This window comes from Prevotella sp. AGR2160 (assembly GCF_000424185.1).
Taxonomy (GTDB): Bacteria; Bacteroidota; Bacteroidia; order Bacteroidales; family Bacteroidaceae; genus Prevotella.
On sequence record NZ_AUJK01000006.1, the window covers coordinates 115,344 to 156,179 of the forward strand.

The following is a 40,836-nucleotide window of genomic DNA, read 5'->3' on the forward strand; positions in this document are numbered from 1 at the left end:
TGACGGCTCAAGAGCATCACCTGCTCCTGATAGACCGTGATGCCATAGGTATCCTTGAGGTATTTCTCCATACAAGGAATCGGATAGGTAATCTCCTGCTTGCCGTTCTTTCGGGCAATGAAATCAGGGATATAATCCATAGGTCCCGGACGATAGAGGGCGTTCATAGCGATGAGGTCCTCGAAAACTGTCGGCTTGAGCTCACGGAGATATTTCTGCATACCAGCTGACTCAAACTGGAACGTACCGATCGTGCGACCCTCCTGATAGAGCTTATAAGTAAGGTCGTCGTCAATAGGAATATGGTCGAGATCGATCACGTCGCCCGTTGTCTGCTTGATTACCTTACAAGCCTCCTTCAACTCCGAGAGCGTCTTCAAGCCAAGGAAGTCCATCTTGATCAGTCCCGTCGACTCAATGACATGACCGTCATATTGCGTGACCTGACATTTCAACTCCGGGAAATCAGGGTCATCGGCCGTACAGACGGGCACCCAGTCGCTGATCTTGTCACGACAGATGATAAAGCCACAGGCATGGAGACCAATACCACGAATCGTGCCCTCAAGCATGCGCGCATACTTGATGGTATTGCGCTCACGGGGATCATTGCTAACCTCTGCTTCCTGGAGTTCCGGCGTGCACTTGATGGCATTGGGAAGATTCATCTTCATACCGTCGGGAAGACGGTCGGGAATAGCCTTGCAGAGCGCGTTACTGCGGTCCAACGGCAGTTTCTCCACGCGCGCGACATCCTTGATGGAGTTCTTCGTAGCCATGGAGCCGTAAGTGATGATATGGGCACAGTTCTCGTGACCATACTTATCCATCACCCATCTGAGCACCTTGCCACGACCGTCATCATCGAAGTCGGTATCAATATCCGGGAGGTTCACACGATCCGGATTCAAGAAACGCTCAAACAGCAAGTCGTATTTCAACGGGTCGATCTTCGTAATACCCAAGCAATAGGCTACGACGCTACCGGCGGCGGAACCACGCCCCGGGCCTACCCAAACGCCAAGTTCATTACGGGCGGCATTGATGAAGTCCTGCACGATCAGGAAGTAACCGGGGAAACCCATCGTCTTCATGACATGAAGCTCGAAGTTGATATGCTCATGAACATTCTCCGGCAGCGGATCACCGTAACGCTCTTTCGCACCGGCATAAGCCAAATGGGCGAGATAGTCGGCCTCGAACTTGATGCGGTAGATCTTCTCATAGCCACCGAGGCGGTCAATGACTTTCTGTCCCTCTTCCGGCGGCAGCGGGTTCTGTCCGTTCTCATCGGTGGTGAACTCCTCGTAGAGCTGTTCCTTCGTGAACTTCTTCCGCCATTCCTCTTCCGTACCGAAAGACTCGGGAATGGGGAAGAACGGCATGATCGGGCCATGATCGATGGAATAGATCTCCACCTTATTTAATATCTCCAACGTATTGGTCAACGCCTCGGGGATATCACTGAAGATGGCGTTCATCTCCTCGCGCGTCTTAAACCACTCCTGCTTGGAATAGCGCATACGGTTGGGATCATCGAGGTCTTTTCCCGTAGCCAGACAGAGCAGATGGTCATGCGCCTCTGCCGTCTCTTTATCCTCGAAGTGGCAGTCGTTGGTACAGATGAGTTTGATGCCATACTCCTTGGCGAACTGCATCAACACCTTGTTGGCTTTCTGCTGCAAGGGGAACGTCTCGCGGTTGGCAATGATATTCGGATCTTTTACCTCGTGGCGCTGCAACTCCAGATAATAATCATCGCCAAAGACACGATGGTACCACTGACAAGCCTCACGGGCGCCCTCAATATCCCCTTTCAGAACCTTTGAGGGAACCTCACCGGCTATACAAGCGGAGCAGACGATAAGATCCTCGTGGTATTTCTCCAGTTCCTCACGGTCTGTACGCGGGCGGTAGTAATAACCTTCCGTCCAAGCGTGAGACACGAGTTTGATGAGATTCTTATAGCCGTGATAGTTCTTCGCCAACACGATAAGGTGATAGCCGGAATTATCACCATGCTCCTTCACCTTATCGGTCATCTTATGATGGGCCACATACATCTCACATCCGAAGATGGGCTTAAAAGGCTCAAGACCATCGGCCTTGCGCTTTTTGTTGATGCCGGCGCAGTAGTCGGCAAACTCTTTGATACCATACATCACGCCGTGGTCGGTGATCGCCATGCCTTTCATGCCGTCGGCAATAGCTTTGTCGACGAGATGAGGGACTTTCGACTGACCATCGAGAATCGAATAGTGGGTATGAACATGCAGATGAACGAAGTCTTCCATTCTGAAAAATCTTTCTTTGGAGCGTCAAAGTTACTACGAAAAGATGACATTACCAAAAGAAAGAGAGGAAAAATTTGCAGAAAACGCAAAAAATTGATAACTTTGCAAACAAAAAAATCAAGTATCCTAAATCAATGGGTAAGAAAATAAGGAAGATCAAGAAAATAAGAATACATCGTGAAGGAACGAATCAACTGGTTATCGGCGCCTTGGCCATGATTGCCATCGCCGCCCTGTTGTGGTTCGCTTTCGATACCCCTATTCCCTTTTGGTGCTTCGCCGTCGTCGCCGCCATCGTCTATGGAATCGTGCTGAACTTCTATAGCTGTCCGAAGCGTTTTCTGAACGTCGAAGATACCGACGGCATCGTTGTTGCGCCCGCCGATGGTAAGGTCGTTGTCGTCGAGGAAGTCGACGAAGACCGCTATTTCCATGACCGCCGCATTCAGGTGTCTATCTTCATGAGCCTCTTCAATGTCCACGCCAACTGGTTCCCTGTAGACGGCAAGGTAAAACTGGTACGCCATTTCAATGGCAACTACCACAAAGCCTGGCTTCCGAAAGCCAGTGAGGAGAACGAGCATGCCGATGTGATGATCACCACCGATGACGGCACGGACATTCTCTGCCGTCAGATTGCCGGAGCCGTAGCGCGCCGCATCGTCACCTACGCGCAGGAAGGTGAGGAATGTTATATTGACGAGCATCTTGGTTTCATCAAGCTCGGCTCTCGTGTGGATATCTTCCTTCCTTTGGGTACGGAGATCTGTGTCAAGGTAGGCCAGAAAGCCACCGGTGACCAGACGATTATTGGAAAATTAAAAAAGTAAAGAAGTAAAAAAGTAAACGTAGGGACATGATTTATCATGTTCCGCCAGACGTAGGGGCTTGATTCATCATGTTCCGAAAACTTTTTTGACGGTCCGTAATATTACATAAACGCTATGGCAGAAAACTCATTCAAACTCCTCAATATTCCCAACGCGCTGACATGCAGCAACCTCATCTCAGGATGTATCGCCACCTCGTTTGCCTTTGCTGGTCAGCCGCTGTGGGCACTGCTGTGGATCATCATCGGCGCCGTCTTTGATTTCTTCGACGGCATGAGTGCCCGATTGTTGAAGGTCTCTTCGCCCATAGGCAAAGAACTCGACTCGCTGGCTGATGACGTGACGTTCGGCGTAGCGCCTTCCACGATGATCTTCTGGTATCTCGGCGTCCTCGAATACCCGTCCTTTCTGCAGCCCATGAGCACGCTGATCCCCTTCCTGGCTTATATCATGGCCGCCTTCTCAGCCTTGCGACTGGCGAAGTTCAACCTTGACACACGCCAGACGACATCCTTCATCGGACTGCCGACGCCTGCCAACGCCCTCTTCTGGGGCTCTCTCATCGTGATCAGCCCCTCTTTCATCGAGAACAACAGTTGGGGCTGGCTGATGATCCTCATCCTCGCCGGTATCAGCAGTTATCTGCTTATCTGCGAGATGCCGATGTTCGCCTTGAAATTCAAACAGTGGAGTTGGAAAGGCAATGAGCTGAAATACAGCTTTGCCATCTTCACCCTTGCGATGATCGTCATCTTCTCTATCGCTGACGGTGCCAAAGGCGTGTTGGAGGCTTGGATGCCTATCATCCTTGTCTATGTCGTACTTTCTGCTCTAAAGGATATACGAATGAAGAAGCAATAACAAGACTATCCCATGGAACAAGCAGTGGGATAGGAAAAGAATTAGCTTATGAACTTAACAAAAGAACAATATCAGGCGGCCCTATTCGATCTCGATGGGGTCGTTTTTAATACAGAGCCCCAATACACGATTTTCTGGGGACAGATCGGCAAAGAGCTGAAGCCGGAGATTCCCGACTTCGCCCATAAGATCAAGGGCCAGACACTCACGCAGATCTACGACCGTTATTTCCCCGGTGAAGAGCAACTGCAAGCAAATATCACGGAGCGCCTCAACGACTATGAGCGACAGATGGAATATCCGTACATCGATGGTCTTCCGGAGTTTGTGAAAGCCCTTCACGAGCAGGAGATTCCCACGGCCATCGTCACGAGCAGCAACCAAGCGAAGATGGAGAATGTCTACCGCCATCATCCCGAGGTACATCAACTCTTCGACCATATCCTCACGGCTGAGGATTTCCAGCGTTCCAAGCCCGACCCCGACTGTTATATCCGTGCCGCCCATTCCTTCGGTCTGCAGCCCTGTGACTGCATCGGCTTCGAGGACAGTATCAACGGTCTGAAAAGTCTGCGTGCCAGCGGAGCCTACACGGTAGCCCTGGCAACGACGAACAGCCGTGACGTGCTCGCGCCCCTCTCCGATATCGTCATTGATGACTACCGGCATTTCAGGGAACTATAGATCAAGCATAGCTCGCCATAGATTACTATAGCGAGCTATAAATATAAGATAAGGTATGGAAGAATTTAAAACGATTTTTGAGAGACACTACACTTGGATTGAAGGCTTTATGCGTAACGTACGGCGTTACGGCCAGCGGATGGCGATGATTGATCCCCTTCAGCATAAGACCTGGAATTACGGACAACTCAACGACGACTGCAACCGCATGGCCAACCACATTGTGGCTGACCATCTGCAGAAAGGTGACGTGCTGATGCTTCAACTCCCCAACTGCGCTGAGTTTGTTTTCACCTATATCGCCGCCCAAAAGACACATACCGTCTGCTGTCCCGTCAGTTTCCGTCTCAGTGCCGGAGAGCTGGCGTGGCAGATCAAGACCGCACGACCGAAATATCTGATCTTCGACGAGAAGCGCCGCGATGTCGTGGAGAAAGCCATCGCCCTCGCCGACTACCAGCCGCAGCGCCTGCTAACCATTGACGGAGAAAGCCGTGGGAATATCCTCAATTTCACGGAGCTGATGCGCGACATGCCGGCGACAGAGCCGGAGAATCACCGTGAATACAATATCTATGACGAGACGACGCGCCTCTTCACCTCCGGCACGACGGGCCGTCCGAAAGCCGTACCATTGACGAGTATCAACGAGGTGCTCTCCGCCCACGACGTGATGATTCATTTCCCGATGAACTATCGTGACGTGACGATGAATACCACACCGTGGTTCCACCGTGGCGGCATCCACTGCGCCGGTCCTTGTCCGACGTTCTACGCTGGCGCCTGTCTCATCATCATGAACAAGTTCGACGCCAAACTGACACTGCAGTATGTCGAGCGCTATAAGATCACGTTCATCATCGGCGTGCCCACCGTCCTTGAGCGCCTCGCCGATGAGGAGGAGAAACAAGGCTATGACCTCTCCACGCTTCACGGCATCGTCACCATGGGCAGTCCGTTGGAACGTTCCGCCTGTATCCGCTATCAGAAAGTCCTCACACCGAATATCTTCAACGGCTACGGGACGACGGAGACCTTCTGGAACACGTTCCTACGGCCTTTCGACCTGCCGGAGAATGCGGGAACGGCCGGCTGTTCCTGCGTGGATGATGATGTGCGCGTTGTGAAAGTCTATAGCGACCGTCATGCCGAGCCCGATGAACTCGTCGCCCAGGACGGCAACGAGATTGGCGAAGTGATTATCTGTTCGCCTGCAAAGTCGCCTTATACCTACGTTAATAACGAAGCCGAGACAGCGGCCAAATACTATAAGGACTTCATCTACACCAACGATCTGGCCACATGGGATGAGAATGGTTTCATCAGCATCATCGGCCGAAAGGATGACATGATTATCTCTTCGGGCGAGAATATCTATCCCGTGGAAGTGGAGGATGTCCTCGACAGTCATCCCAAGGTGGAGGACAGTATGGTCACTGCCGTTCCCGACAAGATGCGCGGCCAACTCGTCACGGCGTATGTCGTCCGCAAAGACCCGTCGCTGACGCCTGAGGAGCTTGATGAATACTGTAAGGCCAGTGATGCCATTGCCAACTTCAAGCGCCCTCGCCTCTACCGTTTCGTCGCCCAACTGCCAATGAACGCTACGGGAAAGAAGCTCCACATGAAGATGAAGGAGATCGCTCTTCAGGATCTGCGCAACGGACTATTATATCAAATATAATGGAGAACGGAAAATGGAGAATAGAGAATGGAGGAGGATCCTATATATAATAAGGTGTAAGATGAGGGAAGTAACGATTGGTTACTTCCCTTATTTTTTAAAAAAAAAACACGGGAAATCTTTGGTGTTGTCAATGTTTCTTCTTACTTTTGCAAAGTCAACATTACAAAAGATATTGACAGTAAACTATTCCGTATCAACGCCTAAACAGTAACGCATAATGAGTTTATTAATGATTGTAGAACTCCTCGTAGTTCTCATTGCTCTGTGGATCGGAGCCCGTTACGGATCCCTCGCCCTTGGTGCCCTGGCCATCGTGCTCTGTATCTCATTGCTGAAAATGGCGGGTATCGAGATTCTGCCGCAGTTTATGGAGGACGGCAAACCCGAGCGACTGTCGATGAACATCGTCATCCAGATCATCATGATCACTGCCACCGCCTTCATGATCATCTTCTGTAAGGCGAAGCCTAAAGACGCTGTCGGCGGCAAGGTATGGCAGAACGGTATGGTTGCCGTCGTCGCCATCTATGGTATCGCGTGGATGAGTAACACCTATTTCGACAACTACAAGCCAGAGATGCAGGCCATGCTGACGGGCATCATCACGAAGTATCCGTGGTCCATCGCCTTCGCCTTCTTCACCGTCTCCGTACTGATCAACTCGCAGGGCGCTGTTGTGGTGAGCATGCTGCCACTGGCCTACTCCCTGCATATCGAACCGTGGATTCTCCTCGGTGTGATGCCGTCGGTCTATGGTTATTTCTTCATCCCGAATTATCCGTCGGATATCGTCACCGCCACCATCGTCGGCCTCGGCGTCAGTTACGTCTACCATTTCTGGCTGGGAATATACTAAAAGAGACATTAGATATAATCATCAACGACGGAGTTGATGATATCCATGCTGGGCTTGGCGATCTTCGCCAGGCTCACTACTTTTTTCATCCATTCGTCGCCCTGGAAGAAGTTATCGTCAACATGCTTCCAACAGACATAATCTTTCATTCGCAGATAGTCGATGTCGGGATCATTCTTGTCAAATCCCTTCGGCGCCGTCTTCAATGCCGTGAGTCCGAAGCCCTTCTCCGACACCTCCTCATCGGTCCATGTGCCGGCATTAGGGTAACCGAACGCCTTAATAAACTGTCCGTTCTCCACGGCTTCCTTCCAGTGCTCGATGTTTCCCTTGATCTCATTACGACAACTCGTGAGAATATTTGTCGGCAGATAATAACAGCCGAAAGCCACGAGACTCTGTCCAGGTTGCACATGGATATAATAGCCTCCGCGCAAGCTTTTCTTCCCTGCCGAACAGATATAGGCGCCGAAATGGCGCTTATAGGGTGACTTATCCTGTGAGAAACGGACATCCCGATAGAAGCGGTAACAGCAGTCCTTTGCCGTAAGATATTTTATCTCCGGATCCACTTTCGCCAACTGAGCGATGAGCGCGTCTATCCCCTGCCGGAAATCCTCCTGACAGGCATCATATTCCGCTTTATGCGCATGAAACCAGTCGCGGTTGTTGTTGGCCGCCACATCCCTGAGGAATTTTTGTATTCGTTGTATATCCATTGTCGTTCGATCTAAATTCTTTTTTCCTAAATAGCGAACAAAGTTAACAAAAAAATAAGAGAAACATTTGCTCATATCACAAAAAAAGACGATATTTGCAAATAAAAGATCAGTAAATATATGGTTAGCGAAAATATCCGGGCGATGATTCCCCAAATCCAACAGTACTTGACTGGTCAACCCATCAAGAGAGCATGGCTGTTTGGTTCTTCCTCACGAGGTGAAGAACGACCGGACAGTGATATTGATATACTCGTGCAGTATGATGAATCAGCCGGCATTTCTTTGTTTACCATTTCCCGAATGATGATTCAGATGAAAAAACTCCTGGGTCATGATGTCGATCTTGTAGAATTGGATCGCCTTCTGCCTTTTGCTGCCGAATCAGCCAACCATGATAAAATTCTGATTTATGAGAGAAAGAATTATGTAGTTTAATGAATCACTAGATATTTAACGTAGTCGAAAAGTCTCCATCAATATTCATCAATATTTCATCAATACATTGGCGCTTCAATACGCGTCAATTGATGCCAAGGCATCGCATCAATTATCATCAATTGGTCCTCCGTAGGGTGCGGCCCTTGTGGCCGTCCTAATAGTGAAATTGTTGTCATTCTCCCGGTTAGGACGGCCACAAGGGCCGCACCCTACGGAGGGAGCCAAGTACCTCGCTCCGTATATTGATGATAATTGAATTGATGGCAGAGCCATCCATAGATGTTCATCGTTGCCACTAAAAGCACTATAGATATTGATGAAATATTGATGATAATTGATGGGGCTTGAACCACGAGAATTTCTGAGTCCCAAGATAATTCATAAAATCCTCTCGCAGGAACCGAAAAGAATTTCTATGACCCAAAACAGAAAGATCATACATATCGATATGGATGCGTTCTTTGCCAGCGTGGAACAACGGGACAACCCGGAGCTGCGCGGCAAGGCCATTGCCGTCGGCTTCGACGGTGAGCGGGGTGTCGTGTCGACGGCGAGCTATGAGGCACGGCGCTTCGGCGTCCATTCCGCCATGCCCATTGCCACGGCGAAGCGGCGCTGTCCCGACCTCATTATCGTTCCCGTGCGCCACGGCTATTATGAAGAGGTGTCGCACGAGATCCGCAAGATCTTCCAAGAATACACGGACCTCATCGAACCGCTGTCGATCGACGAGGCCTTCCTCGATGTCACGGAGAACAAGAAGGACATCCCCCTTGCCAAGGACATCGCCATCGCCATCAAGGAGGAGATCAAGGAGAAACTCCATCTCACGGCCTCTGCCGGCGTCTCTTACAATAAGTTCTTAGCGAAGATCGCCTCTGACTATCAGAAGCCCGACGGCCTCTTCGTCATCCATCCCGACAGGGCATTGGACTTCCTCTCCGACCTCCCCGTGGAGGATTTCTGGGGCGTGGGCCCGAAGACGCTGCAACTCATGCACCGCATGGGCATCTATACCGGCGGCCAGTTGAGAAAGGTTTCCCGCTCCCATCTCCGTGAAGTCTTCGGGAAGTCGGGGGATATCTTCTACAACTTCGCCCGCGGCATCGACGACCGCCCCGTTGTCACCGAACGTGTCCGTAAGTCCGTGGGCTGCGAGCAGACGTTCCTCGAAGATATCAGTATTCCCTCCAAGGTCATCATTGAACTCTATCATACCGTCCTCGAACTTGTCGACCGCATCCATGGCGATGGCTTTGAGGGCCATACGCTGACGCTGAAGATCAAATACGGTGACTTCACGCAGATCACGCGCAGCATCTCCGGCAATAAAGTTCTCAGACGGAAAGACGACATCCTTCCACTGGCCAAGCAACTCCTTCACCAGGTCAGCTACGATGCCAACCACCCCATCCGTCTCCTCGGTCTCTCCGTCTCCAATCCCAATCCACAGGAAGACAACGACGAGCCACAATGGTATGAGGGCTGGCTCGATTTCGAATAAACGGAGCACATCCGACCTATGGTCTGCGGACGGCCACAAGGACCGCACCCTGCCAGAGATAGAAAAGACAAACTGTGCAAGGGGCATGCACAAAGTGTGCAGACCCCTTGCACAAAGTGTGCAAGGCCTCTGCACAGTTTTTATCTCACGGAGAGAATCCGCGGGAAGAGGATTACTTGATCGTGAAGTTCAGCGAACCCCAGTAGTCCTCCTTGCCCGTTGACATCTGCATATAGTAGACGTACATCCACCCGGTCTTCGTCGAACTGTCATAAGAAGAATAACCGGAAGTCTGGCTCACGAGGAGATAGACGTATGAGAGCGACATGCCATCGGCACCCCAGGGATAGAGGCTGAACTGCATACCGATATACGATCCATAGTCGTCAGAATAGAGATCGTATGCGTTATCCTTGTTCTCTTCGGCCAACTCAGGATAAGCAATGCCCTTGCTGCCGTCGGCATGGATGATGAGCGGATGACCACTGCCGGCAAAATCAGGAATCTGATACTCACCGCCACCGAGGTCATAGGCCTTGTCCGTCCAATAGTCCGTATAGTTCGTATAATCGGAATAGAGATAATAGAACTGGATATTCACGGCTGTGGGATAGACGGCGGAGGCCGTGTAAGAGATGCCGCCGTCGAGAAGCGTGGAGTAAGGATCGACCTCGTCGCCGGAGAGCGTCAGCGTGTAGGCGAAGCTGTCGCCCTCTTTCGCCGTATCGGGGAGATTGACGATGGCGTAGGCCACGGAGTCACCATCGCTGAACGTCACCGACGGCGCTGCCGTCACGCCTGCCGTCGCCTTCGTAAGGGCTACGGGAACGGTCAGCGTTCCGTTCTTCGTATTTCTTACAACCTTATATTTCAACGTCTTCGAGGCATCGGAGCCATAGAGCAACGACTTCGTCGTGTTATCGGCTGAGAAGTGTACCTGCTGGCAGTCGCTCTTCAGCGCCTCCGCAGCCTCATAGCTGTCATCATCCGAGCACCCTGCGAGGACCATAGCCATCAACAGGGTTATCATATACAAATATTTCTTCATAGGACCATTCTTTTTGATTCTCTCTGACCGTTATTCTCCCTGCGGGTCAGGGTTGTTGACAATACCTTTGTTGTTCTGTACCTCATAATTCGGAATACAGATATTCATCGCCGGAGCAACATAGCCGTTGGCCACGCTCTGCTGATAATAAGTATAGGTGTTGGAACCGTCATACTCCGTACTGAAGCCTTTGCGCAGGCGCTTGAGATCATAATAGACGACACCCTCGCCCCAGAACTCAATCTCTTTCTCTCGGATCACCTCATCCTCGAAATCCCATACACTGGTAGACGTACACTTGTAAGGTGTGGGATTGGCGGCGGTTGTCGTACAGCGATAGGTATTCATGAAATTCTCCAGGAGTTTCTGTCCGGCCTTCAGTCCTTCGGTGAATGCCGTAGCCTCTGCCTCAATGAAATACATCTCTTCCACACGCATCAACGGGATGGACACGGCACTGCCTGACTTATAGTCGGTCATATTGCCACCGGCGGGCTTATATTTCAGTCCGGCATAAGCGGGGAGATTGGCGAAGTTGGAAGCGGTGAGCAGCGTGCTGTAATGGCCTACGCTGTCAGCCTGTCCGGCATCCCCGGGAGCCACCCACGTATAACGGCGCCAGTCGGAGGGATCGATCTTCTCATACAGGGAGCGGTCAATCTCACGGTAGGCCTCATCACTCTGCATACCGGCGATACCGAACTCCGTCTCACTCGACATGTAAGACACGAAACTCTTCCAGGCCCAGTCGTCATCATCGATATCATCGGTGCCTATCTTCATGGCCCACATCCATGACTTGTTGACGGTGTTGAAACCGGTGATCTCGTTGTACCAGTCGGTCTTCGACATCGGCGTATAGCCTTGGTTGATAGCCATACGGGCATACTTAGCCGCATTGGCGAAACACTGTGTCGCCGTGGTGATACCGAGTTTATCATAGGTCTTCAGCGAGTCGTCGTCCTCATGGGCGAGTTGCTTCTTCAGGTCTGAACTGTTATAGTCGAAACGACTGCCGAGCTCAAGCCAGAAACGGGCCTTCAAGCCATAGACGACGGCCTCGTTGGCATCGGTCTCATTATCCCGGGCATAGCCGTTGAGGAAGCGCTCGGCACGGTTGAGGTCGGTGAGGATAAAGCGGTCCATGACATAGAAGGGCACACGGGGATTGTTCTGGCTCTCCTTCTCCGTCGTGTTCTGCGTGATAATCGGTACGGTGAGACCGTAGAGGCCGTTCTTCGTGGCGTAACTGTCGAGGGTCGTCGATCCCGTAGCCTTATATTCGAAGAGGCGGGCGGCATTCATATAAGCGAAGGCGCGGTAGGCCAGGGCGTTGCCCATATATCCGGCATAAGCTGTGGTATCGGTGCCGACAGCCGTGAGCAGGAGATTCGCACGCTTGATGATGTCGTAATGGTATTTCCAGAAGTCATAGGAATAGGCGTAGTTGCCGCCTACATAGCCCTCGGAGACATACATGTAATAATCCCACGACGGCGTGGCGATAGGTACCTGACCGACAATGACATCGGTGGCCAGGGAAATGCCGGCATAGCCGCAACTGATATCGGAATAGCCGAGCTTGATCATCTGCTTGGCAATGGCATTGTTCAATCCCTCAATACCACTCTTCGACGACTCCACCTGACTCTGCGTCAGTCCCTCGGTGGGAGTCACCGTATCGAGACAACTCGTCAGCAGCAGACTGCAGCCCACTGCCGCAAATATATATTTGATATTTCTTTTCATAACAATCTTCTTTTAGAATTTCACAGTGATACCACCGGAGATGGTGCGGACAGGATGGAAATCTTCCGTACTCGTCTGTCCGGAGAGGCTCGTACGTGGATCGAAGCCCTTACGCTTGGTCCAGTAGTAGACATTATCACAGGTACAGTAGATACGTACGCTGGTGAGGCCGAGGTTCTTGATCCAGTCTCGCGGCAACGTGTAGCCGAGACTGATATTCTTGAACGTCAGATAACTGGCATTCGTCAGGAAGCGGCTGGAAGTGTAACCATTGGAGGTATCGCCATACTGGAAACGGGGGATATCACTCGTGGTGTTGTCCTCCGACCATGCGTTCCACAGATCTTTATGGAGGTTATGACGCTCGGCGGCGGCATAGGGTGAGGACATCAGCGTGGCATAACCACTGTCGAGGGCCTTACCGCCGATGGAATAGATGAAGCTGGCCGTGAGGTCGAAGCCGTAAGCCGTCAGCGACGTACCGAAACCGCCATAGACTTTCGGGTTGGCATCGCCGCAGTTATAATAGGAGGCCTGCGAATAGGATGTTGTCGTCGTCTCCGTACCGTCGGCATTACGGACATACCAGGTGGAACGGCCCTCACTGTCGGGACCGGCATACTTCGGCATATACCACGTATGCAGAGGCAGGCCCTCACCAACGAACCAGAAGTCGGAGAGATCGGTATAACCGGCGTGTCCGTCGACGCTGACGGTCTTGTTCTCGTCAGGCAGGTAAGTCACGCGGTTGACATTGTGCGAGAGGTTGAAGTTGACGTTCCAGTCAATGTTCTTCGTGCGGATGATATCACCGGCAAGGGCAATCTCAACGCCCTTGTTGACCATATCGCCGATATTGTCGTAATAACCTGTATAACCGAGAGATACCGGCGTGGTAAAATAAAGCAGCATATCACTCGTCTTACGGTGATAGTATTCCACGCTGCCCGTCAGACGATGATGGAAGAGCTGGAACTCCACACCGGTGTTGAAGTTGCCGTTCTTCTCCCACGTGATATCCTCACTACCCTTTCGCTTGAAATCAATGGCGCCATTACCGTCAACACTCGCGATAGAGTAATAATCGGTATAGAGGAAGTCGTCGATACCATCGTTACCCTGCTCACCATAGCTGGCCTTAAGCTTCAACTCATCAATCCAGTTGTTCTTCGGGAACCATGCTTCCTTACTGATGATCCATGCGCCACCAAGTGACCAGAAGTTACCCCAGCGATGATTCTCGGCGAAACGCGAGGAACCGTCACGGCGGAAAGAGAAGGAGCCATAATAACGGCTGTCATAGTCATACTGGGCCTGGAACATATAACCCTCTACGTTGTAACGGGTACTGTAACCGGTTCCGTTGACGAGCGTCAGCGCTCCGGCGGGTTCCTTGTCGGCACTATAGTCGAGGACATGGTTACGCGACACGCTCGTCGTCGTACCGTCCTGCAGAGTATACTCATGACCGAGCATGAGGAAGAGAGAATTCTTGCCCAACTGCTTGTTCCAGTAGAGCAACTGCTGGGTATTGAAAGAATAGGTACGGTAATGATCGGCATCAGCATAACCGCCGGTGGACTGGCCGAGCTCACCATATTCGGAAGGATAGGAGGAGACGGCGCGGTTCTCCGTGTCGTAGACATTGACATTCAGCGTGAGCTTGAAGTCACGGAGGAAGGAGATATCACTGTATGCGGCGAAGTTGAACGCGTTGCTGATGTTGTTGGCGGTCGTCAGACGGTCTTCCTGAAGGAAGTTCTCACCTTGGGAGACAGGACGTACAAGCCCGGTATAGGTGCCGTCGCCATAGTCGTAGACCTTTCCGTTATCATCGGTGAGGATATTGCCATTGGCATCACGGACAAAGGCGGGATAGATATTCGGCATCTTCAGCACGCCGGCATACGTGCTGTAGTTGCTGTCGGAATTGGTATGGATGAAACGGGTGTTGACGCCCATCTTCAGCCACGGACGGGCCTGATAGTCGGCTTTCATCATACCACTGTAGCGCTTGTATCCCGCACCGTAGTTGACGCCTTCATTGCTCAGGTAACTGCCACTGCCATAGAAAGAGAACTGGTCGGTACCGCCGTTGACACTGACATTATATTCCTGACGCAGTCCCGTACGGTAAGCCAGGTCTTTCCAGTTGTCGGGATAGAGCATATAGGACGTGCCGTTGTTGGTCACGATATTGCCGAGTGTGGCGTTAGGGTTCATCTTGCCATTCTGACCGATCAGCGCCTGGCCACTGGGAACGGAGAAGACGGAGAAGCCGAGACCGCCCTCGGCACGACTGGCACCGATAGTATTGTTGGCACTCTGCCAGGCCTGGTAGGCATTCTGTCCCTTGCTGTTCGTATAATAGTTGTAGAGTCCTTTATAATAGAGCTCGTAATATTCGCGGGGGTCCTTGATATAGTCATAGTCGACATAGCCGTCACTGTTGCCGCCCCATTTGGCATCAACGGTGATGATGGCCTTGCCTTTCTGCGCATGCTTCGTGGTGATCATGATCACGCCGTTGGCACCACGGGCGCCGTAGAGGGCATTGCTCGCGGCATCCTTCAGCACGCTGATACTCTCGACATCCTGCGGGTTGATATCACTGTAATAACCATTGTAAGGCAGTCCGTCGACGATGATCAACGGGGACGTACTGGCATTGATGGAACCAATACCACGGATCAAGATGGTAGGGTTGGAGGAGGCGGGATCGTTGCTCTCCACCATCTGTACACCGGCGACCTGGCCGTTCAGCGCTTCAATAGGGTCACTGACCTGACGCTTGGCGATGTCGCCGCTCTTCAGCACGCCGGCGGAACCCGTGAAACTCTCGCGTTTCTGCTTACCGAAGGCCACGACGATGACATCGTCGAGGTTCTTTGAGTCGGACGACAACACGATCTTCATGTCCGGCTTGATGGTCACGCGCTGCTCACGCATGCCCAGGTAATTGACAATAAGGGTGTGGGCTGATGCCGGGAGATCCGACAGTTTAAATTTACCGTCAATGTCCGTGACGGTTCCCGTCTTCGTTCCTTCAATACGGATAGAAGCACCGGTAATGGGCTGACCGTCATCCTCGGCGGTCACCACGCCTGTCACTTCATTGTTCTGCGCTGATACCGACAGCGAGGACGTCAGGAGACAAGCCAAAAGAAGTTGATACCTTTTCTTCATACGTTCTCTCTAGTTTATTCGTTCTCTCTTATTAAATACGTCCTCCTTCTATCGACTTCATCCCGAAGTACACCTTCATAAGTAGTTTAATGATGACTATCTTTTTCCGTTGGCAAAGTTACGGACATTTTAAAAAACACCGAAATATTTAATCAATTATTTTCAATATTCACCAAATAATTTTACAATTGAAATATTTTCGCACAAATAACCACATAATTGAAATCCACTCGTACAGACATGCTCCATCCTGTTCCGCTCATCTCCCGTCTTGTAGGGCCTGCCGTTGTGTGCTTGCGCTTTGCAAGCGCAAGGAAGCGCATCTGTAAGCACAAGAAAGCGCCGTTGTAACCGCAAGGAAGCGCCGTTGTAGCCGCAAGGAGCCACACTTCCCTCGATATTTCTCCGTTTTTCTTTTCCCTCCAAGAACTTTTTCGTAAATTTGCAACAGCTAAATAGAAACCTTTCTATGATGAAGAAGAAAATCGTACTCATCACCGGCGCTACAAGTGGCATCGGTGAAGGCTGCGCCCGGCGCTTCGCCGAAGGCGGCTACAACGTGATCATTACCGGACGGAAGCGGGAGAAACTGCAAAGCCTGCAGAAGGAGTTGGAAAACGGCGGTACGGCCGTACTGCCCCTCGCCTTCGATGTCAGAGACCGCAAAGCGGCAGAGGCGACCGTGGCCTCCATTCCCGAGGAATGGCGGGACATCGACGTGCTCATCAATAATGCCGGACTGGCTCGCGGACTGGAACCGGAATATCAAGGCGACTTCGACGACTGGGACCAAATGATCGACACGAATATCAAAGGGCTGTTGACGATGACGCGCCTCATCGTGCCCGATATGGTCCGTCGTAATCATGGACACATTATTAATATAGGTAGTGTCGCCGGTGATGCCGCCTATGCTGGCGGTAATGTCTACTGCGCTACAAAGTCGGCCGTGAAAGCCATCACCGACGGTCTGCGTATCGACGTTGCCGACACACGGCTGCGCGTAACGAATATCAAACCGGGACTCGTGGAGACGAACTTCTCCAATGTTCGCTTCCATGGTGACGACAAACGCGCCGACAAGGTCTATGAGGGTATCCAGCCGCTTACGGGCGATGATATCGCCGACGTCGTGTTCTATGCAGCCAGCGCGCCGGAACATGTACAAATTGCGGAGGTTCTTGTCCTCGCTACCCATCAGGCTAACGGTACGGTCATCCACCGCGAACATCAATAAAAAGGATACCAGGATAAGTAGGTGGCCGCCATGTTGCGGCCACGCAAGGAATTATTAGCTTACAGCTTGTTGATAGCGTTGGTTGCTGCATTGACAGCAGCCTTCTTGGCAGCGCTCTTGGCAGCGGCCTTGGCAGCCTTCGTCGTTGCGGAAGAAGACGTGCTCTTGGCATACTTGCTGACCGTCTTGGCAGTATTGTAAGCCTTCTTGGCCTTCTTATAGGTCTTCTGAGCCTTCGCAATCTTCGTGGCGTTCTTCGCAGCTGCCTTCGTGGCGGCTGTAGCAGCCGAAGTCTTTGCACTCGATACAGCGGCGGCACCGGCAGCCTTAGCGGCAGCGGTGGCTGCAGACTTAACCGTCTGCGCATTGGCACCCATCACCATGACGGCTGCCAGCATCATCATCAAAATTCTTTTCATAATCGATCTGATAAATAAAACTTATATTGTTTGATTCAAATATCCTCTTGCAGGGGCCGGCCCTTGTGGCGGCCCGCCGACCGATAGGTCGGATAATTTTTATTTTCCTTTTAGACGAAAACCTTCTCGCAAAGATTAAACCAAAAATGGATAAGAAACATTAATTATCAAAATAAAATATAAAACATCATCGTTTCGTCCCTCATCCGTAACTTTTGTGATAAAAAATTCATCGGCTATATTTCCAAGTGTGACAAAAAAGCAGTATCTTTGCACGTATGAATCAAACAGCTATCCATCCCAGCGAGAATATCCGACTCAGCGAGAACATCATCATCGCTGACGGCGATTATATCGACCGCGTTGCCTTCGCCCTTAGCGTACAGTTTGAGCGCATGATCGGCAGACGCATCCCGCCCGCCGACCTCAGCCGGTGGGCCGTGGACATCGCCCTCGACGGCGGACTACGGCCCGGGAAGAAACATGAGACACAGCTCGTCATCATCCATAACCCCAAGAAGCACGCTCTCGAAAACTTTCGCCCCGCTGACTACGACAACGAGCTCAACGGCAAGGCCTTCAACGATGACAAGCTCGGCGAGTTCATCGTCAACGCCTATGCCCCCAATCAACTCGTAACGAAGGACGACTATATCCTGAACCTCGTCAAGACCGTCTGCAGTCACGAGGAGGTACGCCGCGTGATGGTCATACCCGACAGTGAGACGAGTGATCTCTACGACCAGCTCCGCGAGGCCCTCCGTGATGTCGACGACGAGAAACATATCACGCTCTTCGCCATGCAGCCCCTCCCCGGCGGCAACTTCCGCCAGGAAATCCTCGGCTACAGCATCATGAATGCCCTCGGCATCCGCGCCGACGAGATCAAAGGCTAAAGTCCTGTCGTCTTCGCGCGCCATCAGGCCTATAGTGCCTATTATGCCTATAGTGCCTATCCCGCTTATAAAAAACTATAAACAAAAAGAATATGAGCAGAGTATTAATGATTGGTGCCGGTGGCGTGGCCACTGTCGCCGCCTTTAAGATCGCACAGAACACTGACGTGTTCAATGAGTTTATGATCGCCTCCCATCACCGGGAGAAATGCGTGCGCCTCGTCGACGCTATCCACGCCAAGGGCTACACCATGCCCATCGAGACCGCTGAGGTAGACGCTGACAGCGTTGAGCAGCTCACGGAACTGTTCAACAGCTATAAGCCGGACCTCGTCATCAACCTCGCCCTGCCCTATCAGGACCTTTCCATCATGGACGCCTGTCTGGCTTGCGGCTGCAACTATCTCGACACCGCCAACTACGAGCCGAAAGATGAGGCCCACTTCGAATACTCCTGGCAGTGGGCCTACATGGACCGCTTCAAACAGGCCGGCCTGACGGCTATCCTCGGCTGCGGCTTTGACCCGGGCGTGTCACAGGCTTACACGGCTTATGCTGCCAAGCATTATTTCGACGAGATCCACGACCTCGATATCGTCGACTGTAACGCCGGTAACCACCACCATGCCTTCGCTACGAACTTCAATCCGGAAATCAATATCCGCGAGATCACGCAGAAAGGTCTCTACTATGAGAACGGACAGTGGATTGAGACAGAACCGCTGGCTGTACACAAGGATCTTACGTACCCGAATATCGGCAAGCGCGACTCTTACCTCATGCACCACGAGGAACTGGAGAGTCTGGTAAAGAACTATCCTACGATCAAGCGCGCACGCTTCTGGATGACGTTCGGTAAACAGTATCTCACGTATCTCGACTGTATCCAGAACCTCGGCATGAGCCGTATCGACCCGATCGTCTACGAGGCTCCGTTGGCCGACGACCCGGAGAAGACGGTAAAGGTGAACATCGTGCCTCTGCAGTTCCTCAAGGCCGTCCTGCCGAATCCGCAGGATCTTGGCAGCAACTACGACGGTGAGACATCTATCGGCTGCCGTATCCGTGGCGTTAAAGACGGCAAGGAACACACCTATTATATATATAACAACTGCAAGCACCAGGATGCCTACAACGAGACGGGCATGCAGGGCGTCAGCTACACCACCGGTGTGCCGGCCATGTGCGGCGCCATGATGTTCTTCAAAGGTCTGTGGAAGAAACCGGGCGTTTGGAACGTTGAGGACTTCGATCCCGATCCGTTCCTCGAGCAGCTCAACAAGCAGGGCCTTCCCTGGCACGAGGTATTCGACGGTGATTTAGAATTATAAAGCCTCTCCCCAACCCCTCCCCGAAAAGGGAGGGGCTTACAGAAAGGCAGTAGGTGACCGCTCTATTGCGGCCACACATCCACAATATTTATTAATTGGCTTTTTCCTCATTCATCCTCACCCAAAGGAAAAAGACAGCAACAAGACTAATCACTCCCCTCTCCTTTGGAGAGGGGCGGGGGTGAGGCTTTAATTTATGGCAGAAGAAAACAACCAAGACGTAAAGGCCGCCAAGCTCAAAGCACTGCAGGCGGCCATGAGTAAGATAGAGAAAGATTTCGGCAAGGGATCGATCATGAAACTCGGCGAACAGCCGCACGATCATATCGATGTCATCCCGACAGGCTCCCTCGGCCTCGATGTAGCCCTCGGCGTCGGCGGATATCCCCGCGGACGTATCATCGAGATCTACGGCCCGGAATCTTCCGGTAAGACAACGCTGGCAATCCATGCCATCGCTGAGGCACAGAAGCTCGGCGGCATCGCCGCCTTCATCGACGCTGAGCATGCGTTCGATCCCACCTATGCCGCACACCTCGGCGTGGATGTCGACAACCTCTGGATCTCACAGCCCGACAGCGGTGAACAGGCACTGCAGATCGCTGACCAGCTCATCAGCTCATCAGCCGTCGATATCGTCGTCATCGACTCCGTCGCCGCCCTCACGCCGAAGGCGGAGATCGAAGGTACGATGGGCGACAACAAGGTCGGTCTGCAGGCGCGACTCATGAGTCAGGCACTGCGTAAGATGACCGCTACAATCTCCAAGACCAATACCACTTGTATCTTCATCAACCAGTTGCGTGAGAAGATCGGCGTGATGTTCGGCAATCCGGAGACGACGACGGGTGGTAACGCCCTGAAGTTCTACGCCAGCGTTCGTATCGACATCCGGCCCAGCACGCCGATCAAGAATGGCGACGAGGTCCTCGGCCGTCTCACGAAGGTGAAGGTCGTGAAGAACAAGGTAGCGCCTCCGTTCCGTAAGTGTGAGTTCGACATCATCTATGGTGATGGCATCAGCAAGACCGGTGAGATCGTCGACCTCGGCGTGGAGTACAACATCATCCAGAAGAGCGGCAGCTGGTTCAGCTACAACGGCAGCAAGCTCGGACAGGGACGTGACGCCACAAAGAAACTCCTGCAGGACAACCCCGAGTTGGCCGAGGAGCTCGAAGGCCTCATCAAGAAAGCTATCGAGGAAAAGAAGGCACAGGAATAATTTACACCTTATTCTATATAGGGCGGCCACGACGGCCGCCCTTTTTCGTTTCTGCCATTATGTCATACTCGTTTTCTGTGGCATATCGTTTGCAAAAATGTCAGTGTCGCGGGAAAATCCCGGGACACCGTCACCGAAAACAGTGATGACGGCTGAACCAAACGAATAATAAAAAATAAAAAAATATACAACTATGGGAAAGATTATTGGAATCGACTTAGGAACAACAAACAGCTGTGTGGCTGTATTTGAAGGTAATGAGCCTGTTGTCATCGCCAACAGCGAAGGCAAGCGTACGACACCGTCCGTCGTCGGCTTTGTAGAAGGCGGCGAGCGCAAGATCGGTGATCCGGCAAAGCGTCAGGCTATCACGAACCCGAAGAACACGGTATACTCCATCAAGCGTTTCATGGGTGAGACCTATGAGCAGTGCAAGAAGGAGATTGACCGCGTGCCTTACACGGTTGTCGACGAAGGTGGTTATCCGCGCGTGCAGATCAACGACCGTAAGTATACGCCGCAGGAGATCAGCGCCATGATCCTGCAGAAGATGAAGAAGACTGCTGAGGATTACCTCGGTCAGGAAGTGAAGGACGCTGTCATCACCGTCCCGGCTTACTTCTCCGACTCTCAGCGTCAGGCTACGAAGGAGGCTGGTACTATCGCCGGACTGAATGTCCGTCGTATCGTCAACGAGCCGACGGCTGCCGCCCTCGCTTATGGCGTTGATAAGGCCAACAAGGATATGAACATCGCCGTATTCGACCTCGGTGGTGGTACGTTCGATATCTCTATCCTGAACTTCGGTGGCGGTGTCTTCGAAGTGCTCGCTACCAACGGTGATACGCATTTGGGTGGTGATGATTTCGATCAGGTCATTATCGACTGGCTCGTCAAGGGATTCAAGGAAGAGAATGGCATCGACCTCTCTACCGATCCGATGGCTATGCAGCGCTTGAAGGAGGCTGCCGAGAAGGCTAAGATTGAGCTGTCTTCTTCTACAACAACAGAGATCAACCTTCCGTATATCACCGCTGTCGGTGGCACGCCGAAGCACTTGGTAAAGACCTTGACGCGTGCTCAGTTCGAGCAGCTCGCTCACAACCTGATCCAGGCTTGCCTCGTGCCGTGCCAGAATGCTATGCGCGACGCTAAGCTGCAGACGAGTGATATCGATGAGGTCATCCTCGTAGGTGGTAGCTCTCGTATCCCCGCCGTTCAGACACTCGTGAAGAACTACTTCGGTAAGGAGCCTTCTAAGGGCGTTAACCCCGATGAGGTCGTCGCTGTCGGTGCTGCTATCCAGGGTGCCGTGCTGAACAAGGAAGCTGGTGTCGGCGATATCGTCCTGCTTGATGTCACGCCGCTGACTCTCGGTATCGAGACCATGGGTGGTGTGATGACAAAGCTCATCGACGCCAACACGACAATTCCTTGCAAGAAGAGTCAGATCTTCTCTACCGCTGCTGATAACCAGACGGAGGTAACGATTCACGTACTGCAGGGTGAGCGCCCGATGGCTGCTCAGAACAAGTCCATTGGCCAGTTCAACCTCACCGGTATCGCTCCCGCTCGCCGTGGTATACCGCAGATCGAGGTAACCTTCGATATCGATGCCAACGGTATCCTCAATGTCAGTGCCAAGGATAAGGCTACGGGCAAGGAGCAGAGCATCCGCATCGAGGCTTCCAGTGGTCTGAGTGACGAGGAGATCAAGCGTATGAAGGCTGAGGCCGAGCAGAACGCCGAGAACGATAAGAAGGAGCGCGAGCGTGTCGACAAGCTCAATCAGGCTGACTCTATGATCTTCACCACCGAGAACTTCCTGAAGGATAACGGTGACAAGATCCCCGCTGACAAGAAGCCGGGTATCGAGGACGCTCTCAACAAGCTGAAGGAGGCTCACAAGAGTGGTGATGTCAGTGCCATCGACACCGCTATCAACAACCTCAACACTGTCATGCAGGCTGCTTCTCAGCAGATGTATCAGGGTGCCGCAGGTCAGCAGGCTGGTCCTCAGGCTGGTGCCGGTCAGCAGGCTAACGCCGGTCAGCAGAGTCAGAAGAAGGATGATGATAACATTCAGGACGCTGACTTCGAGGAGGTCAAATGATGTGAAATAACAATCCAAAATTATCGGAAACCAAATCCGTGTAGCTCAACGAGTTACACGGATTTGCCGTTTTAAGGGGTTTGCTGATGGTTATCTATTTCTATCGATTCCTATTCCATATTTGTACCATATCTGTATCTTAACAAAAAAGTAGAAGTTATTGAACAAATACATACGAATACATACAAAGTCTAATTTAGAACAGAGAATTATGCCAGGTATCGCGTTAGAAATCAGAAGGAAATGCAAAGTTTGCGGAAAAGTGTTTCTTGTGAAGAAACTCGACTCGCAATTTTGCTCAGGTCATTGCAGTGCAATCGACCTAAAGCGTCGTCGTGACGCAGAGGCAAGGGAAGCTCGTCTTGACAAGATAGCGACCCAAGTTCCAGACATACGAGAATACATCTCGGTTAAGGAGGCAGTCGCCATGTTCAATATAGAACGTGGCACACTCTATCGACTTATTCGGCTTGGGCGTATTCCTGCTATCAACATGGGAAAGCATCTTATCCGCATCAAACGCTCGGAACTGGAGGCTAACATCCTCCCACGTCAGGAAGCAAGAGAAGAAAAGAAGAAACCTGTCCCCAAGCTATACAGCCTTGAACCAGAAGACTGCTATACTGTCGGCGAGATTTGCAAGAAGTATCGCATCAACGACAGTACTGTTTGGGCGCATGTCCGCAAGTACTCCATACCCTCACGTCAAATAGGTAACTATGTCTATATTCCAAAAGAAGAAATTGATAACCTCTATAAATCCGATGTAGAATGAAGAAAGCAATGCTCCACACCAAGGTTTCCGTCAGACTCCGCAAATCGGAAGTACGAGACGAATGGTATCTTTACCTTGAAGCCTATCCTGTCTTTAAGCCTGGTTACGACAAACCACGCCGTGAGCGTGAGTATCTTAACCGCACCATCACAACTCCAATGTGGGACAAGACTCGTCCTGCACGAAAGGATGAGTATGGCGCACAAACATTCAAGCCTAAGCGTGACCAAAACGGGGTCATCATCTGTCGTTCAAAGACAGACCGTGAGACTTGTATCTTTGCCGATAATGTACGTAACATTCGTCAGCATGAGTACGACAATGCCGAGCTATACTCAGAAACAGACCAGGCTATGGTGGAAAAGAGGGCAAAAGGTCAGGTCAACTTCATTGACTATTTTGCCAAGGTTACTGAGACACGACACAGGAAAAGTTCAAAGTCCATTATCGTTAATTGGGAAAGAGTGCATGAACTTCTGAAAATATACTCAGAAGGCAAACCGCTACCATTCTCAAAAATAGACCTTCGGCTGATTGAGAGTTTCAAGGAGTTCATACTGACTGCTCCACAAGGTGGAAACAAATCTGGTATCATATCCCAAAATACTGCTTCCACATACTTCTCTATCTTCAAGGCTGCTTTGCATCAAGCATTCATTGACAGTTACCTTGATATTGATATTGCTGCCAAAGTGAAGGGTATTCCCGGAGAAGAAAGCAGACGAGAGCACCTGACCATAGAAGAACTGAACATTCTCGCAGCCACACCATGTGACTATCCTTTATTGAAGAGAGCCGCCTTGTTCAGTGCATTGACAGGACTTCGCCATAGCGATATAAAAAAGATGACGTGGAAGGAACTGACAAAAGAGGGCGACCACTACCGAGTTAATTTTACTCAGAAGAAGACCAAGGGAGTTGAATACAAACCAATATCTGAACAGGCTTATCTCATCTGTGGAAAACCAGGAGACCCCGACCGTCTTGTTTTTGAGGGATTGCAAGACCCATCTTGGATTAACAGACCTGTCAAGCAATGGGTGGAAGCGTCGGGCATTAAGAAACACATTACATTCCACTGCTTCCGTCATTCATTTGCCACGAACCAACTAACTGAGGGTACCGACATTTACACCGTATCGAAGATGTTGGGGCACACCAATGTCCGAACAACCCAAATCTACACAAAGGTTGTTGACGAGAAGAAAGAGAAAGCAGCCGATGCCATCAAACTCAATCTCCAAGATGACGTATTAAAATAACACTCCTCCCAAAAACGTAAAAGCCATCTATGCTAACTGTGTAGGTGGCTTTTCTGTTTACGCTTCTTTTTAACATCTGTTCACACGGAATGGCATACGGAAGCTTTCCGTATGTCATTCCGCCTCTCAATTATTTTCGATTTCTATTGTTAAATGATGTTGCCGAAAGTCCCTGATTATCGGTGTTTTTCGATTTTTGTTGATACTTGTTAACACGGAACGGCATACGGAAGAATCCCGCTTGATTTCCGTCCCTTGTAGAAGGCCGAAAAGCACATTAATTTTGCCGCCGAATTCAATTATTAACTGACCGCGCAGTCACATGTCAAACATTAAAAATCAAGATTATGTCAGATTATAAAAACCCAACAGGTGGCACACCCACTTTCGACATGATTCCTCTTCTGATGGCTAATCTTCTCGAAGATAACAAGCGGCTATCGGCAAAACTCGATGCAATCAACAGGAAGATTTCGGAATCAGTTAGCAACAATAATAAAAACGATGATCAGCGCATGGATGTGACCGAGGCGCAGAAATATATACCTGGTCATCCTGCTGTTCAGACCATCTACGGATGGACTTCCAACAACATGATACCTTACCACAAAATCGGCAAGCGTATCTATTTCGTCAAGTCCGAACTGGATGCTTGGCTCTCAAAGGAGCAACATAAGTCAGAAGAAGACTTGCAACGGGAAGCTGAAGAGTTTGTCAACAAGAAACGTAGAAACTACCCATTGTAATAGGTATGCAAATCAACTCACACATCATTGAAGCGATTAAAGGCAAAGCCGACATCGCCGAAGTCATTGGTGATTATGTATCGCTCACCAAGAGAGGACAGAATCACATCGGACTCTGCCCCTTCCATAGCGACACGACACCATCACTGACCGTCAATTCCGCAAAAGGCATCTACAAGTGTTTCGCTTGTGGTGCCTCTGGCGATGTGTTCACCTTTCTACAGAATCACCTCAAAATCTCTTTTCAAGAAGCAGTAAAAATGGTAGCAGACAAATACAGCTTTGAATTGCCACAAACTCCAGTAACTCCAAATGAGGATGCAGAACAGCGTAAACGTGAGTCGATGTATATCATCAACAACTATGCTCAGAAATACTTCACTGAAAATCTGTTTTGTGAGTCAGAAGAATCACAAACTGCATTAGCCTATGCTACCAGTCGATGGCCTATAGATTTCACTCGCACGTTTGGTATTGGCTATGCAAGTAATAGATGGGATAGATTTACGACATGGGCTAAAAGCAAAGGTCTTGATAAAAATCTCCTTTTAGAAGTCGGACTTATCAAGAAACGCAGTGACAATGATGAGGTCTTTGATGCTTATCGTGGACGAATCATGATTCCGATACGTGATAGACAGAAGAGAATCATTGGCTTTACCGCCAGACTGGTTCCAAGTATTATAGGCGATTCAACTAACGCCCCTAAGTACATCAATTCTCCTACCTCTATTATATATGATAAGAGCAATACCATCTTTGGCATTGATGTGGCTCGAATGACTGCCGCTAAACTTGGAGAAATGAATTTGGTAGAAGGAGCACCTGATGTTATGCGTTTGCAAATCATCGGTGTTCCAAACACCATTGCCCCTCTTGGCTCTTCATGGACAGAAGCTCAACTGAGCAGTCTGAAACGGTTGACTACAAAGCTCAACATCATTCCAGACAGCGATGTTCTGAAGGATGATAATCAATTTGGTGCAGGTTTCGTCAGTGCCATACGCACTGGCAGGGTGGCTTTGTCTATGGGTTTCACAGTAACAGTTCAGGAAATACCACTCACCGACAAGAAGAATGATCCAGACTCTTATCTGTCTTCCAAAGAGAAGTTGGACGAGTTACCCAAACAGGATTTTGTGATATGGTATGCAGAAAAACTCATTGGCTCTTCGAGTGACGATGTTCCGCAACAAGCCAAAGTCATCCATGAGGTAGTGGATATTGTAAAGGCTATACCAGACAAAATCCTTCAGGAGTCTTATACCGACAAGTTGATTAGTACCTATGGGCATGAAGATATGTGGAAGCGTGAGATCTTGGGCAAACAAACTTTGCCTACTCCTATTGTTCATAAAGCAATGAACGATGAGGAATATGCTGCATTGTTCAAAGGGACAGAAATTAAAGTTGGGCACAATTGCTACTATGGTTACAGCAAGGAAGGCGAGAAGGAGATTTCCAACTTCATCATGATACCACTCTACCTAATTCGGGATGGAGCATCTGCATCACGAGTGTTTATCTTACGTAATGTCATGGGCTATGAAGTCCGAATTGAGTTCAGCATTGAGGAAATGACTGTCCTACAGAAGTTTCGCAATCGTATAGAGCGTGAGGTAAACTTTATGTGGTATGGCACATCAGCTAAGTTCAATAAGTTGCGTGGCATTCTCTACTCCAGTATGGAGGTCATCAGCAAGATTTCCACTCTTGGATGGCAGAAGGTTGGATTCTTCGCTTTTGGCAATGGAATCGTTCACAATGATGTGTGGCATCCTGTTGATGAGGAAGGAATTGTCCGTCTGGGTGACACCCTCGGTTCTTTCTATCTTCCTGCATTCTCCAAGATGAACGAGGACAATAGCGATAAGTTTCTTTTTGAACAGAAGTTTATCCATTTGCCTGAAAGTAAAGTCCGTTTCTATCAATTCGCTTCTCAGATGCGATTGGTCTATGGCGACAATGCCATCATTGGAATCTGCTACATCGTGGTATGTTTGTTCCGTGACATCATCATTCGTCATCGTCGTGAGTTCCCATCGTTGTTCTTGTTTGGTCCCAAAGGAACTGGCAAGACTGCTTTCGGAGAACTGCTGCAAAGTGTGTTTGTTTATAATGGTGACCATCCGAATCTTCGTACATCCACGATGCCAAGTCTGGCTACTGTACTGTCACAAGCCGAGGATGCTATCATGCACCTTGACGAATACAAGAACGACATCGATGTGGAGAAGATAGAACTTTTGAAAGGACTTTGGGACTGTCAAGGACGTAGCAAATTGGATATAGAGACCCGCAAGCGAGAGCAGTCCAAAGTGCTCAGTGGTGTTATAGTCAGTGGTCAGGAGAAGCCGACTGTTGACATTGCTTTGTATTCTCGCCAATGTGTGTTGGCATTCCACAAAGACACCCACACAGTTGAAGAGAAAGAAAACTTCCGCCTACTGAAAGACTGGGAACATGAAGGAACATCGTATGTGGTGTTGGAACTATTGCGAGCAAGGTCGGTGTTTGAACAAAACTACAAGGCTTGCTATGAGCAGGCGGTTAAGAACATTGGCATTACGTTATGTTTCAGTATTGACGAACGCATCCTTCACAACTGGTCGGTGGTGCTGGCTTCTTATTTGGCTACACAAAACCAAATCAAGTTTCCGTTCTCCTACGACGAGGTATTCAAGACCGTGCTTAATGGCGTGGAGTATCAGAATGAGGAATGTCTGCACAGTAATGAGTTGAGCATCTTCTGGAAGACCGTCGACTATCTGAAACAGGATAATCAGATCTATGGACTGTGTGATTACCGAATCCACGAATACACCAGTCTGAAGGTTGATGTCAAGATGGATGGCAGACGACAGACCGTAAACAGAGAATACGGCAATGCGAAGAAGATTCTCATGATTCCAACCAACAGTCGTATGTTCGCCCTCTATGCACTTCATTTGCAAAAGACACGTGAGAAGGTCATTCCTGAGAACACGCTGAAATACTATATCGAAAACTCACCTGAGTATATCGGAAAGGTGAACAGTGTGAGGTTTGCTTCTGTGGAGAATGTGAAGGACTGGCCACGACAGTTTGCTGCCAAGTGCTATCAGTGCCAACCTCGCTTGAGTGAGAAACCCGTACAGGCATTCTGTCTCGACTTCGATGCTGTTGAAGCTGCCTATGGCGTGAGTTTATACTCCGACTACATGTCGTTCGACTTAGTTCATAACACATAATACTTACATACATCTTCTACATTATCTACAATAATGAATATCAATGTTATATTTCTAAGAGTATGTCTTATACAGATAAGATACAAACTCCTACAGGTTTCCATCTTATCCGTAACGATGCGCTTGCGCGTTTTTCAGTACATTCTTTCGGGAGCAAGTTTGTGTTTTCGCTATACGAAAACGGTCACACTACACTTCCGTTACGTGAGCTGGCAACCAGAGTCGGACTCATTCCGACACAGGCTGCCACCTATTGAGAAACTTGCTCTACGAGATATAACATCATACCGAAAGAACATAAAACTTAATCCCATACAATGATGAAACATGTTATCAACAACTCTGGTGGGAGGAAGAAACTCTCTGCCGAAAAACTGATGGGGAGTCCTATCCCTGTCCGTTTCAACCTTCGTCAGCGGACGCGTCTGGAGACGAAAGCCGCCAAAGCCAATATGCCACTAAGTGTATATCTGCGTGAAGCTGGACTGAAAGCCGTAGTCAGGCAACGAGTGACTGGCGAACTCATGAAGGTTATCCGTGACCTCAATAACCTTGGCACGAATCTCAACATCATTACCAAGGGGGTGGCATCCCATCGCATCGATCCTTTCTGTCAGGAGTGCAAGGATGCAGTGAGAGGTGTTAATGAAGTTTTACACAATGCCCGTATGCTCATCAAGGCCAAAGAGGATGATGAGGACGGAACTGAATTTGAATAACTACTATGATTGCAAAGATTATACATGGAGCAGCGTTTGGCGGTGTGGTCAACTACGTCAACGATCCACGGAAGAATGCAAGGCTGGTTTCATTCGGTGATGGAGTCAACATATCCGACAACAGGACGATTACGGATAGTTTCGTTATGCAGTCGCAAATGAGCAGTCGTTGCACAAAGCCCGTGTGCCATATCATCCTGTCTTTCTCAAAGTATGACTTCGATCGATTGACCGATGAATTCCTTGACCATGCGATAAGAAGTTTCCTTAGGAGCATGGGGTATGACGACAACCAGTTTGTTGCCTTCCGTCATTACGACCGTGAGCATCCGCACGTTCACGTCATCGTCAACAGAGTAAACAACAAAGGTAAAGTTACCAAAGATTCGCATGAGCGTGACCGAAGCGTGAAAATTTGCCGTGACTTCACTCTACGGCATAGGCTATATATCGCAAAAGGCAAGGAAGCGGTCAAGGAAAACAGACTGCGCAACATGGATTCTGTCAAGTACCTGATGCTTCATGGTGTCAAGGAGTCTTTGTCGGTAAGTAGTAACTGGAAGCAGTTTCAAACAGAACTATCAAAGTTGGGAATGCGTTTCTCTTTCCGTTACAATCCTAAAACGCAAGGTGTCGAGGGCATATCTTTCTCTATTGACCACAACAAAGTGGGGCAACGCATGAAACATGATGTGTCGTTCAGTGGCAAGCAACTGGATGAAAGCCTGACCTTATCACACATCTGCGAGAAGTTGGGTAATCCTGTTTCCATCGTTCATGAGCAAGCACGTGATATGTACGAGGACGCAAAAGCAGACTGGTATGATTCCCATAATGGTTTTGAGGTTTCTCGCATTGAAGAAGTCTTCCCCGATTTTGACGATAGATTCTCTCGGCTCTCACAAATGGCTAAGGAGTCCGCACCAGATATGGCAGGATTGTTCAACGATGATGCTATTGATGCGATACATGATATTCTTGAAGCGGCAGAGGAAATCACTGAGGTTGGCAATCATGCCGTTCACATTGGTCTGACCACATTGGGCGAAATACTCTTTCAGCCGTATGCACCGGCAATCTCTACTGGTGGCGGTGGTAGCACAGCTTCCAAATTGGGTTGGGGCGACGACGACAAATATAAACGTAAACACAAGAATGGCAGCCGTCGTGGTGGCGTTCATCGATAAAACTTTCAATCATGGCAAAAACAAATAAAGAAGACATCAATGACATCCGCTCACTCATAGAGGACGTGGATGCAGCACAAAACAAGGTTATTCAGCAACAGGCAACCTTGGAACAGCAGTTGAACAAAGTAGCCGCTTTGCTCGAAGCTATCAAGAATAATGGCATTGCCCAGGCACCCAATAGCGTAAACATTGATAAAGAAACTATCGCAAACGCTGTGCGTTCGGCTTTGAACAATTCAAGTCACGAGAATAACAAACAGGGTGTTCTTACCCTCTCTGCTGAGAACCAAAAGATGATTGTAGAGACTGCCATCACTGGGCTGAGTAATTACCTGAAAGAAGGAGAAAAAGTTGGTGAGCAGAAGCATAAACAAGAGGTTGAGGAATACGAAGCCGCCAGAAGCAAGCAGGGACTTTCTACTGTGGCAGAAGTAAAAGTCTGGGCACCAGAATACTCCTTCACGGTTCAACGATGGTTACGCTGGATTGGCAGACAACTTTTCAACACGGATGAGGAAGCCACCAGTACACATGAAGCATTGAAGACTATCGGCAATGCCCTCCAACTTATGGAAGGTCAAGAACCAACACTAAAGATGTATCTCCGTCCCAAATGGAGAAGATGGAAACAGCGTATCAAGTCCTTCCGATTCTGGTACATGCTTGGCTGCTTCTACTTGATGATAGGCGCAATAACCTGTCTCGCTCTCTATCAGTCAAGAGTAATGGACATCGAACGCAAGAATGCCATCATCAGGTATCACTTCCGCAACGATAAAATGTATCAACAAGAGTATCAGCATATAGATTCCCTATTGCACCACTATGATGTATTTGATGCCTATAAACAAATGAACAAGGATGAATAGAGCCTGCGCCATGTACATAGGATGAGTTTTTTAGAAAAACACTTAGGTTGTCTAACAAATTATTTATAAACGTATAAGCGTTTTATTTACCGATTTGCATGAATGAAAAACAAGATATACCTTTGTGTCGTTATTAAATATTTTCGATATGAGAATTCATTATGTAAATGGTTCCTTCGCAGGAACAAACAAGGAAGGCTCGGTTGATTACGAGCAATTAAGAAACAGCATAATCGCAGTGAGGAACGAAGGACTACCCTTTAGGGGAGCACCATGGGAACTGGCAAATGATGCTTTGGGACATTTATTCAAGCGATGGTTCCCTCACGAAAAGGCATTAATGCCAGTAATCTGCGAAAGTTACAGCGGTAGCGACAACAATGGTATATATACGATAGAAGTCGTATTTCAAGCCGCTTCTTCCATCTTGTAATTTGTGTGTAGTTGATAGTGTGGCAACAGACGTTGCTCAACAAGTGTATAACGGTTACCTGAAATATGCAACCAAATAAGGATCCCTGCAAAGGACAGGTAATGATGCTAATGGCAAAAGACAGTGCTGGACGAAAGTTCAATCGTATTCACGGCTACAACAGAGTGCAGAATGGCAAGACAATTCATGTGAGGCCTCATATTCGTAGCAATAGAAGCGATAGCAAAGGTAAAAAGTAATGTTACTAAATGAACGTGGCAAACTAACCTCCTATTGGATTTAGATTGCCACGGTTAATTTTTTCTACAAACATTTACCTTGCTGGGTAGAATTTGCACATTACAACAATTGCCATAAGGCCTTCATAAGTTCCCACGGAAGTAACAGCAAAGCCACCAAACAGCCACCTGATTGTGGTGTACTTCGCCTCATGCCACCACGAGAATTGACACAATTCTGGCAAATTTGAAAATGAAAATTAGGGTCGTAACCACTTGTAAATCGTCCTGGCTTACCAATGATAGGCTCACCACACATCGGGCATCTACCATTATTCAGAAGACCAATATCTTTTAAATACGTAATGGCATTTGCGTCCTCAATGGTTCCCAATACGAATAATTTAGGATCATCTCCAGCATCGTATTTACCAGTTTTAGTCCATTTCTGCCCATCAAATGCCTTGGCCTTAAATCCCGCTTTGTTCAATTCCTCTGCCATGGCCTCATTCCACTCTTGCCATGTCATCCCGCAAATATCTGATGATTTGTATGTCATATTATTACCACTGCTTATTGAGAAAAAGTTAGATTCTATTCCTTAAATTATAACATTAAAACATTGTTCCTAAAGCTTGTATTTTCTTTACAGTCGATATGATTTCCTCATCTTCATATCCTAACTGATTGAATATTCCACCCACCAAGTCCACCATTGTTGGGTCTCTGTTGATATTCACCAATGAGAAGCATGTATAAAGTGCCATATCCATAACACCTTTGTCGTCTATTGTTTTCAAGACTGACACCATATTCTTCGGATTGAAACCACTTAAATTGCCCCAGCGTTTCATGGTCTCTGCCTTGTTGAAACCCAACATGTGAGAGTATGGGACAAAGATAGAATTGACTGCATTCATGTTTCCTGACGATGCTCCAATATGAGTAGCAAACATAGAGGCCAAATCCAAAAGCGCCTCACGCTGACTCTTGCTTAAATCCTTGTACATGTCATTGAATAAATTCTCCATAGAAGCCGTATTACCATATGAACTATGGTTACCACTTTCTGACTTTTTGTTGTTTAAGACAATTACAAGAACTACAACAATGCCAATGATTATTATCCACCACATAATCTGTTCTATTTTGATGTTTCTAAATACTTGTCTAATGCTTTATTACATTCTTCGTCAAGAATAGTATGATAGTCTAAACCTTCTCTACTACACATAAGTGAGAGCATGGAAGCCTCATCGCCATTTTTCAGTGACTGATACAAGTTTCCTATTGCTCCCTGCACAAGTAATCCACCAAACATAGGATTGTCAATAAGTCCTTTCGATTCTGAACTTGTAACGACATCGTTCACAGCATCATCAAATGCTGATGCCAATTTCCGACGGATTTTCATTTCCGTCGAATCATTTTTGAGAAAATCAAAGAGTCCCATAACCATTATAATTATAATTCTATTTGCATATTATGTCTCGAATCCTCTGTGGAATCTGCTTATCTATTTGGTAAAACGCCTCGCCACCATCAAGAATATCATCGATGGTTTGCTCCAGACTGGAATCGGATGTTGAGGCCACTTTGTTTTTCAGCCGTCCGATGGTGGAGAGTTGCACCTCGCTCATGTACATCTTTGTCTGATGCCCATTTATTGGAACATACACGCGGAAATTGGGTAGCCAGTTGTTCTTCTCTATTAAATCCGCCACGCCGACCTTGCATATCCACGCACTGACAAGCAGGAAAGACATGTCTGGGTCGGATTCGTATCGGTCTAACATGTTCTTCACGTTAGCAACTGCATTGCCGAGACGGGTCAGCTCTTTGGCTTGTCCAAACATATTTGAAAAGAATCCCATAGCGGTTATTGGAATTTTGAAGTTACGTTGTCCATATACTGCCGAGTGCGCGTCTCTATGTGCTTTATCATATCTTCTTGCGGCATCGTCTCAGGGAAGTCCCAGTCAAGTTTGTGATCGCCCAACATCAAGTTCTTCATTTCGAACGTAACATTAATTTTGTTGAACGTATGCTGGAAGTGGAAAGCGATGCTTCCCATCTGGTTCTTCATACCAACACACATATAAGTATTCGTCTCCTTGACCACCTTCATTCCTGAATCCGGGCCAATGAAGTTCTCAATCAGGGTTTTGTATTTCCTACGGATTCCGCCCTCCTTGACCATTTTGTCATTCTCCTTATAAGAATCCTTGGCGAAAGAGAATATTACAATGACAGCAATGATGATTAGAAAGATTGTAAAAGTTCCCATGTTTTCTTTGCTTTAAGAAAAATATTCAGAGATTTCTTGGTAGATGTCGTAAGAGGAGGTTGCTTTGTCGAAAGTCCATTCTTTGACAGGCAACGAATCCTTGATACAGACTACATGAAGTTTTTGGCCGATGCCGGAATAACTCATGAAAAGTTCTTGACCTTCCCTGTTACGCAGACGAATCGATTCGTCGTATTTACGCTCAAATACGATTTCATGCTTCGCAGTTTCTGTCGTCAACAAACTGACAAGTTTACCATAATGTTCCCGCAGTCGTTCTGCCGTGCCAGGTATCCTTAGTGCCACTTTCTCCTGTTCGTCGATTTTCTTTCGACTATTAGCCAGCCATATTATCACGGCTATGCACAGAATAATGAGTAATACTTTCATCAATAGTTTCTTTCTTGTTTTGCCGAATAAAAGAGGCGCAGACCTTCGCCATACGACTCTCGGCTCACCACAAGCCACATTGAAATATGGGAAAGCTGCGCCTTGTGGGGCAGCCCCAATATTCAATGTTGCTCGTCTTCTCGCGGTGGTGATTTGAGAGTCTATTGAGCAGTATGTCTTGCGCATAACGCACCTGCGTGCATCATTTGCTTTGCAAAGATACTCAAATATTTTAACATAACAGAATTTCGTTTCGAGAAACACTATGATTTTATAAAATTTTAGCTGAATTGGCATACAAATATAGCAAGATGCAAGTTATATTGTCGCATTTTGTGTTTACTTTGACGAAAATCTTTTATGGCGATAGAATCTACTGCGTAAAGGAAGTGCCAATAATGGCAAAAATGTAACCCACGATGAAGATTTTCCCCTTATATTCAATATAAACAGTTAAAAGTACTCCATTTTCGCTTTAAAAGCTTTGTTGAATCAGATTTATTTGCTAATTTTGCAATCAAATAGCAAAAATCGAAGTTAAAATGGTTTTATTATTTCGTTTGAACAACATTTTCTCGTTCCGAGATGAAATAACACTTGACCTTCAGGCTGCCAAGATACAGACTGAAAAGGGAAAGGCGTTGAGTGGGAACTTGTTTTCTGTTGCAGGAGGACATGCTATGAAAAGTGTTTCTATATTCGGAGCCAATGCTTCTGGTAAAAGCAACATCATTAAGGGCATACATGCTTGTGTGGACATGATACGTTCGTCGCATACTTACAACGAGGACACTGTATTTGATGTTGCTCCATTTAAATTCAATGGCAATGATAAAAAGCCAAGCTCATTTTTTATTCGTTTCGTGATCGACGAAATAGAGTATGAGTATTCCTTCACGATGACACGGACAGAAATTCTAACAGAGGAACTTTTCTATTATCCTAATGGCCGTCGTGCATTAGTGTTCAGTCGTGACGAATCTAAAGGACCTGATAAGAAGAATGTTTATGAGTTCAAGCAGGTCATAAAGCGACCAATGGATGTAGCATCTAACACTTCACGCAAGACCTTATTTATATCAAGGGCAAGTCAAATGGACAGGGAAATCGCCAAACGGATATTCCGCTTCTTCTCAGAGGATGTCGTACTGGACTACAAAGAGTCGGCTATGCCAATAGACAGCTTCATAAAGACACGAAAGGAACAAATTCTTGAAATCCTCAACACGGCTGATAGCGACATCGTTGATATTCAAATCCAGGGAAACGCTCTGAAGACTTTCCACAGAGGCAACCCTGATATTGCCTTTGATTTTGATACAGAAGAGTCAGAAGGCACAAAGACTCTGTTCCAGATGATGCTCAGCATGATTGACATCATTCGTAACGGAAGGACACTGCTTATAGATGAGATTGACACCAGCTTGCATCCGCATCTGGTGGAATATATCATCAACTTATTCAACAACAGTGACCATGCTCAGCTTATCTATACTACCCACAACACACATCTATTGAACACGGATTTCCAACGCCGTGATCAAGTTTACTTTGTGAACAAGCGTGAGGATGGATGCAGCGACCTATACTCGCTCTTTGATTTCAAAGATTTTCGTGATACATTTGACATGGAGAAGGCATATCTGCAGGGACGCTTTGATGCTGTGCCCTATCTTTCAAGACCGAATCTGTAAGTAATGGCACATAGAGAAAGGACAACCAGAGGCTGGGTCATGAGGCCCAACTACTTCGTTTTTTGCGAAGGTGACACGGAGGTGAAGTACGTAGAAATGCTACGTTCACAATTCCGCTGCCCAATACATATCATCCCGAAGAAGACTTTGCTGAATATCACACCTGCACTTGTAGAACGATGCAAGGCAACATACATGCAAACAGGAAAGGACAAGACCTTTTTGATGTATGACTTGGATGTGCCTACCATGTTAAAACGGCTAAAGAAGGTTCCCAATGCAACTTTGCTGTGTACAAACCCATGCTTTGAGATATGGTTATTGTTACATGAAAAAGACCAAAAGGCTCCGATTTCTTCAGAAATGGTAGTTAAGGAACTGATGAAGAGTTCAGAGGTCTGGAAAGGATATACTAAATCCGTTCTCACAAGAAACCAACAGATTGCCTTGGAGAAAAATTTAGACACAGCTGTAGGTAGAGCAAAACTCCTAACAGAGTTTCAAAACCCTTCAACAGGTATTTACAAACTGATTGAAATGTTGAAAGAGACGATACGAAAATAAGAATGGTTCAATGAAAAAGGTTTTTAAGATAATAGAGAAGGTGGTCTATGCTATTGCAGCAGTGGCAATCGTTGCTGTAATAGTATTGATCATTCTTGGGGCAAGTGCAAATATGCACATAGAATGGCAGGATTACATTCCTTATATGTACCTTGCCGCTTTTTTGTTTGCCATTTATAAGGCTTTGGTCATCATATTCTCTTCTTTCTATAAGATAGAGATCACTAAGAGAGAGGAACTCTTGGATGTGATGAACCTCGCTTGTGGCAAGGACAACATAGCTTCACAACTGGAGAAAAGTCCTGAGATTGATGCCATCATCGAAAGTATGAAGGATATGCCACAGAAAAATGCGGATGCTTTGACAGCAATGCTGAAAGAGCGTCTGCCCGAGGTGGTGCAAACTCTTGTGACGCAACAAGTGGAGCAGGAGAAGAAACGGCTTGCTCAGGAGAATGAAAAGCGATTGAATGAAATCAACGTGCTGTCTGCCGATGTGTCAAGTGTGATGGAGCGACGCAGCTACCTTCTGAAACTCGAAAAGGAAGTCAAGCTGCGTCAGGCAGAAGAAAGGCAGAGACGACTGGAGCTTACAGAGGAATACACCTCACTTTTGTTCTCCATTGCTGGCTCGTCTGTAGAAGATGTAGAAAAAGTATGCGACGTTGTGAAGTCATTTATTTCTTCTGGTCAGATGTCTGCCGACAAGAATCTCCAGATTCCGTTGAACAAGAAATTACGCAATGCGGAAGTGAAGCAGTTCGTTACGAACATAATAAGGTATAACCAGAAAGAGAATCTGGATGCAGAATCTTTCTTGCAAACGATATTCGGGGAATGGTTCAGCGGAAAGAAAGAGAACATCATCAAGAACTACTCTGTGCTACCTAAAGACTCTTTAGTGTCGAAGGAAGGCGTGGAAGCAGACCTAATAAATCTCCGTCAAAAATTTGACAGAAGGGAAAGGAAAGAAAGCAAAGAGGTTGAAGATGCCGACTTCGAGACTCAAATCAGCAGGTTTCTGCTGAATGATTAGCGTATCAGAGAAAAAATGTGTAACTTTGACCTTCGGTCGAAGGTACTTTCGCTCGGAAATGAAAAGAAAAAGACTTTTTCCTTTTGCATTTCACTCGCTTATTCGTACCTTTGCACCCAAGAAAAGATAAAAATACGGAGGTATTACGAACAACGGAAAGAAGTGAGCGTCGGATGGACGTTTCTCGATAGTTGTGGATTGATAACATGCAGGATGCTTATGGTGTCCCTAATTTGTACCAAACATTACGTAAATCATTGATAATCAGTAGTGGTTATTTTTGAGGAGGTAAAGTAAAAGGCCTCTCCCAACCCTCCCCGAAAGGGAGGCTTGCATAGGGACATGATTGATTATCTTCCGCTAAAGGAACGTCATTCATAAACGCTATAAAAAGGGTCGTAATCCAAACGGATTACGACCTTTTTTTGTCTATCCTCTGCAGGGTGCGGCCCTTGTGGCCGTCCGCCGACCATATACGATGCATAATATTGTAGTTTTAAGCGCGACTCTGTCGATGAGCTTGCGCCGAAGTGACCCATTTCAAATTATTGCTCTGTTCCATATTCCTGTCATGGCTAAAGGTTTATGCTACTAATAATTTTCACGTCGATAGAAGCGCAAGAGGAAGTCGATGTCCTTGCTTTTCTGGTCATCAGTGTCAGTCTGCGGCACCATTCTGTCATTGAAAACATCAGGCAAGAATCCTCTGTCCAAAAGGAACGTCACCATATCAGTTGAAATATTATTATAATCCCATACCATATCAAACGCTTCTTCCTGCGCAGTCTCTTGATCGTAGAAAGGATTGTCTGGATCCGCAATACAGGAAGTATAACTGAACAAAAATTCCACGTTATTTCTTGGCTTCGTGGTGTTGATGAAGAATGTCGACATGCCACTTTCTCTCTTGTCAACGAAGCCAAGCAACCGATCAGGAATACCTATAGTCTTGTTCAGGAAACTCTTTAAATCTGCTTTATCAACGAAATAGGCGATCTGCCGTCCTCCTGTTCGTTTCAGCAACATCTCTGGAGTGAGCGAAGTAGTACCTGGCTTGTCATTTTCCGGGTCGTCATCACAAAGCTCTTGCCAGTGTTCTTTGAAGCCCGGAAAAGGAAAAAGAACTCCATTGAGATGCCACTCATTCTGATAGAATACGAATGAGCTTGCCAAAGCACCATCAATATCTTCAAGATCGCCTTCAGAAAATGAGAGATCTTCTGCCTTGACTTCAATCTCTCTTCCATTGGTGCGTGTCAGCTTCAGCCGCTTCTGTGAGGGATCATCGTATTCACTGGCATCAACATGATCTATCTTATAATGCCCCATTGGCAGCATTTCCATAGCTGCGACATCATCAGCCTCGCGCTCCATACCTTTGACACGCATCATAGCAGCAAGATAGTCTTTGACAAAGAGAGCCAAGGGACCTATCCTATACTTAAACAGACAGAGCGTTATGGCATAGTAAGATGCAAGGCCGAAGGACATTTCCGGACCTTCTTCATCTTTAAACGCGCTGATGGCATCTTCCAAATTGAGGTTTATAAGGTCCGTATTACGTTGCCCCGAGGTAAGATAGCCATGTTCGAACACCCACGTCATGGTTCCTCTCAGTTCATTGAATCCTTGCGTTGCCTCATCCAGCAGTTTCTGAACATCTGAGGCCAACTGCTCATTGATCGGAGCCTCCTCAAAGGCCCTGGAAAGGATATTGAAAGCTCTACGTCCTGATTGCTCTATCTGCGGTGCGTCGGGATAGATGCAATCGGCTTCTTTTGCTTCACTCATGACCATCCAGATGAGGAATCTGACCGCATCGAGACTCGGCTCATCCGGGTAATACTCTTCATCATCATGATACAACGGAACATGATACCCAAAGATTTTCTTACACAGATCAGAGAAAGCGTGCCACTGTCCACTGTCAGCAACGATATCTTCCATATAAAGCGCCAGAAGAATGGCAGCACGCCTTGTTGCCTCTGCACCTATCGGGCCCAAGGGGGATTGTCCGTGGCGGGCGGATGCCGCTGCCTAACCAAAGACGGTAATACATCTATAGAAAAAGAAGGGTATATCCCTTATTCCCTTCAGGCATGACCTAAAGGCTTTCATCTTGGAGTTGAGCGATTCTGCAGAAGCATTAGTGTCTCTGTTGATAAAGTAATTGAGTATCTCGTCCTCGTAGTGCTGGATAGACTGTTTTACGGATTTAATCTCTCTAAGGGTAGACTTGGTGACCTTCTTGTACCATCCTTCAAGCGCTTTCTTCGCAGTCTCCTTGGTGCTAGACTTCGTACGAAAGATTGCTCGGAGATCGTTTATCAGCCAATACGCCTCCTT

General features: G+C 48.1%; 37 protein-coding genes (1 of these 37 cut by a window edge). 23 read left to right on the top strand and 14 right to left on the bottom strand.

From position 1 onward, the window contains the following. Nucleotides 1-2,294: the 5' portion of a DNA polymerase III subunit alpha gene (gene dnaE, locus G604_RS0105905; protein ID WP_028909763.1), read on the bottom strand. It extends 1,429 nt beyond the left edge of the window; only the first 2,294 of its 3,723 coding nucleotides appear in the window; it begins with the start codon at nt 2,292-2,294; its stop codon lies off the left edge, out of view. A 134-nt stretch (nt 2,295-2,428) separates the two neighbouring features. Here dnaE and G604_RS0105910 point away from each other — a divergent pair, with 134 nt between their 5' ends. The 5 genes from G604_RS0105910 (at nt 2,429) to G604_RS13670 (ending at nt 7,212) form a co-directional block, all read left to right on the top strand. After that, the gene (locus G604_RS0105910; protein WP_028909764.1) at nt 2,429-3,124 is read left to right on the top strand and encodes a phosphatidylserine decarboxylase family protein; all 696 of its coding nucleotides are present in this window, start codon (nt 2,429-2,431) and stop codon (nt 3,122-3,124) included. A 114-nt stretch (nt 3,125-3,238) separates the two neighbouring features. Beyond that, the gene (locus G604_RS0105915; RefSeq protein WP_028909765.1) at nt 3,239-3,985 is read left to right on the top strand and encodes a CDP-alcohol phosphatidyltransferase family protein; all 747 of its coding nucleotides are present in this window, start codon (nt 3,239-3,241) and stop codon (nt 3,983-3,985) included. Nucleotides 3,986-4,033: 48 nt separating this feature from the next. Next, nucleotides 4,034-4,669, top strand: coding sequence for an HAD family hydrolase (locus tag G604_RS0105920; protein WP_028909766.1), 636 nt, complete (start codon nt 4,034-4,036; stop codon nt 4,667-4,669). A 55-nt stretch (nt 4,670-4,724) separates the two neighbouring features. Beyond that, a complete protein-coding gene (locus G604_RS0105925) occupies nt 4,725-6,353 on the top strand; it encodes a class I adenylate-forming enzyme family protein (protein ID WP_028909767.1) in 1,629 nt (542 codons plus the stop codon). Nucleotides 6,354-6,573: 220 nt separating this feature from the next. After that, a complete protein-coding gene (locus tag G604_RS13670) occupies nt 6,574-7,212 on the top strand; it encodes an anaerobic C4-dicarboxylate transporter family protein (RefSeq protein WP_081657677.1) in 639 nt (212 codons plus the stop codon). Nucleotides 7,213-7,220: 8 nt separating this feature from the next. Here G604_RS13670 and G604_RS0105935 read toward each other — a convergent pair whose 3' ends face one another. Then, complete coding sequence (locus G604_RS0105935) at nt 7,221-7,931, bottom strand: DUF2461 domain-containing protein (protein WP_028909769.1); 711 nt, start codon at nt 7,929-7,931, stop codon at nt 7,221-7,223. A gap of 120 nt (nt 7,932-8,051) precedes the next feature. Here G604_RS0105935 and G604_RS0105940 point away from each other — a divergent pair, with 120 nt between their 5' ends. Beyond that, a complete protein-coding gene (locus G604_RS0105940) occupies nt 8,052-8,369 on the top strand; it encodes a nucleotidyltransferase family protein (protein ID WP_028909770.1) in 318 nt (105 codons plus the stop codon). 418 nt (nt 8,370-8,787) lie between these two features. Continuing rightward, nucleotides 8,788-9,876 (top strand): DNA polymerase IV, encoded by a 1,089-nt coding sequence (gene dinB / locus G604_RS0105945; protein ID WP_028909771.1) that lies wholly within the window; start codon nt 8,788-8,790, stop codon nt 9,874-9,876. Between the two features lie 172 nt (nt 9,877-10,048). On the opposite strand, the gene G604_RS0105950 is transcribed toward dinB, so the two are convergent. From G604_RS0105950 to G604_RS0105960, 3 genes are read right to left on the bottom strand one after another with little or no spacing between them, the layout of a single operon-like run. Beyond that, the gene (locus tag G604_RS0105950; RefSeq protein ID WP_155941866.1) at nt 10,049-10,924 is read right to left on the bottom strand and encodes a hypothetical protein; all 876 of its coding nucleotides are present in this window, start codon (nt 10,922-10,924) and stop codon (nt 10,049-10,051) included. A gap of 30 nt (nt 10,925-10,954) precedes the next feature. Then, nucleotides 10,955-12,673: a RagB/SusD family nutrient uptake outer membrane protein gene (locus G604_RS0105955; RefSeq protein WP_028909773.1), complete on the bottom strand. Its 1,719-nt coding sequence runs from the start codon at nt 12,671-12,673 to the stop codon at nt 10,955-10,957. Nucleotides 12,674-12,685: 12 nt separating this feature from the next. Then, nucleotides 12,686-15,859, bottom strand: coding sequence for a SusC/RagA family TonB-linked outer membrane protein (locus tag G604_RS0105960; protein ID WP_028909774.1), 3,174 nt, complete (start codon nt 15,857-15,859; stop codon nt 12,686-12,688). Nucleotides 15,860-16,331: 472 nt separating this feature from the next. Between G604_RS0105960 and G604_RS0105965 the strand changes: the two genes are divergently transcribed. Beyond that, nucleotides 16,332-17,096: an SDR family oxidoreductase gene (locus tag G604_RS0105965; RefSeq protein WP_028909775.1), complete on the top strand. Its 765-nt coding sequence runs from the start codon at nt 16,332-16,334 to the stop codon at nt 17,094-17,096. A 59-nt stretch (nt 17,097-17,155) separates the two neighbouring features. Here the strand turns inward: G604_RS0105965 and G604_RS13675 are convergent, their stop codons facing one another. Beyond that, nucleotides 17,156-17,515: a hypothetical protein gene (locus G604_RS13675; RefSeq protein WP_155941867.1), complete on the bottom strand. Its 360-nt coding sequence runs from the start codon at nt 17,513-17,515 to the stop codon at nt 17,156-17,158. 278 nt (nt 17,516-17,793) lie between these two features. Here G604_RS13675 and G604_RS0105980 point away from each other — a divergent pair, with 278 nt between their 5' ends. The 12 genes from G604_RS0105980 (at nt 17,794) to G604_RS0106035 (ending at nt 32,301) form a co-directional block, all read left to right on the top strand. After that, a complete protein-coding gene (locus tag G604_RS0105980; protein ID WP_028909777.1) occupies nt 17,794-18,411 on the top strand; it encodes a DUF6621 family protein in 618 nt (205 codons plus the stop codon). Between the two features lie 92 nt (nt 18,412-18,503). Continuing rightward, entirely contained in the window at nt 18,504-19,742 is a 1,239-nt protein-coding gene (locus G604_RS0105985) for a saccharopine dehydrogenase family protein (protein WP_028909778.1), read from the top strand. 196 nt (nt 19,743-19,938) lie between these two features. Next, the gene (gene recA / locus G604_RS0105990) at nt 19,939-20,964 is read left to right on the top strand and encodes a recombinase RecA (RefSeq protein ID WP_028909779.1); all 1,026 of its coding nucleotides are present in this window, start codon (nt 19,939-19,941) and stop codon (nt 20,962-20,964) included. Between the two features lie 193 nt (nt 20,965-21,157). Beyond that, complete coding sequence (gene dnaK, locus G604_RS0105995; protein WP_028909780.1) at nt 21,158-23,077, top strand: molecular chaperone DnaK; 1,920 nt, start codon at nt 21,158-21,160, stop codon at nt 23,075-23,077. 211 nt (nt 23,078-23,288) lie between these two features. Then, nucleotides 23,289-23,852, top strand: coding sequence for a helix-turn-helix domain-containing protein (locus tag G604_RS0106000; protein WP_028909781.1), 564 nt, complete (start codon nt 23,289-23,291; stop codon nt 23,850-23,852). Further along, nucleotides 23,849-25,114 (top strand): site-specific integrase, encoded by a 1,266-nt coding sequence (locus G604_RS0106005; RefSeq protein WP_028909782.1) that lies wholly within the window; start codon nt 23,849-23,851, stop codon nt 25,112-25,114. Before G604_RS0106000 ends, G604_RS0106005 begins: the two co-directional genes overlap by 4 nt. Before the next feature lie 347 nt (nt 25,115-25,461). Beyond that, nucleotides 25,462-25,860 carry a helix-turn-helix domain-containing protein gene (locus tag G604_RS0106010; protein WP_028909783.1) on the top strand — a complete coding sequence of 133 codons (399 nt, stop codon included), beginning with the start codon at nt 25,462-25,464 and terminating at the stop codon, nt 25,858-25,860. Nucleotides 25,861-25,865: 5 nt separating this feature from the next. After that, nucleotides 25,866-29,090, top strand: coding sequence for a DNA primase (gene dnaG / locus G604_RS13680; RefSeq protein WP_036904729.1), 3,225 nt, complete (start codon nt 25,866-25,868; stop codon nt 29,088-29,090). Nucleotides 29,091-29,407: 317 nt separating this feature from the next. After that, nucleotides 29,408-29,809 (top strand): plasmid mobilization protein, encoded by a 402-nt coding sequence (locus tag G604_RS0106020; RefSeq protein ID WP_028909784.1) that lies wholly within the window; start codon nt 29,408-29,410, stop codon nt 29,807-29,809. 5 nt (nt 29,810-29,814) lie between these two features. Then, nucleotides 29,815-30,996, top strand: a complete 1,182-nt coding sequence (locus G604_RS0106025; protein ID WP_028909785.1) for a relaxase/mobilization nuclease domain-containing protein — start codon at nt 29,815-29,817, stop codon at nt 30,994-30,996. Between the two features lie 11 nt (nt 30,997-31,007). Then, nucleotides 31,008-31,868 carry a hypothetical protein gene (locus tag G604_RS0106030; protein WP_028909786.1) on the top strand — a complete coding sequence of 287 codons (861 nt, stop codon included), beginning with the start codon at nt 31,008-31,010 and terminating at the stop codon, nt 31,866-31,868. A gap of 148 nt (nt 31,869-32,016) precedes the next feature. Then, entirely contained in the window at nt 32,017-32,301 is a 285-nt protein-coding gene (locus tag G604_RS0106035) for a hypothetical protein (RefSeq protein WP_028909787.1), read from the top strand. A 339-nt stretch (nt 32,302-32,640) separates the two neighbouring features. Here G604_RS0106035 and G604_RS0106040 read toward each other — a convergent pair whose 3' ends face one another. From G604_RS0106040 to G604_RS0106065, 6 genes are read right to left on the bottom strand one after another with little or no spacing between them, the layout of a single operon-like run. Continuing rightward, entirely contained in the window at nt 32,641-33,078 is a 438-nt protein-coding gene (locus tag G604_RS0106040) for a hypothetical protein (RefSeq protein WP_155941868.1), read from the bottom strand. A 55-nt stretch (nt 33,079-33,133) separates the two neighbouring features. Next, a complete protein-coding gene (locus G604_RS0106045) occupies nt 33,134-33,655 on the bottom strand; it encodes a hypothetical protein (protein ID WP_028909789.1) in 522 nt (173 codons plus the stop codon). Nucleotides 33,656-33,663: 8 nt separating this feature from the next. Next, nucleotides 33,664-33,972, bottom strand: coding sequence for a hypothetical protein (locus tag G604_RS0106050; RefSeq protein WP_155941869.1), 309 nt, complete (start codon nt 33,970-33,972; stop codon nt 33,664-33,666). Between the two features lie 19 nt (nt 33,973-33,991). Next, the gene (locus tag G604_RS0106055) at nt 33,992-34,393 is read right to left on the bottom strand and encodes a hypothetical protein (RefSeq protein WP_155941870.1); all 402 of its coding nucleotides are present in this window, start codon (nt 34,391-34,393) and stop codon (nt 33,992-33,994) included. Between the two features lie 5 nt (nt 34,394-34,398). Beyond that, nucleotides 34,399-34,806: a hypothetical protein gene (locus tag G604_RS0106060; RefSeq protein ID WP_028909792.1), complete on the bottom strand. Its 408-nt coding sequence runs from the start codon at nt 34,804-34,806 to the stop codon at nt 34,399-34,401. Between the two features lie 12 nt (nt 34,807-34,818). Continuing rightward, nucleotides 34,819-35,382, bottom strand: a complete 564-nt coding sequence (locus G604_RS0106065) for a hypothetical protein (protein WP_155941871.1) — start codon at nt 35,380-35,382, stop codon at nt 34,819-34,821. A gap of 356 nt (nt 35,383-35,738) precedes the next feature. Here G604_RS0106065 and G604_RS0106070 point away from each other — a divergent pair, with 356 nt between their 5' ends. The 3 genes from G604_RS0106070 to G604_RS0106080 are packed head-to-tail and all read left to right on the top strand — an operon-like array spanning nt 35,739 to nt 38,490. Then, complete coding sequence (locus G604_RS0106070) at nt 35,739-36,890, top strand: AAA family ATPase (RefSeq protein WP_028909794.1); 1,152 nt, start codon at nt 35,739-35,741, stop codon at nt 36,888-36,890. A gap of 3 nt (nt 36,891-36,893) precedes the next feature. After that, nucleotides 36,894-37,454: an RloB family protein gene (locus tag G604_RS0106075; RefSeq protein ID WP_028909795.1), complete on the top strand. Its 561-nt coding sequence runs from the start codon at nt 36,894-36,896 to the stop codon at nt 37,452-37,454. A gap of 10 nt (nt 37,455-37,464) precedes the next feature. Beyond that, entirely contained in the window at nt 37,465-38,490 is a 1,026-nt protein-coding gene (locus G604_RS0106080) for a hypothetical protein (RefSeq protein ID WP_028909796.1), read from the top strand. A gap of 591 nt (nt 38,491-39,081) precedes the next feature. On the opposite strand, the gene G604_RS0106085 is transcribed toward G604_RS0106080, so the two are convergent. Together G604_RS0106085 and G604_RS0106090 are read right to left on the bottom strand one after the other, a co-directional pair. Continuing rightward, entirely contained in the window at nt 39,082-40,494 is a 1,413-nt protein-coding gene (locus tag G604_RS0106085; RefSeq protein WP_028909797.1) for a DUF3843 family protein, read from the bottom strand. Nucleotides 40,495-40,527: 33 nt separating this feature from the next. Then, nucleotides 40,528-40,836 (bottom strand): transposase (locus G604_RS0106090; RefSeq protein ID WP_028909798.1); only part of this gene is annotated, 309 nt, incomplete at its 5' end.

Coding starts and splice junctions, on each gene's coding strand:
- G604_RS0105910 (WP_028909764.1), top strand. CDS start 2,429: ATGGGTAAGAAAATAAGGAAGATCAAGAAAATAAGAATACATCGTGAA.
- G604_RS0105915 (WP_028909765.1), top strand. CDS start 3,239: ATGGCAGAAAACTCATTCAAACTCCTCAATATTCCCAACGCGCTGACA.
- G604_RS0105920 (WP_028909766.1), top strand. CDS start 4,034: ATGAACTTAACAAAAGAACAATATCAGGCGGCCCTATTCGATCTCGAT.
- G604_RS0105925 (WP_028909767.1), top strand. CDS start 4,725: ATGGAAGAATTTAAAACGATTTTTGAGAGACACTACACTTGGATTGAA.
- G604_RS13670 (WP_081657677.1), top strand. CDS start 6,574: ATGAGTTTATTAATGATTGTAGAACTCCTCGTAGTTCTCATTGCTCTG.
- G604_RS0105935 (WP_028909769.1), bottom strand. CDS start 7,931: ATGGATATACAACGAATACAAAAATTCCTCAGGGATGTGGCGGCCAAC.
- G604_RS0105940 (WP_028909770.1), top strand. CDS start 8,052: ATGGTTAGCGAAAATATCCGGGCGATGATTCCCCAAATCCAACAGTAC.
- dinB (WP_028909771.1), top strand. CDS start 8,788: ATGACCCAAAACAGAAAGATCATACATATCGATATGGATGCGTTCTTT.
- G604_RS0105950 (WP_155941866.1), bottom strand. CDS start 10,924: ATGAAGAAATATTTGTATATGATAACCCTGTTGATGGCTATGGTCCTC.
- G604_RS0105955 (WP_028909773.1), bottom strand. CDS start 12,673: ATGAAAAGAAATATCAAATATATATTTGCGGCAGTGGGCTGCAGTCTG.
- G604_RS0105960 (WP_028909774.1), bottom strand. CDS start 15,859: ATGAAGAAAAGGTATCAACTTCTTTTGGCTTGTCTCCTGACGTCCTCG.
- G604_RS0105965 (WP_028909775.1), top strand. CDS start 16,332: ATGAAGAAGAAAATCGTACTCATCACCGGCGCTACAAGTGGCATCGGT.
- G604_RS13675 (WP_155941867.1), bottom strand. CDS start 17,515: ATGAAAAGAATTTTGATGATGATGCTGGCAGCCGTCATGGTGATGGGT.
- G604_RS0105980 (WP_028909777.1), top strand. CDS start 17,794: ATGAATCAAACAGCTATCCATCCCAGCGAGAATATCCGACTCAGCGAG.
- G604_RS0105985 (WP_028909778.1), top strand. CDS start 18,504: ATGAGCAGAGTATTAATGATTGGTGCCGGTGGCGTGGCCACTGTCGCC.
- recA (WP_028909779.1), top strand. CDS start 19,939: ATGGCAGAAGAAAACAACCAAGACGTAAAGGCCGCCAAGCTCAAAGCA.
- dnaK (WP_028909780.1), top strand. CDS start 21,158: ATGGGAAAGATTATTGGAATCGACTTAGGAACAACAAACAGCTGTGTG.
- G604_RS0106000 (WP_028909781.1), top strand. CDS start 23,289: ATGCCAGGTATCGCGTTAGAAATCAGAAGGAAATGCAAAGTTTGCGGA.
- G604_RS0106005 (WP_028909782.1), top strand. CDS start 23,849: ATGAAGAAAGCAATGCTCCACACCAAGGTTTCCGTCAGACTCCGCAAA.
- G604_RS0106010 (WP_028909783.1), top strand. CDS start 25,462: ATGTCAGATTATAAAAACCCAACAGGTGGCACACCCACTTTCGACATG.
- dnaG (WP_036904729.1), top strand. CDS start 25,866: ATGCAAATCAACTCACACATCATTGAAGCGATTAAAGGCAAAGCCGAC.
- G604_RS0106020 (WP_028909784.1), top strand. CDS start 29,408: ATGATGAAACATGTTATCAACAACTCTGGTGGGAGGAAGAAACTCTCT.
- G604_RS0106025 (WP_028909785.1), top strand. CDS start 29,815: ATGATTGCAAAGATTATACATGGAGCAGCGTTTGGCGGTGTGGTCAAC.
- G604_RS0106030 (WP_028909786.1), top strand. CDS start 31,008: ATGGCAAAAACAAATAAAGAAGACATCAATGACATCCGCTCACTCATA.
- G604_RS0106035 (WP_028909787.1), top strand. CDS start 32,017: ATGAGAATTCATTATGTAAATGGTTCCTTCGCAGGAACAAACAAGGAA.
- G604_RS0106040 (WP_155941868.1), bottom strand. CDS start 33,078: ATGACATACAAATCATCAGATATTTGCGGGATGACATGGCAAGAGTGG.
- G604_RS0106045 (WP_028909789.1), bottom strand. CDS start 33,655: ATGTGGTGGATAATAATCATTGGCATTGTTGTAGTTCTTGTAATTGTC.
- G604_RS0106050 (WP_155941869.1), bottom strand. CDS start 33,972: ATGGGACTCTTTGATTTTCTCAAAAATGATTCGACGGAAATGAAAATC.
- G604_RS0106055 (WP_155941870.1), bottom strand. CDS start 34,393: ATGGGATTCTTTTCAAATATGTTTGGACAAGCCAAAGAGCTGACCCGT.
- G604_RS0106060 (WP_028909792.1), bottom strand. CDS start 34,806: ATGGGAACTTTTACAATCTTTCTAATCATCATTGCTGTCATTGTAATA.
- G604_RS0106065 (WP_155941871.1), bottom strand. CDS start 35,382: ATGCGCAAGACATACTGCTCAATAGACTCTCAAATCACCACCGCGAGA.
- G604_RS0106070 (WP_028909794.1), top strand. CDS start 35,739: ATGGTTTTATTATTTCGTTTGAACAACATTTTCTCGTTCCGAGATGAA.
- G604_RS0106075 (WP_028909795.1), top strand. CDS start 36,894: ATGGCACATAGAGAAAGGACAACCAGAGGCTGGGTCATGAGGCCCAAC.
- G604_RS0106080 (WP_028909796.1), top strand. CDS start 37,465: ATGAAAAAGGTTTTTAAGATAATAGAGAAGGTGGTCTATGCTATTGCA.